This is a genomic window from Streptomyces sp. NPDC004031, from assembly GCF_053604375.1.
In genome coordinates this window covers 1-56,878 of sequence record NZ_JBSGHL010000051.1, presented here as the reverse complement: position 1 = coordinate 56,878, position 56,878 = coordinate 1, and the positions used below count along the sequence as shown (strand labels likewise).

The window sequence follows — 56,878 nt, the reverse complement described above, 5'->3', positions numbered from 1 at the left end:
GCTGCTGCCCTTCGCCGTGGTCGCGCTGCCGGTGATCGTGGCCGTCGCGGCGGCCGCGCTGCTCACCGACACGGTGCCGGGGCTGCGCGGCGGGCTCGGCAACGTGCTCTGGTTCTTCGTCTGGCTCACGCTCGCCTTCGCCGGACAGGGCCCGCACGCGCCGCTCGGCGGCATCGGCGTGCACGAGGCCACCCGGTCCATGGAGGCCGACCTGCTCGCCCAGGCGCCCGGCGCGCACGGTGAGTTCAGCCTCGGCTTCACCTACACCGACACGCCGCTGCACACCTTCACCTGGGACGGCTTCACGCCCACCGCGCACTTCCTGCTCGGCCGCGCCGCGCTCGTCGCCCTGGCTGTGGTCTGCGCGCTGCTGCCGGGCCTGTGGTTCGCCCGCTTCGACCCGGCCCGCACGCGTACCCGGCGCGGGGCGGCCGCGCCCGTGAGCCCGGCGTCGCGGGAGCGGCCCGCGGCCCCACGCCCGACGGTCCCCGCCCAGGGCCAGCTCACCCCCGCCAGGACCGGCGGCCTGCTCTTCCCCCGCCTGTACGCCGCCGAGCTGCGGATCCTGGTGCAGGGCACCCGCTGGTGGTGGTGGAGCACCGCCGCGCTGCTGACCCTGACCGCCTTCGCGGCGACCGGCAGCGGCGCGACCCGCTTCGTACTCCCCGCGGCCTGGATCTGGCCCGTCCTGCTGTGGTCGCGGCTCGGCTCCCAGGCCGCCGAGCACCGGGTCGACACGCTGCTCGGCGCGGCCCCCCGCCCGCACCGCCGGGTGCTGGCCGAGTGGGCGGCGGGGGTGACCCTCACCGCGGCGACCGGGCTCGGCCCGGCGGCGGTCCTGCTGCGCGACGGCGACTCCCCCGGCGTGGCCTGCTGGCTGGCGGCCACCGCGTTCGTCCCGTCGTTCGCGCTGGCGCTGGGCACCCGCAGCCGCAGCCACCGGCTGTTCCAGGCCCTCTACGTACCGCTCTGGTACGGCGCCGCGAACGGCCTGGGCGCCCTCGACTTCATGGGCGCCACCCGGGCCCCCGGCACCAGTGCCACGCTCCCCCCGGCCGCCGTGGCCGCCCTGTCCGTGCTGCTGCTCGCCAGTGTGCTGGTCCCGCTGCTGCGCGCACCGGCCGCAGCGCGGCTCAGCGGGCCAGCAGGTCCCGCAGCGCCGCGGTGACCTCGTCGGGCGCCTCCTCGGCCATGAAGTGCCCGGCCCGTGTCAGCCGGTGGTCCAGGTCGGGCGCCCACGCCCGCCACACGGCGGCGGCGTCGTAGCCGAGCTGCGCGCCCCAGTCCTGCTGGATCACCGTCACCGGCATCGCCAGCTGTGATCCGGCGTCCAGGTCGGCCTGGTCGTGCTCGACGTCGGCACCGGCCGAGGCCCGGTAGTCCGCGACGATCGACGGCACGGCCGCGGCGCTCGCCCGCAGGTAGACGGCGCGCACCTCGGGCGGCATCGCGGCCGGGTCGGCGGCCCAGGCGTCGAGGAAGGAGCCGAAGAAGGCGTCCGCGCTCGCCGCGATCATCGTCTCCGGCAGGCCCGGTGGCTGCGCCATGAGGTAGAGGTGGTAGCCGACCGCCGCGGACACCCCGTGCAGGACGTCCCACATGTCCAGGGTCGGCACGATGTCGAGGATGCCCAGGTGGGTGACGGTCTCGGGGTGGTCGAGCCCGGCCCGGAAGGCCACCAGCGCGCCCCGGTCGTGACCGGCGAGCGCGAAGCGCTCGTGGCCGAGCGCCGCCGCGAGGGCCACGACGTCGGCGGCCATCGCGCGCTTGGCGTACGTGCCGGGGCCGGTCGCGGCCGGCTTGCCGCTGTCGCCGTAGCCCCGCAGGTCGGGGCAGATGACCGTGTGGTCGGCGGCGAGCCGCGGGGCGACGTGCCGCCACATCAGGTGGGTCTGCGGGAAGCCGTGCAGCAGCACGACGGGGCTGCCGCTGCCGCCGACCGCGGCGGCGATCCGCACACCGTCCGCGCCGGGCAGGCGCACATGCTCGAAGCCGGGGATACCGGGGGTGCCGGGTGCCATGGGGAACCGTCCTTCGCTGGGAGGAGCCGACCCGGCCGAGCATGGGCGACGGCGATCAGCAGCCGATCAGCACGGTGCGGCGCGGCGGGCCGCGGGCACGGAGGATGGGGGTATGCGCATCGACGTCCTCGGCACCGTTCGGGCCCGCAACGACGACGGCAGCCCCGTCGCGCTGGGCGGGCCCCGCCACCGGGAGGTGCTCGCCCGGCTCGTCGCCGCCGAGGGGCGGATGGTCGGCACGGACACCCTCGTCGGCGACCTCTGGCCGGACCCGCCCGCCCGCGCGGTCGGCGCCCTGCGCACGTTCGTCGCCGCACTGCGCCGCGCCCTCGAACCCGACCGTCCGCCCCGTCACCCCCCGCGCCTGCTCGTCACCGAAGGCCCCGGCTACGCGCTGCGCCTCCCCCGCGCCGACGTCGACGCCCAGCGCTTCGAGGACAACCTGACCGCCGCCCGCCGCGACCCCGCCGCCCCGGACGCGGCAGCCACCCTCACCACCGCCCTCGCCACCTGGCGCGGCCCCGCCTACGCCGACGTCCCCGCCTCCCCCTGGGCCGACCGCGAACGCACCCGCCTGGAGGAACTCCGCCTGGAGGCCGTGGAACTGCGCGCCCGCATCCTCCTCGACACACCACCGGGCTTCGGAACGCAGCCGAGCACCTGGCCTGCGAGCAGTACCGAGACCCGGAACGTCCCCGGCCCCGGCGGCGCAGCCGCCTCGCGGGAGGCCGCAACGACCGCGGCGCAGCGACACCCGCCGCGGGGCGCGGAGGACGCAGGCCGTGACCCCGCCGGACACGGAACCGGGACCGCCGACGGCACGAACACCGCGACCGGGGACCGGGGTGACCCGCCGGCCGCACGCAACGGACACCCGCATGGGACCGACCCGGACCGAGCCCGTCACATCGCCCCGCATGGAACCGGGACCACCGACAGCACGAACACCACGCCCGGAGACCGGGATGAGCCACCCGCCGCACGCAACGGACACCCGCATGGGACCGACCCGGACCGAGCCCGTCACATCGCCCCGCATGGAACCGGGACCACCGACAGCACGAACACCACGCCCGGAGACCGGGATGAGCCACCCGCCGCACGCAACGGACACCCGCATGGGACCGACCCGGACCGAGCCCGTCACATCGCCCCGCATGGAACCGGGACCACCGACAGCACGGACACCACGGCCAGCGACCCGACCGAGCCACCCGCCGCACACAACCGACGCCCAAACAAGGCCGACCCGGACCGAGCCCGGACCGGGGCGGCCGACGGCACGGACACCGCGACCGGGCACGCGGACGGACCGCAGGGCGCCCGGAACGGGACCGGAACTGGCGCGCCGGACCGGGCCCGTCGCACCGCCGGAGCCGGGTCCGAGCCCGCCGACAGCGCCGACCCGCGCGACGCCCCGGACGTGGCAGGGCCGCAGGGCAGCCCCAGCGACGGAGGCGAGGCGTACGGCGCCGGATCGGGGGTGGCGGCGCTCGTCGCCGAGCTGGGGGCGCATGTCGCCGCGCATCCGTGGCGGGAGCCCGCGTGGGGGCTGCTCGCCCGAGCGCTGCACCGTGCGGGGCGGCAGGCCGATGCGCTGGCCACCCTGCGGCGGGCCCGGGAGATGCTCGCCGACCGGCTCGGGCTCGACCCCGGCCCGGAGCTGCGGCGGGTGGAGGCGGAGATCCTCGGTGCGGACGCGCCCGCCGGGTGGGCGGCCCCGGGGGTACGGCTCGGGCCGCGCACCACGGTGGACCTCGCCCGTACGCTCGCGTTCGCGGGCGGCGAGGCGCTGGTGGCCTCGCGGCGCGACCGGCTCGCCGCGATCCGCGCAGCGGAGCGTACCGGGGACCCCGGGCTGACCGCGCGGGTCATCGGCGCCTACGACGTGCCCGCGCTGTGGAGCCGCGCCGACGACCCGGCGCAGTCGCGCGCGGTGGTCGCGGCCGCCGAGCGCACGCTCGCCGCGCTCGGCTCCGCCGCCCCCGCGCCCGTGCGCGCCCGCCTGCTCGCCACGGTCGCGGTCGAGAGCCGCAGCGCGGGCCTCTCCGCCGCGGAGCGGGAGCGGGCCGGGCAGGCGGCGCGGCAGGCCGAGGCCCTGGCCCGGGAGGCGGACGACCCCGCCCTGCTGGCCTTCGCGCTCAACGGGACCTTCCTGCAGTCCTTCACCCGCCCCGGCCTCGCCGGGCCGCGGGACGGGATCGGCGCGGAGATCCTTGCCTTGGCGGGCGGCCACGACCTGCCGGGCTTCGCGGTGCTCGGGCGGCTCGTCCGGCTGCAGTCCGCCTCGGCGCTCGGCGACCTGGACGCCGCCGCCGGGCACGCCGAGGCCGCCGAACGGCTCGCCGCCGTCACGGAGGCGCCGCTCGTGCCCGTCCTCACGGGCTGGTTCCGGGCCCGCGCCGCGGCCGCGCGCAGCGCCGGGAGGGGCGGGCCGTCCGCCGCCGAGGCGGCGTCCCGCTACCGCGAGGCCGAGGCCGCTCTGCGGACCGCGGGGATGCCGGGGCTGCACCGCGGCCTGTTCGCGCTCGCCCTGCTGGGCCTGCGGCTGCTGCACGACCGCCCGGCGCCCACCGACCCGCGTCTGGACTGGGGCCCGTACCTGCCGTGGGCGCGGCCGCTGGTGCTGCTCGCGCAGGACCGCGCGGACCAGGCGCGTACCGCGCTCGCCGCGCTGCCCGAACCGCCGCGCGACCACGTGCAGGAGGCCCTGTGGTGCCTGACCGCCCGCGCCGCCGTACGCCTCGGCGAACCCGGCACGGCAGCCCGCGCCGCGCGGGCCCTGCGCGACGCCCGGACGGAGGACGCCGGGGCCGCGAGCGGCATGCTCACCCTGGGTCCGGTGGCGGGGTATCTGGCGGAGGCGGAGGCCGCGGCCTGACCCCGCGCAGGGCGCGGGTCCGCGCTCAGCCCTCCCCCGCCGCCTCGTCCCGGGCGACCTTCAACGCCCAGAGCACCAGCGGGAGCTGGACGGGCAGCCGGGCGTAGGCCACCGCTCTGAGGGCGGGGTGGCGGCGCCGCCAGTCGTACGCCATCTTCACGTTGGCCGGGAAGACGGCGACGAACAGGCCCGCGGTGAGCAGCGCCGCGGGGCGCCTGGTCGCCGGGGCCAGCAGGGCGGCGGCGAGGGCGAGTTCCGCGGCGGCGCTCGCGTTCGTCCAGTCCCGGGGGCGCCCCGGCAGCGATCGCGGGACGATCGCGTCGTACGGCTTCGGCACGGCGAGATGTGTGACCCCGGCTCCGGCGAGCAGGCCGGCGAGCAGACGGGCGGAGCGGACGGACACCGCGGCCTCCTGGGTGGGCGGGGCCGGTCCGGACGACCGGCTACCCGTCGGTAATACCACGGCGGCGGCGCCATGGGCACGGCCCGGCGGAACGTACCTCCGGTGGCGGAATCCGATCGTCCGAAGTGCCCCCGAGGGTGGTCATGAAGAGGGTAATCTGACGATATCTCATACCGTCGCGGTACCGACCCGGGGGGAAGCGGGCAGGTGGTGCAGCGCACGGCCGGCCACGGCCGCACAGAGCACGAGGCGGAACAGGAAACGGAGCAGGATCCGGCGCAAGGGGCGGCGCCGGGGACGGAGTTCGGGAGGGAACTGCACCGGCTGCGTGAAGCGGCTGGCATGTCCTTGCGCACGCTCGCCCGCGAGGCGCAGTGCAGCCCCGCGCACCTCAGCCGGATCGAGCACGGCCAGCGGCAGCCCGGCCACGGTGTCGCCCGGCTGCTGGACCGCGCGGTGGACGCCCGCGGGCGGCTGCTCGCGCTGCTGCCCGGCGACGGCGCGCGGCACACGCAGGACGCGCCGGGCGACCCTCCGGACGGGTCGGCGGACGAGTCGGCCGACGGCCCGGCGGGGCCCGTCCCCTGGGTGCCGGACCCGCGCGACTCCGCCGCCGTCGCCGCCGCGTTCGGCGCGGCGGTCTGGCACCTGCGGGTGCTGGGGCGGCAGGTGCCCGCGCACGTCGTCCTGCCCGGTGTCGCCGAACAGGCCCGCTCGCTGCGGGAGATCGCCCTCGCCGGGCGGACCCCCGACCGCACGCTGCTGCGCCTGGCCGCGCACACCGCGGAGTTCGCCGGCTGGATGGCCCAGGAGAGCGGCCGCCCCGCGGAGGCGGCGCGCTGGACCGCGGAGGCGGGCCGCCTCGCGTCCCTGGGCCGGTTCCACGACCTGCGCGCCTACAGCAGGGTCCGGCAGGCGGAGCTGGCGATGTACGCGGGCAGCGCGGCCACCGTGGTCGAGCTGTGCGAACGGGTGCGGCACTCCCGCGAGTACGGCGTACGGGTCCGCGCCTTCGCCGCCCAGCGCGCCGCCCAGGGCCACGCCATGCGCGGCGAGGTCGTCGCCGCCATGCGGGCGCTGGAGCAGGCCCGCGAGCTGTGGTCCGCGCAGCCGGACGAGCGGCCCGACGCACTGCTCATCGGGTCCGCCGCGATCGGCGACCCCGGGCAGCTCGTGACGGGCTGGTGCTGGACGGACCTCGGCCGCCCGCGCCTTGCCGCCGAACTGCTGCACACCGCGCTGGGCCCGGCCCACCGCGTGGAGGGCCGCCGGATCCGCGCCCTCTTCGGGGCGAGGGCCGCACGGGCGCTGGCGGAGGGCGGTGAGGTGCAGGAGGCGGTGGAGCTGGGCCGCCGCGCGATGCGGGCCGCGTCCGCCACGCACTCCGCGACGGCGCGCGGCGAACTGCGCCTGCTCGCCGTGGCGTTGGAGCGCGCCCCGCAACACCGCCCGGCCACCGACCTGGTCCGCGCGATCCGCGCCCTGCCCGGCCCGACGGGCGGCTAGGACGACCGGGAACGTCCACGGGCACGGCGGCCTTCGGCCCGGCGCCGCACCGCCGTGCCGGGTCGGCTGTGGGTGCCCGCCGCAGGGCGGCCCCCGCGCCACGCCGTGCCGGAACCCCGAGACCGTCAGCTCCTGTCAGGAGGACCACGACGGGACGTCACCCACCGGGCACCGTCCCCGCCCGCACAGCCCGGTGCACCTCAGGCGTGCGCACCGGAGCCGTCCGCCGCGCGGCGGATCCGGCGCCCCCGGCAGCTCCCGGGCGGCGTGCTCCCCGGCGTCGTCGGTGACAATGGCCGCAGGGACGGCGACTGCGGTGAGGGCGGCGATGACCGAGGGAGCGCGTGACGGGGCCGGGGACGCGGCGGGCGGGTGCCCGTTCTGCGAGCTGCTGGACACGCCCGGCCATCCCGCCGTGGTGGAGCGGTGGCCGGACGCGGTGGCGCTGACGCCGCGGGGTCCTGTGACGGAGGGGCACGTCCTGGTCGTGCCGCGCCGCCATGTGCGGGACGCGGCGGCCGACCCGGAGGTGGCCGCCGCGGCGATGCGGCACGCGGCGCGGCTGGCGGGGCGCTTCCCGGCGTGCAACATCATCACGAGCTGCGGCGCCGAGGCCACGCAGACGGTCTTCCACCTCCATCTGCATGTCGTCCCGCGCCGTGACGGTGACCGACTGGCCCTCCCCTGGGTTCCGGCGCCGCGCTGAGCCGGTGGGGCGCGGCGCTCATCGGTCCGCCACCACCTCCCACACCGGGGTGCGGACCACCACCGGGCGGTCCCGGTCCGCTTCCGTGGTGAGCAGCGGCATCCACAGCGTGCGCACGCCCCGGCGGTTGACGAGCCGGCAGTCGCGGCCGCAGCCGGGGCAGCGGACGCGGCCCGCGGCCAGGCCGTCCTGCGGGGCGTCGAAGTAGCCGAAGGCGTCGACCCCGCCCCCGGACTGCTCGGGGGCGCGCAGGAACGCGTCCCAGTCCAGATCGCCGGGCGCCCGGCCGCGCGGGGCGCAGCGCGGGCAGGGCACCCGCACCCGGGACCAGAAGTGGTCCTGCACCACCTCCGGGTCGTAGAAGCCCCAGCGCCGCAGCAGCCGGGAGAGCGGGCGGGCCGGGCCGGTCGGCGGGATGCGGCTCTCGGGCGCGGAGGAGACCGGGTCGCAGTTGGTCAGCAGCACGGTCAGCCGCCGTACCTGCTCGTGGTCCGGCAGCCGGAGCAGCCCGCGGGCCGCCGCGGACGTCAGGGGTGTCGTGCCGGGCACGCCGGGCAGCACGACCTGCGCGTCCTCGATCCTGGGGAGCCGGCCGAGCCGGTGCCCGCCGGTGTGCAGCAGCATGTACGCGGCGCACATCAGCTCGCCCGCGCACCAGAAGGAGTCGGCGTAGTCGCCGGTGAGGTAGACCAGGATGCGCGAGGTGGCCTCGATCTCGCGCTGGAGCCGGGCGACGCCCTCCCACATCTGGGCCCGCGTGACGACCTCGGTGGGGTAGGAGAACTCGCACGGCGGGACCATCCGCACGGTCGTGCCGCGGTCCCGTTCGAAGGCCTCGCGCCACTCCTCGGCCTCGCGCTGGTGGGTGCCGCGGAAGCTCAGGAAGTGTGCGGCGGGCCGGTCGTACATCCAGTAGTGCCCCGCGGGCGGCGGGCCGTCCGGCCGGGGCTGCGCGGACGGGTCGCCGAACCGTTCGGCGAGGTGGCGGGCGAGCCACGCGCCGATCGCGTCGTTGTCGAAGGTGCTGCCGTGCACGGGCGCGAACTGGTGCCACGTGAGCACGTTGCGCGGCAGCGGGGTGCGGCTGACGATCACGTTCTTGCGGCGCAGCTTCGTCCACATGGTCATCGCGTCGTAGACGCCGCGCTCGTCCTCCAGCGAGGCGTCCCAGATCGTGACGTCGGTGCGGCCGAACTCCGCGCGCGTCCCCTCGCGCCGGTCGGCGGGCGGCCGTACGACGCGCAGTTCGGCGCGCAACCGTGCGGCGAGCGGGGCTATGTGACGGTCCAGCAGGTCCTGGCCGCCGTCGGTGGCCGGTGCGAAACAGGTCAGCCTGGGCACGGTCGGCGAGCGTAGCGCGCCCGCGCGTCAGGCAACACCGCAACACCGGGAAGACGGCGTGAACCGGCACAGACTGGCTTCACCGCGCACACCAGGAGCGCCGGCGGCCCGCGCCGCCGCGCGCCCGCGCACAGGGGAGCAGGCCATGAACACCACACCCGCGACCGGCGCCGTCAGGGTCGCCGCCGCCGTCGACTTCGGCACCCACGGCACGGGATTCGCCTGGTCGGTGATCGAACCGCTCAACGACGTCGCGGCCGAGCGCACCATCATCCGGTCGTCGTACAAGCCGATGGGAAAGTACGAGATCACCCAGGCGAAGAACCTCTCCGCGGTACTCACCGGCGCGGACGGCGCGGTGGTGGAGTGGGGTTACGCCGCGCGGGCCCGGTGGCTGCAGCTGCTGGAGACCGGGACGACGGACGGCTGGGGATACGCCACCGGCTACAAGATGGCGCTGCGCGCCGACACCGGCGAGATGGGCGTCGCCCGCGCGCAGGGCACCGCCGACATCCGCGGCACGGCGGCGGTGCGCAGCCTGGTGACCGGGTGCCTGGCCAAGGTGCGGGCCTCCGCCGAGGAGACCCTCGCCGCCTCCGGGTTCCTCCCCGGCGAGGTGCGCTGGTGCCTGACCGTCCCCGCCATCTGGGACGAGGACGACAAGCAGCTGATGCGGGAGGCGGCCGTCGCCGCGGGCTTCCCTGACGACGAGGAACGGCTGCTGCTGACCTACGAGCCGGAGGCCGCCGCCGTCACCGCCTTCCTCTCCCTGGGGCTGGTCATCGACGGCACCGGGCAGACCGACCGGGTGCCCCTCACGAAGGCCGGCACGCGCTTCATGGTCGTCGACTGCGGCGGCGGGACCGTCGACATCACCGCCTACGAGTCCCTCAAGGACGGGACGATCCTGCTGGCCGAGATCGGCGCCGTGTGCGGCGGGCGGCTCGGCTCCGAGTTCCTCGACCACGCCTTCCGCACCGAGCTGCTGGCCGACCGGCTCGGCGCGGACCTGGTCGCGCGCTTGGCGACCAGCCATCCCGACGAACTCCAGCGGATGCTCGACCAGTGGGAGAGCCACAAGGCCGACGACCTGGTGACGGAGTCCGACGAGGAGACCGGCGAGCTGCGCCTCGCGGAGTCCGGCTACCTGTGGGTGGAGGTGCCCGGCGCGGTCTGGGAGCTGCTGGACGAGGACCACCGCAGCCGGCTCGCGGCGGCGTCCGGGCGCCGCTACCGCCTGGAGTTCACCGCGGCCGAGGTGCAGCGGGTCTACCAGGGGCTGATCGACCCGATCCTGGCGCAGATCGACGAGCAGTTCACGGCCATGGGCCGGACCCCGCCCAGGGTCGCCGACGCGGGCGGCGCACCGCAGGAGTACCTGCTGCTGGTCGGCGGCTTCTCCGGCAGCGGCTATCTGCGCGAGCACATCCACCGGCGGTTCGGCCACCGCATCCGCGTCCTGCGCCCCGTCCACCACGACCGCGCCGTGCTGGAGGGCGCCGTGCACTACGCCTACGACCCGGGCATGATCGCCTCGCACCAGGCGCGTTTCACCTACGGGGTGTCGCTGTACCAGCCGTGGGAGGAGCGGGACGGCCCCGCCCGGCGCGTCACGATCGGCAGCAGGACGCTGTGCGCCCGCCGTTTCGAGGTCGCCGTCGTCCGGGGGCAGACGGTCGAGACCGGCGAACACGTGGAGGTGTCCGACCTCGGCCCGGTCAACCGCAGGTCCACGGAACTGGCGCTCGCCTTCTACCGGACCAGGGACACCAGCCCCCGCTACACCGACGAGACCGGCTGCGAGCCGGTCGGGACCATCACCGTGCCCGTCCCGCGCCACCACCGGCGCAAGGGCAACACCGACCACTTCACCCTCCGCCTGTACTTCGGCGACACCCAGATCAGGGTCGAGATGCGCGACGACCGGACCGGCGCGGTGACCAAGGGCGCCATCGCCTTCTCCCGCATGCGCTGAGCCGTACGGGCGCACGCGCCGCCGGGCCGTACCGGCGCAGGACATCCCCCAACCCCACGACCCCCGGCGCGCGGACCGCCCGGCGCCGGGACAGCACGCACGGAAGGAGGCCCACGACATGCACGACCACGGCGGGAACGGGCCGGGAGCCCGGCAGGCGCGCCACGGGGGCACGCCTGCGGGACGCCATCTGACGGAACTGCTGGGTCTGTTCGACCCGGCGGAACTCAGGGACCTCACGGACAAGGAAGTGGACGAGGTGCTGCGCAGACTGCTGTTCATGTTCCGCTGGCTGCTGACCGGCGGACCCCATCGTGCCGAGGAGCAGCTCCGGGCGCTCCGTACATCGGTCACCGCCCTGGAGAAGACCACGGCACGCCTCACCGAGCGGCTGGACGCCGCGGACCGCGTACGCGCCGGCCAGCACGAGCAGCTGAGGCTCATGCAGGGGGCCGTGACCCGGCTGCAGAACGACCAGCAGGCCCCGCACCGCGAACTGGGCGCGAACTGGCAGAAGCTGCTGAGCGACCGGGGGCTGGTCCGGCTGGTGGAGAACGCCGCCGCGCACGCCCCGGACCGCGGCTGGGACCCCGCGGACCAGTCGGAGGCCGCGCACTGGGCCCGGGTCCGCGACGAGGCGGCGGTGCAGCGCGCGGCAGCGGAACTGCTGACCGCGCGGGAGGACGTCGACCGGGCCGCGCTGGAGAGCCTGCTGGTGCCCGCGGGCACGGACGGCGCGAGGGCGCGGGCCGAACTGGCCGACCTGGCCTCCCGGGCCGCCGGGCTGCACCGCGAGGCCAGCCAGCTGAAGTTCCGCCCCGTCTTCGACTTCTCGCGCCCGGAACCGGTCGTCACGTCCGCGACCGCGATCCTCTACTCGCCGGAGTGCGGCTACGGGCGGCCCGCCGCCTCTGTGGTGCTGCCCGCCTACCGGCTGGGCGACCAGCGGATGACCAAGCCGACCGTGCTCACCGAACGCGCCGCTCCGGCCGCGGGGCGGGCCCAGGCGGCGCCCGGCGGCGCCGGGGAGGACCCGGCATGAGCGTCCTGGACCTGCGGGTGCTCGCCGAGCGGATCCCGCTCGTCGCCGACCGCGCCCTCGTGGAGATCGTCAACAGCACCGAGACCGCCGGCCACCTGGCCGACCACCGGGCCGCGGAGGGCTTCTTCCGGCGCCTGTGGTCCAAGGGCACGGGCGCGGACCGCAAGCGCGAGGTGCAGGGGGCGCAGGCGCTGGCCCGCGCCCAGCGCCTCACCGTGGACCTGGTGCGGGACCTGGGCGAGCACCTGTCCTTCACCAACCTCAACGTCGCGCTGGTGTCGAGCCGGCTGGACGAGCTGGCCCGGGAGACCGAGGACAGCGGCCGGCTCGCCCGGCAGAGCCTCGGCGAGGTCTCCGAACTGGCCTCGGTGGTGGCCTCGTTCATGGACATCACCACCCGTCGGCTGGACGCGGTCGAGCTGCGCCTCGACACCCACGCGGCACTCCTGGACGCCCATGCCGCCGCCCTGCTGGAGCTGGAGCGGCGGCAGGTCCACGCCGAGCTGTGGCAGAACTCCCGGGACACGGTGGATGCGCTGATGCGCAAATGGCGCACCTACGGCGCCTACCGCACGCTGCCCTGGCCGGTCCAGGCGCTGCTGCTCGCCCGGCAGCTCGCCGCGGGCAAGCCGGGCGAGCACGAGGCGGCCACCGGCGACCGGGAGTGGCGCGAGCGGCTGACCGACGAACTGCTCGCCGACAGCGGATACCGGCAACTGCGGGACGACCTGGGGTGGCGTGAGCGGCTGCCGCTGGCGGCCCTGCTCTCGCACGTGCTCGCCGGGCTGCCGGGCGCCGACGAGCGGCTGATGGTCGCCGAACTGCTCGGCGCCGGGCTGCCCGTGGGGCTGCGGCCGCCGCACGGCCCGCTCGCGCTGGTGACCGCCCGCACCCTGGAACTCGCGGTGCTGCGGCCGGAGGAGCAGGAGAAGCACCTCATCCACCAGGCCCGCCAGGACACCTTCGCGGAGTGCCTGACCAGGCCCGGGGCGATGACCGCCCAGGAGTTCGTGCGCTGGGCGGTGGAGGAGCAGGCCGACGCGGCGCGCGCGGCCCGCGGGCGGATCGGCCGCGGGCTCGCGCCGGGCGGACGCGGCGCCCTCCCGGCGGCGCCCCTGGCGCCGGACGCGGCGGCGGTGCCCGTCCCGGCGTCCCTCGCGGCTCCGGAAACGGCACCCGTCCCGGTGGCCGTCCCGGCTCCGGTCGCTGCTCCGGCCGCTGCTCCGGTCCCGGCTCCGGCCGCGGAAGGGAGCGCGTGATGGGCGGTGCCACGCCCGCGAAGGGCCCGGACGAGGTCCCCTCGCTCGTCGCGCGGGCCGAGGCGCTCGCCGCGCGCCCGGTCCCGCCCGTCGCCGCCCGGCGCGAGGGCCCGCAGCCGCTGCCGCTCGCGCCGCCACCGGAGCACCGGGTGGGGCTGGTGCTGGCGGGCGGCGCGGCCAAGGGCGCGTACCAGGTCGGGGCGGTGCGCCGGCTCGCGGAGGCCGGGGTGCAGCTGACCGCGGTGGCGGGGACGAGCATCGGCGCCCTCAACGCGGCGGTGCTGGCCTCCTCCCCCGGCCTGGCCGCGGGCGCCGACCGGCTCGGCGCGGCCTGGGAGTGGTTCACCGGGCGCTTCGGCGCGGGGCCGTTCGGACCGGCGGACGGCACGGACGAGGAGTTCACCGTCCAGTTCGGCAACCTGGCCCCGCGGCTGCTGCGCATGCTGGCGCGGCGCGGCGACCTCGAACACCTGGTCCGCACGTCGGTGGACACCCGCGCGCTGCGCACCGGCATCCCGTGCCGGGTCGCGGTCTATCCGGTGGAGGCGCCGATCCCGCTGATCTTCTTCCGGCTGCGCGCCGCGCAGGCCGCCGCCCAGGTACTGCGCCGCTACCAGGGCCTGCGCTCACGCATGGTGGAGCTCAACACGCTCTCCGACCAGGAGGTGGTGGACACGGTGCTGGGCAGCGCCGCCCTGCCGCTGCTCTTCCCGCCGCGCAGCGCGGGCAGCGGCTACTACCGCGACGGCTTCCTCGGCGGCGACAACACCCCGATCCGCGCCCTGGCCGACGTCGACCACTGCGACGTCGTGATCGTCGTGCACCTCGCGCCGGGCGAGACCGTCCGCGCCGACGAGCACAAGGGCCTCACCCTCCTCCAGATCCGCCCCGCCCGCCCGCTGGTCCCCAGCGGCCCGCTCGGCGGGGTGAGCGGCCCGCTCGACTTCTCCCCCGCCCGCTACCGCACCCTGCACGACCAGGGCTACCAGGACGCCGACGCCCTGATGACCCGGCTGGACGCCCTGCTGGGCGCCACCGCCGCCGTCCGCCACTCCGAACGCCTGATGGCCGAGCGCGTCCAGCGCCTGATCACCCCGCCGCCGCGTCCGGCCTCCGGCCTGGACGAGGGAAGCGGCGGCTGAGCCGGGCGCGGGGCCGCCGCTCACCCGGCGGCGGGCGGTGCGGCGGTGCGCCGCAGGTGGGCGTCGACGAGGGCGAAGGTGGCCTCGGGACGCTCGATGTGCGGGAGGTGGCCCGCCGCGGGGATCACCTCGAACCGCGCGTCGGGGAAGGCGGCGGCGTAGGCCTTGCCGTAGGCCGGGGTGACGACGCGGTCGCTCTCGCCCCACAGCACCGCGGTGGGGACGCGGACGCCGCCGAGGCGGGCCGACAGGCCGGGGTCGTGCATATAGGGGTCGCCCGCGAGGACGCGCATGGTGGCCGCGTTGGCCTGCCGCCGGGCGCGCTCGGCCGCGGGCAGGGTGGCCGGGTCGGCGTAGTGGGGGTCGGCGTCGTGCCAGGAGTGCTCGGCGAGGCCACGGGCGTCGAGGGCGAAGACATCGGTGATCGGCTCGCCGACGACGGCCACGCCCACGGCATCGACGAGGACGAGGCCGCTGATGCGGCCCGCGGTGTCGCGCAGGGCCATCTCGGCGGCCACCCACCCGCCGAGCGAGGAGCCGACGACGAGGACGTCGCTCAGCCCGCGGTCGCTCAGGTGGCGCAGGTGGGCGACGGCGAGGTCGTCCACGCCGGAGAGCCGCTCGGGCCGCGGGGTGCCGTCCCATCCGGGGTGGACGGGCATGAGGACGTGCGCGCCGCGCGAGAGGTGCCCGGCGAGCCCGGCGGTCGTCGCGGGGCCGCCGCCCCCGTGCAGGACCAGCACGGGCCTGCCGCTGCCGGCCTCGGAGACGGTCAGGGGCAGGTCGGGGTACAGGGTTCGGGTCGTGGTTCGCATGACCGCCACTTTAACTAAACATCTTTATATAAGCTAGTTTAGTCATGCTCTAGGCTTGCTCCATGCATGGTGAGCTGCAAGAACTCGGCAGGGCGGTCAAGCAGGCCCAGTACCGCCAGCACCGGTCCCTCGACGCCGCCCTCGCGGCCGTCGGCACGACCCTCGCCCAGTGGGACGCCCTGCGCGCGATCAGCCGCTCTCCCGGCGCCTCGGCCCGCGAGCTCGCGGCGGCGACCTTCCAGACCGAGCAGGCCTTCGGCACCCTCGCCACCCGGCTGACCGCCCAGGACCTCGTCGAACGCCGCCCCGGCCGCGGCCGCCGCATCGCCCACCACCTCACCCCCGCGGGCCAGGAGGTCCTGGCCGCCGGGCACACCGTCGCCGACGAGGTCCTCACCGCCTGCTTCGCCCCGCTCCCCGCCGCCGACCGCGCCACCCTGCTGACCCTGCTGCGGCGCCTCACCGCGGAGCCCGACGCCTGATCCGCGCGGACACCCGCGCCGGATCAGATGCCGCCCGCCGCCGGGGCGGGCGGCACGGGGTGCGGACCGGGCTCGTACCGCAGCAGCGCGGGAGTCCTGGCCGCGGCAAGGAAGAGGCCCGCGAGGCAGGCGGCTCCCCCGCTGACGGCGCTGAACGCGGGTGAGACGAGGGAGCCCACCGCGCCCGCCTCGGCGTTGCCCAGCCGCGGTCCGGCCTCGCCGGTCACGAAGCCGACCGCGTTCACCCGGCCGCGCAGGGCGTCCGGGGTGCGCGTCTGGAGGATCGCCGACCGGGAAGACACCCCCGACCATGTCCGCCGCGCCCGCGACGGCCAGCAGCGGCACCGCCAGCCACACCGACCGTGCGAGCCCGAACCCGGCGACCGCCAGCCCCCAGCAGCAGCCGGCCGCGAGCAGTGCCCGCCCCTGCCGGCGCACGCCCGGCAGGGCCCCCGACGCCGCGGCCGCGAGCACCCCGCCCGCCGCGGGCGCCGCGTAGAGCAGCCCGGCGGTGCGCGGGCCGCCGTGCAACTGCCCCTGCGCGAAGGCGGGGAAGAGGGCGAACGGCATCCCGAACACCGTGTTGTTGACGTCCAGCAGCAGGACCGACCGCAGGGCGGCGTGGTCGCGCACGAACCGCAGACCCTCGGTCACCGACGCCAGCCCCGGCGCGTCCGCCTTCCGCCGGGCGGGCATCGGCGGCAGCCGCAGCGCCGAACGGACCACGAAGACGAAGCTCACCGCGTCCAGCGCATAGGCCGTCGCCGCGCCCGCCGAGGCGATCAGCACCCCTGCGAGCAGCGGACCGGCGACCACGCTCGCCTGGAAGGACATCTGCTGCAGGGCCGCACCCTCGGTGTACCGCTCCGGCGGCAGCAGCAGCGGCATGAACGTGCGCGACACGGGCGTGCTGAGCGCGAACAGGCACGCCTGGACACCCGCGAGCAGCAGAAGCAGCCACAGCTGCCGCACGCCCAGCGCCGCCTGGAGCGCGAACACGGCCGAGACCAGCGCCGACAGCCCCGAGGTCAGGGCGAGCAGCCTGCGGCGGTCGAAGGAGTCCGCCAGGGCCCCGCCGAACAGGCCCAGCGCGATCGTCGGCACCGCCTCCACCAGGCTCACCAGCCCGACCGCCGCCGGTGAGCGCGTCAGCGCGTACACCTGGAGGGGCACCACGACGCCGGTGACCATATTCCCCGTCGTCGATACGGTCTGGCCGCACCACAGCCGCCGGAAGTCCGGCGAATCCCGCAGCGGCCCGATATCGACCAGCAGTTTCCCGCGTACCGCCCGGCGTAATTCCGTATCCGCCGTCCCGGCCGCGCCCGTGGAATCCGCCGCAGGTGTCCCGGACGGGGACGTGCCGCCGCAATCCGTCGGATCTGCCACGACCGGCACGTTATCCGGGCGCCCGGACGGCGGCAAGACCGCCGCGATCCGCACGACCGGTCGGCGGCGGAACCGCCGGAAAAGGGCCGGGCGCGCCCGGCGGCTAGGATGCGCGCATGGCCGACAGCGACCCGGGCGACCCCACGGAGCAGAGCCTCTGGCGGCCGCTGAGCGTGCTCCAGGCCACGATCGACGCCGACATCGCACGGATCTACGCCGACCAGCGGATCGAGGGGCTCAAGCCCGCCTACGTGATGGAGCTGCTCCGGCTGCACGCGCGCGGTCCCATGACCATCGCGGAGCTGGCCGAGTCCGTCCGGCGCACGCACTCCGCGCTCAGCCAGAAGGTCGCCGCGATGCGGAAGGCCGGGTGGGTCACGACGGTCGTCGGCGACGACGCGCGGACCAGGAAGGTCGCGCTCACCGACAAGGCCCGCCGGGTGGTCGGGCAGCTGGCGGCCGAGTGGCGGGCCACCGAGGCGGCCCTCGCCGAACTGGAGGCCGAGATCCCCTACCCGCTGTCCCGCGCCGTCGCCGACGTCGAGCGGGCGCTGGGGCGCCGGAGCTTCCACGACCGGGTCGCCGCGAAGCTGGCCGACGGCTCCGGATGAGCCCGGCGCGGCGGCCGCGGGGCCGTCCGACGCGGGGCGCCCGGTCGTGCTACGATGAATGCGTTGCAGTTGTGGTACCCATGAACCTATGTGCGCCTGACGGAAATGTTTCCTGCAGGCGCATTAGTTTTTTCCGGCATCTCCGGATGGGGCCTCTGCCTACTGAAGGAGAAAGTCATGGCACAGGGAACCGTGAAGTGGTTCAACTCCGAAAAGGGTTTCGGATTCATCGAGCAGGACGGCGGCGGCCCGGACGTCTTCGCCCACTACTCGAACATCGCGAGCCAGGGCTTCCGTGAGCTCCACGAGGGCCAGCGGGTCAGCTTCGACGTCACGCAGGGCCAGAAGGGCCCGCAGGCGGAGAACATCGTTCCCGCCTGATCGCAGGAACGCGGAGTAGCTCGCCGGGATCCGCACCGTCACGGTGCGGATCCCGGTTTGTGTTGTATCCAGGAAGGCAGACAGCCGCATGTCCCGCAGGTCCCAGAAGCCGAACGGCCGCGCCGCCGCGCCCGCGTCGTCGGCGCCCTCGTCGCCCAGGGAATTCCGGGTGCCGGAGAGCACGACCCCCGCACTTCCCGCAGTCGAGGAGTTCGCCGACCTGGACATGCCCGCGGCCCTGCTCACGACCCTCACCGCGCAGGGCCTGAGCACACCCTTCCCCATCCAGGCCGCGACGCTGCCCAACTCGCTCGCGGGCCGCGACCTGCTGGGCCGCGGCCGCACCGGCTCCGGCAAGACGCTGGCCTTCGGGCTCGCCCTGCTGGCCCGGACCGCCGGGCTGCGCGCGCAGCCCAAGGCACCGCTGGCCCTCGTGCTCGTCCCCACCCGCGAACTCGCGCAGCAGGTGACGGACGCGCTGACGCCGTACGCGACGGCGGTGAACCTGCGGCTGGCGACCGTGGTCGGCGGGCTGTCGATCACCAAGCAGGCCGCGACGCTGCGGCGCGGTGTCGAGGTCGTCGTGGCGAGCCCCGGCCGGCTCAACGACCTCGTCGACCGCGGGGACTGCGTGCTCGGCGACGTGCGCATCACGGTGCTGGACGAGGCCGACCAGATGACGGACATGGGCTTCCTGCCGCAGATCACCAAGCTGATCCGGCAGGTGCGCCCCGACGGCCAGCGGATGCTCTTCTCGGCCACCCTGGACCACAACATCGACCGCCTGGTACAGCGGTTCCTGACCGACCCCGTGGTGCACTCGGTGGACCCGTCCGCCGGTGCGGTGACCACGATGGAGCACCACGTGCTCCACCTCCAGGACGAGACCGACAAGAAGACCGTCACCGCGCACATCGCGGCCCGCGACGGCCGGGTCCTGCTCTTCCTCGACACCAAGCGCTCGGCCGACCGGCTCACCAAGCGGCTGCTCGCCGTCGGCGTCCGGGCGGCCGCGCTGCACGGCGGCCGCTCCCAGCCGCAGCGCAACCGGACGCTGGAGCAGTTCCGCAACGGGCAGGTCACCGCGCTCGTCGCGACGAACGTCGCGGCCCGCGGCATACACATCGACGACCTCGACCTCGTGGTGAACGTCGATCCGCCCACCGACCACAAGGACTACCTGCACCGCGGCGGCCGCACCGCCCGCGCGGGCGGTTCCGGCAGCGTGGTCACGCTGGTGCTGCCCGAGCAGAAACGCGACGTCACCCGGCTGTTCTCGCACGCCGGCATCCGCCCCCGGATCGCCCGCCTCACGTCGAGCGACGCCGAACTGGCCGAGATCACCGGCGCCCGCGTACCGTCCGGCACGCCGGTGACGATCGAGGTCCCGCAGCCCCCCGCCCCCACCAGGACCCGCGCGCCGCGCAAGCCCGCGACACGGTCGGGCGGCCAGGCGGGCGGCAGGTCCGGCGGCCAGCCCGGCGCCCGGTCCGGGGGGCAGCCCGGAACGAAGGCCGGCGCCCAGCCCGGACGCCGCCGGTCCACGGCGTCCGGCGCCGCCTCCGGCGCCTCGGTATCCGCCCGCAAACCGGCCGCCACCGCCGCTTCCGCGGGCCGCGCGGCCACCCAGGGCACGGGCGGCGCGGGCACCCCGGGCCGCAGCTCCCGCCGCCGCGGAGGACGCCGCAACCCCGCGGCCTGAGCACGTCTGCCGCCCGCCGCGCCCTACGAGCACCCCGCCGGGCGGCTCGTGAGGCGCGGCGGGTGACGGGGCAGCGGGTGACGGGGCAGCGGGTGACGGGGCAGCGGGGCGCCGCGGACCGGTGAACCTCTCCGGTCACCGCACTAGCCTTGCCCGGCATGACGGCCACCGAGACGGACATCACCGAGGACCTGATCCGGGAGCTGCTGCGCGAGCAGTGCCCCGCACTCGCCGACCGCCCCCTCGCGCTGGGCGCGCGCGGCTGGGACAACCAGATCTGGCGGCTGGGCGACGACCTGGCCGTACGGCTGCCCTGGGCGACGCGGTCCGCCGACGAGCTGCTGCGCAACGAGCACGCGTGGCTGCCCGGCCTGGCCCCGGGGCTTCCGCTGCCGGTGCCCGTCCCGCAGTACTTGGGCGAGCCCTCCGCGCGCTTCCCGCGGACCTGGATCGTCACCACCTGGGTGCCCGGCGAGCCGGCCGACCGTGCCCCCGCGACGCGGCCCGCGGAGTCCGCCGACGCACTGGCCGCCTTCCTCACCGCGCTGCACCGCCCGGCCCCCGCGGGCGCCCCCACCGGGCGCGGCCGCGGCGGACCGCTGTCCGCCACCGCCGAGCACCTCGCCGACGCGCTCTCCTCGGCGGCCGAACTCGGCCTGGTGGACGCCCCGGACGCACTCCGGGCGGTCTGGGAGGACGCCGCGGCGGCACCCGAGTGGGCGGGCCCGCCGATGTGGCTGCACGGCGACCTGCACCCGGCCAACGTCCTGACCGCCGACGGCACCTTCTGCGGCGTCATCGACTTCGGCGACCTCCTGGCGGGCGACCCGGCCCTCGACCTCGCCGCCGCCTGGATCCTGCTCCCGGACGGCGCCGCCGACCGCTTCCTCGGCGCCTACCGCCCCTCCCCCGACCCGGCGACGGTGCGCCGCGCCCGCGGCCACGCGGTGCTGCGCGCCCTGATGTGCCTGCACATCGGCGACGCCGGGGACCACGGGCGTCCCGGCGGCAAGTCCAGCTGGGGACCGCCCGCGCGCGCCGCGCTGCACCGACTGGCCGCCACCGCCGACCGCTGAACGGGCGGTGCTCCAAGAACTCGTCAAGAGAGCACGCCCGCGGCGCTGGTAACGCCACCACGCCCCAGGGGACGTATCCGGTCAAGCGGTGGCAGTGCGTCAGAGGCGGGGCCGTGGGCGGGTGTTCGCGCAACCATGCGCGCACCGCAGGAACACCGCGGCCGGGCAGGCGCCGAAGGGAACGCTCCGATCGCCGACCGCGCACGCACCTTGACGGTCCCTGAGGGGCGGTGCGAACATCGCCGTCACCGAGGAGATGTTTACGCAAACAGAGCCCGTCGCCGGGTGATGGTTGCGCAACCATCGCCGCCCTGCCCTCCCCCGCCCTCGCCTCCGGCACCTGGCACCTGGCACCTGGCACCTGGCACCTGGCACCTGGCACCTGCGAGGAGCGAGGGGCGAGAGGCAGGGGTGCCGAACGAATGGATGTGAGTCATGGCTGTCATCTCGCCGCCCCCGGCGGCGGGCCGTCCCGCCTCCGGCCGGGGACGCGGCGGCGCGGAACACGGCCGCGCGGGACGCGGCGGCGGGCGGACCGCCGGGCGGCGCGGCCTGGCGGGCTGGGGCTTCGTCGCCCCGTTCCTGGCGGTCTTCGCCCTGGTGTTCCTCGCGCCGATCGGCTACTCGGTCTATCTGAGCCTCTACCGGGACCAGTTGATCGGCGGCAACCACTTCGTCGGCCTCGACAACTACCGGCAGACCTTCACCGACCACGAGTTCTGGTCGGGCGTGTCCCGCGTCGGGCTCTTCCTGCTGATCCAGGTGCCGGTCATGCTCGGCATCGCCCTGCTGGTGGCCCTGGCGCTGGACAGCGGCCGGCTGTACGGGCGGGCCTTCTTCCGGATCTCGGTCTTCCTGCCCTACGCGGTGCCCGCCGTCGTCGCCACCCTCATGTGGGGCTTCATGTACGGGAAGCAGTTCGGTCTCGTCGCGAGCATCAACGAGCACCTGCACACCTCGCTGCCCGACCCGCTCGCGCCCGGATGGGTGCTGGCCGGTATCGGCAACATCGTGACCTGGGAGTTCGTCGGCTACAACATGCTCATCTTCTACGCCGCGCTGCGTGTCGTCCCCGGCTCGCTCTACGAGGCGGCGGAGATCGACGGCGCCGGGCAGTGGCGGATCATCACCGCGATCAAGCTCCCGGCGATCCGCGGCGCCCTCGTCATCGCCACCGTCTTCTCGGTGATCGGCAGCTTCCAGCTGTTCAACGAGCCCAGCATCCTCAAGGGCCTGGCGCCGAACGCCATCACCACCTACTTCACCCCGAACCTCTACACCTTCTCGCTGGCCTTCTCCGGCCGGCAGCAGAACTACGCGGCGACGGTCGCCATCGTCATGGGAGTCGTCACGATGATCGTCGCCTACGCCGTCCAACTGCGCGGCATGCGCAAGGAGTCGACCCGATGACCGCCGACACCGACACCCGCATCCGAACCGGTACCGGCACCGCCGCTGAACGGGGCGCCCGGCGCGCGTCCCGCCGCCACACCCCGGGACGGCCCCGCCGCAGCGTGCTGCTGACCGCGCTGACATCGATCGTCGTGCTGTACTCGCTCGTCCCGCTGGCCTGGCTCGTCGTCAACGCGTGCAAGACCCAGCCCAAGCTGCTCAGCACCTTCGGGCTGTGGTTCGGCGGCCACTTCGCCCTGTGGGACAACATCCGGCAGACCGTCACCTACGACGACCACATCTTCCTGCGCTGGCTGCTCAACACGCTGCTGTACGTGGTGCTCGGGGCGGGCGGCGCGACCTTCCTGGCGGTGCTGGGCGGCTACGGCCTCGCGAAGTTCGACTTCGCGGGCAGGCGGGCGGTGTTCGCCGTGGTCATCGGCGCCGTCGCGGTGCCCGGCGCCGCGCTCGCGGTGCCGACGTTCCTGATGTTCAGCAAGATGGGCCTGACCGACACCCCGTGGGCCGTCGTCGTCCCGTCGCTGGTCTCGCCCTTCGGGCTCTACCTGATGTGGGTGTTCGCCGCCGAGGCGATCCCGGACGAGCTGCTGGAGGCGGCCCGGGTGGACGGCTCCGGGGAGCTGCGCACCTTCTTCCGCATCAGCCTGCCGCTGCTGGCCCCCGGCATCGTCACCGTACTGCTCTTCACCATGGTCGCGACCTGGAACAACTACTTCCTGCCGCTGATCATGATCAAGAACCCGGACTGGTACCCGCTGACCGTCGGTCTGAACTCGTGGAACCAGCAGGCCCTGACGGCGGGCGGCCAGCCGGTGTTCAACCTGGTCGTCACCGGGTCGCTGCTGACCGTCGTGCCGCTCGTGGCGGCCTTCCTGCTGCTCCAGCGCTACTGGCAGTCCGGTCTGGCCGCCGGGAGCGTCAAGGAGTGAGCCCCGCCCCCGACGCGGCCCCTTCCCCGGATGTCCCTCCCCCGCCCTCCCGCCCCTTGCCGTCCCGTCCGAACGGGACCTACGCACAACGGAGTGAAACGAGATGAGAAACAGAGCGCTTCGCCGCTGGGTCACCGCCGTGGCCGTCCTCGCCGCCTCGGCGACGGGACTCACCGCCTGCGGGTCGTCCGGCGGCTCCGACTCGTCGTCCGGCAGCGGCGGGGCGTCCGGTGCGGACGCGGTCACGTCGGCGCTGGCCAAGGGCGGGTCCCTCACCGTGTGGGCGTGGGAGCCGACGCTCAAGCAGGTGGTCGCCGACTTCCAGGCGAAGTACCCCAAGGTGCACATCAAGCTGGTCAACGCGGGCACCGGCAACGACCAGTACACCGCGCTGCAGAACGCCGTCCAGGCGGGCAAGGGCGTCCCGGACGTCGCACAGATCGAGTACTACGCGCTCGGCCAGTTCGCGCTCGGCAAGTCGGTCGCGGACCTGAACGCCTTCGGCGCCAAGGAGCTGGAGAAGAGCTACTCCCCCGGCCCGTGGAATTCGGTGAACATCGACGGCGGGGTCTTCGGGCTGCCAATGGACTCCGGCCCCATGGCGCTCTTCTACAACAAGAAGGTCTTCGACACCTACAAGCTCCCCGTGCCCACGACCTGGGCCCAGTACGTCGACGACGCCCGCAAGCTGCACCAGGCCGACCCCAAGGCGTACATCACCAGCGACACCGGCGACGCCGGTATGACCACCAGCCTCATCTGGCAGGCGGGCGGCAAGCCGTACAAGGTCGACGGCACCAAGGTGTCGGTCGACTTCGGCGGCGACTCCGGCACAGCGACCTTCACCGGGCAATGGCAGCAACTGGTCTCCGAACACCTGGTCTCGCCGGTGACGCCGTGGAGCGACCAGTGGTACAAGGGCCTGGGCGACGGGACCATCGCCACGCTCGCCACCGGCGCCTGGATGCCGGCCAACTTCAGCTCGGGCGTCAAGGACGCGGCGGGCGACTGGCGGGTGGCGCCGCTGCCGCAGTGGCAGGCCGGCGGGCACGCGAGCGCCGAGAACGGCGGCAGCTCGCTCGCAGTCATGCAGGGCGGCGACCACAAGGCGCTGGCCTACGCCTTCCTGCAGTACGCGAACCAGGGCGCCGGGGTGCAGACCCGTGTCAAGGGCGGCGCCTTCCCGGCGACCACGGCGGACCTGGACTCACCGGCCTTCCAGGACGAGCAGTTCCCCTACTTCGGCGGCCAGCAGGCCAACAAGATCTTCGCCGAGTCCGCGAAGAACGTCCTGCCCGGCTGGTCGTACCTGCCCTACCAGGTTTACGCGAACTCCGTCTTCAACGACACCGTCGGCAAGGCGTACGTGTCCTCGACGACGCTGAAGGACGGCCTCAAGGCGTGGCAGGAAAAATCGATCTCCTACGGCACGCAGCAGGGCTTCAGCATGGGCTGACCTGCCCGCGCCTATGATTGCGCAATCACTCAAGGGCCGTTCCCCGCCCGCCCGCGCGGGCCGGGCGCGGCCCGCGCGGAGGACGACCACCGCGCCGCCGGACACGGCGGGGCGCCAGCAAGGGGTACGACGGTGAGCGACAGCACGACGACCGGTCCGGTGCCGCCGGCCTCCATCCCGACCGCCCCGAGCGCCCCGCCTGCCGCCGAGGCCGGCCGCCGGCGGCGCGGCGCGTCGATGGCGGACGTCGCCAAGCTCGCCGGGGTGTCGGCGCAGACCGTCTCCCGGGTCTCGAACGGCTTCCCGGGGGTGGTGGAGGCGACCCGGCAGCAGGTGCTGGCGGCGATGAAGGAGCTGGGCTACCGGCCGAACAGCGCGGCCCGCGCCCTCAAGCGCGGCGACTTCCGCACCCTCGGCGTCATCCTCTTCAACATGTCGACGACCGGCAACATGCGCACGCTGGAGGCGATCGCGACCTCGGCGGCGGAGGAGGGTTACGCCACCACGCTGCTGCCGGTGACCGTGCCGACGCAGGACGAGGTGCGCGGAGCCTTCACCCGGCTCGGCGAGCTGGCGGTCGACGGCATCGTGATCGTCATGGAGGTACACCTCCTGGACACCGCCACGGTGTCGCTTCCGCCCAGCGCCCAGGTGGTCGTGGTCGACTCCAACGCCGGCGAACGCTACAGCGTGGTCGACACCGACCAGGCGGGCGGCGCGGCGGCGGCCGTACGGCACCTGCTCGGCCTCGGGCACCGCACGGTGTGGCACGTGGCGGGCCCCGAGGAGTCGTTCGCCGCGGAGCGCCGCATCGCGGGCTGGGCGGACGCGCTGGCCGGGTGGGGCCGGCTCGGGCCCGTGCTGCTGCGCGGCGACTGGTCGGCGGAGTCCGGATACCGCGCCGGGCGACAGCTGCTGAGGCATTCCGGCTGCACCGCCGTCTTCGTCGCCAACGACCAGATGGCGCTGGGCGTGCTGCGCGCCCTGCACGAGGCGGGCCGCCGGGTGCCGGAGGACATAAGCGTCGTCGGCTTCGACGACATCCCGGAGGCCGCCTCCTACACGCCGCCGCTGACGACCGTCCGCCAGGACTTCGCCGAGGTCGGTCGCCGCTGTGTGGCGACCGTGCTGCGGCAGATCCGCAACGGCGCGGCGGAGCGCGGTACGGACCTGGTGCCCACCCGGCTGGTCGTCCGGGCCAGTTCCGCGCCGCCGCCCGCGTACAGCGACTGACCCTGCCGGATCCGTGCCCGCACGTTCGGGGCGGGTCCGTGCGCGCGTGTGATGTTTGCGCAACCATCATCGTCAACCACCCACTCCCCCGCGGAGGACCGCGACCCATGCCCGTACTGCAGATCGACAGGAACGAATTCCGGCTGGACGGCGAGCCGTTCCGCATCCTCTCCGGCGCACTGCACTACTTCCGCGTGCACCCCGCCCAGTGGCGCGACCGGCTGCGCAAGGCCCGCCTGCTCGGGCTCAACACCGTGGACACGTACGTGCCGTGGAATCTGCACGAGCCCCGCCCCGGCGTCTTCACCTGGGAGCACGGGCTCGATCTGGAACGGTTCCTGCGGCTGGCCCGCGAGGAGGGCCTGTACGTGCTGCTGCGCCCGGGACCGTACATCTGCGGCGAGTGGGAGGGCGGCGGGCTGCCGGGCTGGCTGCTGGCCGAACCGGACATCCGGCTGCGCAGCACCGATCCGCGCTACCTCGACGCCGTCGAGCGCTTCTTCGCCGAGCTGCTGCCGCGTGCTGCGCCGCACCTGGCCACCCGGGGCGGGCCGGTCGTCGCGGTGCAGGTGGAGAACGAGTTCGGCGCCTACGGCGACGACCAGCCGTATCTGCGCGCTCTGGTGGAGCTGTTGCGGCGGCACGCGGTGGACGTCCCGCTGTTCACGTGCGACCAGCCCGCCGACCTCGCGCGCGGCTCGGTGCCCGGTGTGCTGGCGACCGCGAACTTCGGCAGCCGGGTCGCGGAGAACCTTGCCGCGCTGCGCGCGCACCGGCCCGAAGGCCCGCTGATGTGCACGGAGTTCTGGAACGGCTGGTTCGACCGCTGGGGCGGCGTCCATGCCGAACGCCCGGCCGCGGCGGCCGCCGCCGACCTCGACCGGCTGCTCACGGCGGGGGCGAGCGTCAGCCTCTACATGTTCCACGGCGGCACCAACTTCGGCTTCACCAACGGCGCCAACGACAAGGGCACCTACCGGCCGACCGTCACGTCCTACGACTACGACGCGCCGCTGGACGAGGCGGGCGACCCGACGCCGAAGTTCGCCGCCTTCCGCGAGGTGATCGCCCGCCACGCCCCCGTCCCCGGCGGACCGCTCCCCCCGCCGTCGAAGAAGCTGAACCAGCTCGGCATCGCGCTCACCTCCCGCGCCCCGCTGCTTGCGCGAACATCCGCCCTCGGCCGCCCGGTCCCCGGTGAACGCCCGCTGACCATGGAGGAGCTGGCCGCCCGGCACGGCGCCGGAAACGGTCTCGGGTTCGTGCTCTACCGGACCCGGCTGACGGCGGCCGGTCCGGTCCTGCTGCACGCTCCGGGCGTGCGCGACCGGGCCCAGGTTTTCGTGAACACGCAGCCCGCGGGAGTCCTGGAGCGCGAGAGCCACGAGCAGGCGCTGACCCTCACCGTCCCGGCCGCGGGCGCGGAGCTGGCCCTGCTGGTGGAGAACCAGGGCCGGGTCAACTACGGGCCGGGGCTGCACGACCGCAAGGGCCTGACCGGGCCCGTGACCGCGAACGGCGAGCCGCTGACCGGGTGGACGTCCACCGCGCTGCCGCTGGACGACCTGTCGGGCCTGGACTTCGCCGCCGCCGGGCCGCTGCCGGTCGCCGGGCCGGTCTTCCACCGCGGCGAGTTCGACGTGGCCGAACCCGCCGACACGTACCTCGACCTCACCGGCTGGACCAAGGGCTGCGCCTGGGTGAACGGTTTCGCGCTGGGCCGCTACTGGTCGCGCGGTCCGCAGCGCCTGCTGTACGTGCCGGGGCCGGTGCTGCGCAGGGGGCGCAACGAGATCGTCGTCCTGGAGCTGCACGCGACCGCCCGCACGGCGGTGGACCTGCGCGACACCCCGGACCTCGGACCGACGCAGGAGTGACCGGCGCCGCGCGTCGCCGTCCGTCCCGGGCCGCCTCCTCGGCGGCTGCGGGGCGGACGGCGACGGCACCTGCCTCGTGCTCAGGAGAGCGTGATGCTGTCCAGCTCGGCGTAGCCGGTGCCCCCGGCGAAGTTGGGGGAACCCTTGGCGAGCCGGATCATGTTGTAGCCCGCCTTGAGGCTGACGCCGACCGTGGCCGTGCCCGTCGGGTGACCCCAGCCGGAACCGGTGGGCGGGTAGGTGACGGTGGACCAGGCGCCGCCGTTGTAGGCCAGTCCCTGGGTGGCGTCAGCGCCGGTGGCGTTGGCGTACTTGATGCTCATCGTGTACGTCCGGGCCGACGGTACGTTGACGAGGAAGTCGACGAAGCTGTCGTTGCGCATGTCGGTGGCGTTGTCGATCTGTCCGACGTAACCACCGTTGGAGGCGGCCGAGGAGCTGAAGCGGTTGGCGCCCGCGACGGTGGCGTTCTCGGCCTCGTAGGTCTGCTGCCAGCTCGGCGCGCCGGAGGACGGTGTGACGAGCAGCTGGTAGGCGTCGACGGCGTCCATCCCGGCGACGGGGATGGTGACGCTGCCATCCGAGGCCACGGTGTAGGTGGTGGTCGACACGGTGACCGGGGCGGCCTCGTTGGTGTGCCGCCCGGTGTTCTCCGTGCGGGACAGCACCGCCTTGACCTGCGAGCCGAACGCGCCCATCCCGGTGAGGCGTACGGTGTTGGCGCCGCTGTCGCCGCCGAAGACGACGTTGACCTGCTTGCGGCTCGCGTCGTAGGAGGCCACACCGTCCAGCCAGGACTGCGGCACGGTCTGGACGACGTTCCCCGACTGGTCGCCGTACCACTTGTAGGCCCAGTAGGACGCGGTCGGCGCGTTGTTGTAGAGCAGGCCGTCGAGGGTGCCCGCCTCGTACCAGTAGGCGCGCTCCGCGTCGTGGATGCCCGCGCGTTCGAAGGCGGCCATGTAGTGGACGCCGATGCTGGGCTGGTCGACCTGGCCCGGCGAGGCGTACTCGTTGATGGAGACGGGGATGTGCGGCAGGCCGAGCGAGGTCTCGACGGCCCGGAAGTCGTCCACGTGCGCCTGGACGTTCTGGTAGCTGAAGTCCCCCAGCTCGTGCCAGACCGCGACCGCGGGCAGGGTGCCGGTGTTCTTGGCGTTGAGCATGAAGCTGTACATCCAGTCGTGGTTGTAGGCGGATTCGCCCGGACCCACGATGGGGGTGACGGTGTCGATCGCGCGGATGTCGTGGTAGGTGCGCGTCCAGGCGTCCAGGTAGCTGCCGGCGTTGCCGCCGGTGCTGGTGGTCCAGTTGGCGTCGGGTTCGTTCCAGATCTCGTAGCCCGCGATGCCGGTCGTCGTGTTAGCGCTCACACGTGACTGCACCATCGTTTTGACCTTGGACTCCCAGTCCGCCCAGCTCACCCAGTTGTAGGGGAAGGTCTTGAAGATGTCGGGCAGCCGGATGTACTGCTGACCGCCGGAGTCGGTGACCTTGCCGCCGACCTGCAGCGCGTCGCAGCAGGGGTGGGTCGCGCCGTTGCCGAGCTGCTGGGTGCCTGGCGGGGGCTGGGTGAAGGTGTTGACGTGCAGCGGGTAGAGCCGGTCGAGCGGCGGGGTGCCGGCGGTGTCCACGCCGTAGAGGCCGCCGGCCGCGACGTGCGTGACCGGCCGGACGGTGGTGCCGACGTTGACCGTCAAGGTGTTGCCCGCGGCGTGCGCGGGGGACGCGACGCCGAGCGACAGGGCGGCGAGCACCCCCGCGAGCGCGGCGCGCGGCACCGCGCGCCGGGCGAAGTGCCCGGTCCGGGGTGTGCGCGGGGGCGCGCCGGGGGTCGGCAGGGCAGGGGCGGGGAAGGACATGGCGTCTCCCGGTGGGGTGAGGGGATGGGTGGTGGGGGTGGTCGGTGGGTGGTCGGTGGGTGGGTGATCGGGTGGGGTGGCGGCCCGGGTCCCCGGCCTGCGCCGGGGACCCGGGCTCCCGGTCGGATCAGCCGAGCGACCAGGTCTGGTTGCTGCCGCCGTTGGCGCCCCACTGCTCGACGAGGGCTCCGTCGGCCGTGGAGCCGCTGACCACGTCGGCGACCAGGCCGCTGCCGAGGTTGACCAGGACGTAGGAGGAGTTGGACCCGGAGGTGTAGCCGCCGGTGGCCTGGAGGATCCAGCGCTGGTCGGCCGCCCCGTCGGCGCCGCGGATGTCCAGCCGGGTGCCGGCCGCGGTGGAGGCGCCGGGGACGTCGAGCGGCTTGCCGCTGCCCACGCCGGTCACGGTGTAGGTGCTGCCGCCGACGCGGTGCAGGGTCCACTGCTGGTTGGTGCCGGAGTTGGCGCTCCACTGCTCGACGGCGGAGCCGTCCGCGGTCGCGGCGTCCTTGACATCGAGCTGCTTGCCGCTGTTGGCGGCGGTGATCCGGTAGGTGGCGTCTGCGGGGTTGCTCGTGCCGGTCCAGGTGCCGGCGGCGGTGTCGAGGGTCCAGGAGTTCTGCCAGGAGACCGCCGCCGTGCCGCCGCCCAGGGTCAGCGGCAGCCACACCTCGGGCGAGGAGCCGAGGTCGGCGGTGGTCCAGCGGTCGGCGGCGAAGACGTACGCCGTGCCGCCGGTGCCCGCGACCGGGATCACGTTGGCGGTCTGGGAGTTGTAGGTGTGCGTCCCGACCGGCGCGACGGGGCGGAAGGCCGACCAGGTACCGGTCAGCGAGGTCGCGGTGGCGTAGACGTTGTCGTTGGTGGACCAGCCGGTGAGGCTGGAGCCGAAGAGGTAGTAGCGGCCGTCCGCCTTGACCATCGCGGGGGCCTCGTAGTCGCCGAAGACGTGGACGGACGAGGTGACGGAGAGGTAGTCGGCCGACAGCCGGTCGATCCGCAGCCCGTTGGCGCGGTCCTCGGTCAGCAGGTAGGCCGAGCCGTCGGTGTCCTGGAACAGGCCGATGTCGCGGCTCTGCTGGCCCAGCGGCTGGAAGCTGCCGCGGTAGCTGTAAGGCCCGCAGGGGCTGCTGCTGGTGGCGACGCCGACCTTGGCCTCCCCGTAGGAGCTGCTGTCGATGTGCAGGTACATCACGTAGGTGGCCGTGGTTGCGTTGTACAGCACCTTGGGGCGCTCGACGACGCGGTTCGGGCCGAGGTCGCCGCTGCTCTGCCGGGTCAGGGCGTCGTTCTGCCGGGTCCAGTGGGCGAGGTCGGCCGAGCTGTAGCAGGCGACGGACTGGAAGGCCGCGTTCGAGGACGACTCCCCCGCCTTGTTCTCGCCGAATCCGTACCAGGTCGAGCCTGCCTTGACGATGCCCAGGCCGTGCAGCTGAAGGGCGTTGCCCGCGGTGTCCTGCCAGGCGGCGCCGGGGGTGAACGTCGCCGCGGCGGCCGCGGCGGCGGGGCCCGCACCGGCGACGGCGCCGCCCGTGGCCGCGACCAGGGCCATGACGACCAGCAGCCCCAGTCGGCGCAGGGCCCGCCGGGCACGGGACACGGAGCCGGCCGGGAACAGGGACGGAGACGGAGGCGGGGATGGGAACGTGAACAGCCGCAGGGAGCGGGGACGGTCGGACGGTGTGCGCAGAGCCGGTGGGGCGGACATCGCGTCACCTCTCGGGGGGTCGAAGCGGGAGGAACCACGTAGGTTTGCGTAAACATCTGGTCCGCGGCGAGTGTCCCCGCCCCTTACGGGACCGTCAAGGCTTCCCGCAACCGGCGGCCCGCCACCCGCAGGCGTCTCGCGCGGCGGGCCGCCGGCCCGTCAGTCCTTCACGGCTCCCGCGGTCACCCCGGCGGCGACGTAGCGCTGCGCCAGCACCAGCAGCACCGCGGCGGGGACGGAGGCGACGACGGCGGTGGCCATGATGGCGTTCCACTCCTGGTTGTTGTTGCCGATGTACTTGTAGATGCCGAGCGTGATGGGCCGCATGCTGCCGCCCCCGTCGAGGGTGTTGGCGAAGACGAAGTCCGACCACGCCCACAGGAAGCTGAACAGCGAGACGGTGACGACCGCGTTGCGGCTGACGGGCAGCACGACGGAGGTGAAGGTGCGCCAGACGTTCGCCCCGTCGATCCGCGCCGCCGCGATCAGCTCGTCCGGGATGCCGGACATGAAGGCCGCGAAGATCATGACGCCGAAGGGCACCGCGATGGTGGAGTCCGCGATCACCAGGCCCCACCAGGTGTCCATGACGCCGAGGTTGAGGAAGATCCCGTAGAAGCCCATCGCCATGACGATGCCCGGGATCATCTGGGCGACCAGCAGGAGCAGGCCGACCGCCCCGGCCCCGCGCGGGCGCAGCTTGGCCAGCGCGTAGCCGGCCGGGGCGGCGAGCGCGAGGGTCAGGGCGACGGTGCCGAGGCCGATCAGCAGGCTGGTGCCCAGGTTGGGCAGTTGGTCCCGGACGACGGCCCGGTAGCCGCTGAAGGTGGCGTGCAGCGGCAGCAGGTCGGGCGGGTCCTTGCGCATGTCCTGCTGCGGGGTGAGCGAGACGTTGATCATCCAGTAGACCGGGAAGAGCATGATCGCGGTCAGCACGACGCCGATGACGGTGTACCGGCGGGAACGCCGGGCGCGGGAGGTCACGCCAGTCTCCTCTGGACGCGGATGTAGAACAGCCCGAAGAACAGGGCGATCAGGATCAGGATGTTGCCGACCGCGGCGCCGGGCCCGAACTCCGGGAGCAGCGAGCCGAATCCGAAGCGGTAGGACCAGGTCGCCAGCGTCGACGAGGAGTCGCCGGGACCGCCCTTGGTCATGATCCAGATCAGGTCGAAGACCTTGAGCGTGTAGACCAGCCCCAGCAGCAGGGTGATCGCCGAGACCGGCCGCAGCAGCGGGAAGGTGATCCGCCGGAACTGCTGCCAGCCGCTCGCCCCGTCCAGGCTCGCCGCCTCGTACAGCTCGGCCGGGATGTTCTGCAGGCCGCTGTAGAGGATGACCAGGTTGAAGGGGATGCCGATCCAGATGTTTGCGATGATCACGGAGGTCAGCGCCCAGTGCGGCGAGGCGAGCCAGGCCACCGGGTCGACGCCCACGAAGTGCAGGGCGTAGTTGACCACCCCGGACTCGCTGTTGAACATCCACGACCAGGTGGACGCCGACACGATCAGCGGCAGCAGCCACGGGACGAGGAACAGCGCCCGCAGCGTGGGTGCGAGCCGGAAGCGCCGGTTGAAGAACACCGCGAGCGCCAGCCCCAGGGCGTACTGGAAGAGGATGGACACCAGGGTGAAGACCATCGTGTTGCGCAGTGTGCCCACGAAGGCCGGGTCCTGGACGACCTGCCGGAAGTTGTCGAGCCCCGAGTAGGGCGCGCCGCCCTGCACGAAGGAGCGGACGTTGTAGTGCCGGACCGACAGGTCGACGTTGCGGTAGAGCGGATAGGCGTAGAAGGCCCCCAGGTAGGCGACGACCGGGGCGACGAACGCCCAGGCCACCAACTGGGAGGGGTTCGCCCCGCGCCTGCGGGGCCGGGCGGGCTGTCGGTCGGGCCGGACGCCGGCCGGCTCCGTCCCGGCAACGGCCGGTCGGCGCTCCAGGCTCCCGGCGCGGGTGGTGACCATGCGCGTGACTCCTCGCTGCCGTCGTGTCTCAGCTCTGGTGGTTCTTGACGGCCTGCTGGGCCGCGGAGAGGGCGTCCTGCGGGGACTTGGAGCCGGACAGCGCGCTCTGCACCGCCGCCCACAGCTGCTCGGAGATGACGGGGTACTTCGTGCCGAGCCCGTCGCTCGTCCGCCCGCGGGCCGCCGCCAGCGCGGACACCCACGGCTTGAGCCCGGGATCGGCGGCGACCTGCTGGTCCTGGACCGCGGCGACCGGTGCGACGTAGGACAGCGTCGTGTCGGTGCTGAGGTAGTTGGCGTTGCTGGTCAGGCACTCGACGATCTTCTTGTCCACCGCGTAGCGGCTGTCGTCCTTCTGGACGGGCACGGTGACGAACTCGCCGCCCGTCGGCACCGGCGCCGAACCGCCATTGACACCGGGGATACTGATGATCCCGTAACCGAACCCGGCCTTCTTGGCGTTGGCGAGCTGCCAGGTGCCGTTCTCACCGAAGGCGTACTGGCCGGTGGCGAACTCCTGCCACGCGGTGGTCTGGGTGTTGGTGAGGACGTCCTTGGGGGCCAGGCCCTTGTCGACCCAGTCCTTCCACAGCGTCAGCGCCTTCACGGCCTCGGGGCTGTCGAGGGTCTTCAGGTCCGCGCCCGATCCCCAGTACCAGGGCAGGAACTGGAAGCTGCCCTCCTCCGTGCCGATGGCCCCAAAACTGATGCCCTTGGAGCCCGCGGCCTTGACCTTCTCCAGGGCGGCGGTGAGCGAGGCCCAGTCCGTGATCGAGGCGGGGTCGACGCCCGCCTTCTTCAGGATGTCGGCGTTGTAGTACAGCGCGAGCGTGTTGGCCCCGATGGGGACGCCGTACGCGGAACCGTCGATGACGCCCGCGCCCAGGATGTTCTTCTGCAGGGCGGTGGTGTCCAGGCCGACGTCGGTGGTCTTGTTGAGGATCCCGGCCTCGGTGAGGGTGGAGACGATGGGGTTGTCGACCATCATCACGTCCGGCAGATCGCCCTTCTGGCCCGCCAGCAGCGCCTTGTTGTTCAGGTCCGTGGTGTCGAGCGCGGTCCGCTTCACGCTCACCCCGGCCTGCTTGCCGCAGGAGGCGACGAGCTTGGCCCAGGCGTCGGAGGGACCGAACTGCGGGTAGGGGTCCCAGAAGGTGTAGGTGCCCGAGGCCGCGGAGGAGGAGCCGCCGGAGCCGGAGCCCCCGCAGGCGCTGACGCCGATCAGCGCGAACGATGCCGCGGCCGCGGCGACGAGGGCGGTGCGCGAGTGTCTCATGGTCGTGTCGTCCTTGACTTTCCTGAGGGCCGGCGGCGGCTGCGGGCCACCGCCGGGAGGTGGGGATGCGCTCGGGGTGAGAGGGGGGGGAGGGAGGAAGAGGGGTACGAGGGGGCGCCGGTCAGCTGGCCGTGGGGGGCGCCGTGGGGATCCAGACGCGCATGCTGCCGTCGCGGCGGTTGGCCCACGCGTGGTACGGGACGGCGGTGAGCGCAACCATCTCGCCGGGGTCCGTAGCGGCGGCGGTGTCCGCCTCCCGGTAGGGCCACCACGCGGGTCCGGTGGCGGTGGGGGCCGCGGGGCGGTGCCCGGTCGCCTGGACGGTGACGACACCACCGAGCAGGTCGGGGCGTTCGACCGCGGTCAGCGGGCGGGAGAGGTCGAGCACCAGGTCGTCCAGGCCGCCGCCGTCCTGGTCGGCCTGTTCGAGGCAGTAGACCAGCGGGCCGCGCTCGATGGCAACGCAACCACGCACCGCGTCCGCTCGCGGGTCGGCGGCCGTCCGCCGTACGTCCAGCCGGAGTTCCAGCACGACCTCGTCGCCCGGCGTCCACGTTCTTTCCAGGCGCAGCCAGCCGTCCTCGGCCGCGGGTTCCGCCAGCGGCTGCCCGGCCACGGTCACCGCGAAGCGGCGGCACCACTGGGGGATGCGCAGCGAGAGCGTCCAGGGCCGGGCGGCGGCCGTGTTTGCGTCACCACCGGTCTCCTCCACCGTGACCGCGATGGTGCCGTCGTCGGGATAGCGAGTGTTAACGCTCACACTCAGGGCGGCGCCTGCGGCGTCCACGGTGTAGCGGCCCGTGGCGTACTGGTGGAGCTGGAGGCCGGTGGAGCTGCCGGTGGCGACGTAGTGCTCCAGGCTGGCCAGCAGTCGCATGACGTTGGGCGGGCAGCAGGCGCAGCGGAACCAGCGGGTGCGGCGGGCGGACTGGTCGCCGCCGGTGTCGGTGTGGCCGTCGCGCACCTGCAACGGGTTGACGTACAGCCAGCGGTCGCCGTCCAGCGACACCCCGGCGAGGAAGCCGTTGAACAGAGTGCGCTCGATCAGGTCGCCGTAGCGGGCGTCCCCGGTGAGCAGCGCCATCCGCCAGCTGTAGTGCACGGAGGCGACGGCCGCGCAGGTCTCGCAGTAGGCGCGCTCGGTGGGCAGTTCGTACGGGTCGCCGAATTCCTCATGGTGGTGGTGGGCGCCCAGGCCGCCGGTGATGTGCGTCTTGGTCGCGACCATCGCCGACCAGAGCCGCTCGCACGCCGCGCGCAGTTCCGCGTCCCCGGTCTCCACGGCGAGGTCGGCGGCGGCGGCGAGCAGGTAGAGCTGGCGTACGGCGTGGCCCTCGACGTTCTCCTGGGCGCGCAGCGGCACCCGGTCCTGGCAGTACGCCTCGCCGCCGAGCACTCCGTGGCCGTGGCGGTCGACGAAGTAGCCCGCGAGGTCGAGGTAGCGGCGCTCGCCGGTCTCGCGGTAGAGCTCGACGAGCGCGGTCTCCACCTCGGGGTGGCCGTCGAAGCCGTCCACCGGCTTGCTCGGGCCGAAGGTGGCGTCGATCTGGTCGGCGAAGCGGACGGCCACGTCGAGCAGTTCGGTGCCGCCGGTGCCGCGGTGGTGGGCGACGGCGGCCTGGATGAGGTGGCCGGCGCAGTAGAGCTCGTGGCCCCAGCGCAGGTCGGCGTAGCGGGCACCGCCCTTGCCCGCCTGGACCCAGGTGTTCAGGTAACCATCGGGCTGCTGGGCCGCCGCGACCAGGGCGACGATACGGTCGACCTCCTTCTGCAGGGCCGCGGCGTCCGCCGCCACCGCCGCGTCCGCCGCCACCGCCGCGTCCGGGGCACCCGGCGGATCCTGCTGGCCGAGCTGCCAGGCGGCGGCCTCCAGCCACTTGTAGACGTCGGAGTCCATGAAGGGGTAGTCGCCCTCGAAGGCGCCCTCGGCGGCCCCGGCGACCAGCCGCAGGTCGTGCAGGTTGCCCGCCGACTCCAGCAGCCCCGGCCCCTGCGGGACGCTGACCGTGGCGTTCACCGTGCGCCGGGTGTGCCAGAAGCCGCCCAGGATCGCGGCGCCGGTGGCGGGCGACAGGGCAGGGCGCGCCTCGGCGCCGGGACGTACGGGTCCGCGCGGGACGGGTATCCGGCGGGTGCGGGACATGGATCTCCCCGGGTCGTAGGTGCGGCGGCGGAAGCGGCGCGTCGGGCGGGGCGTACGGCCGGTCACCGGCTCCCCGCGACGGCGTTTCCCGCTGTGCGCAAAGGTTTTCTTGGCCCGTAACCTAGGGCGACGTGCTGGACGCGTCAAGCCTGTGAACAACAGGAAAAAGAACCTGTCTCCCGGCGGTCCGGTGGCCCATGACGAGGCGTGAGATGCCCGCACAGTGCCCGCAGCAGCCGTGCCGCGCCAGCGCGCCGCCCGCGGGCGTACCCGTTCCCCGGACTTGGGACATGCGCCCGGGGCTGGCAGGATGAGCGCTGCCGTGGAAACGAGCAAAGGATTGCCTGTGACTGAGACCGACCGTCGTCCCGCCGCCGCCGGACGCGTGACGCTCACCGACGTCGCCGCGCTGGCCGGGGTCAGCGTCGGCACCGCCTCCAAGGCGCTGAGCGGCAACGGCCGGATGCGGCCGGAGACCCGGGAGCGGGTGCTGGACGCGGCCCGGCGGCTGGACTTCCAGCCCAACGAGGCGGCGCGGGTCCTGCTGGCGGGGCGGACGTGGACGGTCGGGCTGGTCACGACCGACGGCATCGGCCGCTTCAGCACCCCCGTGCTGCTCGGCGCCGAGGACGCGCTCGGCGCCGGGAAGATCTCGGTGCTGCTGTGCGACACCCGGGGCGACGCCATCCGCGAACGGCACTACGTCCAGACGCTGCTGGCCCGCCGGGTCGACGGCATCATCGTCACCGGCCGCCGCACCGACCCCCGTGACCCCCTCCAGGGCCTGCACGGCGTCCCCACCGTCTACGCGCTGGCCCCCTCCACCGACCCGGCCGACATGTCCGTCACCTCCGACGACGAGGGCGGCGCCCGGCTCGCCGTCGACCACCTGATCGCCTCGGGCCGCCGCCGCATCGCCCACGTCACCGGCCCCGCCCACCACGCCGCGGCCAGCCGCCGCGCCCACCTGACCGGGACCCAGCTCGCCGAGGCCGGCCTCGAACTGTCCGGCGGCCGCGTCCACTTCGGCGACTGGAGCGAGGCGTGGGGCCGCCGCGCCGCCCATGCCGTCCTGCGCACCGCCCCCGACACGGACGCGTTCTTCTGCGGCAACGACCAGATCGCCCGCGGTGTCACCGACACCCTCCGCGAGTCCGGCCACCCCGTCCCCGAGGACATCGCCGTGATCGGCTACGACAACTGGGACACGATGGCCCTGGCCGCCCGCCCGCCGCTGACCACGATCGACATGAACCTCACGGAGATCGGCCGCATCGCGGCCCTGCGCCTGCTCGACGCGATCGACGGCCGCCCGTCGCAGGGGTCGCAGACGGTGCCGTGCAAGCTCATCATCCGCGAGTCGACCTGACGGCTCCGGCGGCGGGGCGGCCGGAGCCGCGGCCCCGCCGAGGCGGACTTGACCCTGACCCGCGGGGCAGGACTTAGCGTCCGGGCATGAACGCGACGCATCGATTTGTCCGGCTGGACCGCCGCCCCGAAGGGCTGCCCGCCGAAGGGGACTTCGCACTGGTGGAGGAGCCCGTACCGCGCGCCGGGGCGGGGCGGGTGCTGGTCCGCAACACGCACTTCCTGGTCTTTCCGGGACTGCGCACGCTCATCGGGGGCGAGACGCGCGACGTGCCGCTGCCGCCGCTGCACCCGGGCGACGCGCTGTTCGGGCCGGCCGTCGGGGAGGTGGTCGGGGGGCCGCTGGAGAAGGGGCGGCTGGTGATGCACCTTCAGGGGTGGCGGGAGTACGCGGCGCCGGCGGCCGCGGAGTGCCGGGTGCTGGACGGGGAGCTGCCGGATCCGGTGGCGTATCTCGCGCAGGGCTCCGCGGCGTACGGGGCACTGACCCGGCTGGCCCCGGTGCGCGAGGGCGACACGGTGCTGGTGACCGGGGCCGCGGGGGCGGTGGGGACGCTCGCGGGGCAGATCGCCCGGCTGCTGGGGGCCGGGCGGGTGGTGGGGAGCACCGGCTCGCCGGACAAGGCGGAGCGGCTGCGGCGGGAGCTGGGCTACGACGCGGTCGTGCTGCGCGGGGCGGGGCCGTTCGGCGAGCTGCTGGGCGCCGCGGCGCCGGACGGGATCGACGTCGTCGTGGACACCGTGGGCGGTGGGCAGCTGACGGCCGCCGTCCTCGCGGCGAACCGCGGCGCCCGGATCGCCCTGGTGGGCGCGCTGGCCGGGCAGTTGTCGCCGGACCGCGCGGGGGGCAGCTCCCCGGCCGAGCTGGACACCTACCGGCTGCTGACCCGCGGGATCACCGTCGCCGGGTACAACGGCATGGACCACCCGGACGTCGAGGCGGAGTGGGAGGCGCGCTTCGGGGAGTGGCTGCGGGCGGGCGCGATCCGCTTCCCGTACACGGCCGTGCGGGGAATGGGGAGCGCCCCGGGGGCGTTGCCCGCACTGATCGCCGGACGGTCCTTCGGCGCGGCGGTCGTGGAGCTGTAGGTCGCGGCGGGGCGGAGCGGGCATGCGGATCGGCGAGGCGGCGGCAGCGGCCGGGACGACACCGCGCGCGCTGCGCCTGTACGAGGCCCGCGGCCTGCTGCCGTCCCCGCCGCGCAGCGCGTCGGGTCAGCGGGAGTACGGCCCGGCGGAGGTCGCCCGGGTCCGCGCCGTGCGTGAACTGCTCGCCCTGGGGCTGACGCTGGAGGACGTACGGCGCCGGGCCGACCGGCTGGACGCGCTCACGGGGGGCGGGTCCGGGGTGGCGTGCGGGGACGGCGGTTTCAGCGAGGTGGTGGCGGCCCGGCTGGCGGCCCTGGACGCGGAGATCGCCCGCCTCACCGGGCTGCGGGAGGAGCTGGCCGCGGCGGCGGGCGCGAACGCGGACAAGGGCACGGGCAAGGGCGCGGGCACGGAGCGTACGCCGGGGTGACCCGTGCCGCGGACCTGGGGCAGGCAGGTCCGCGGCACGGGGCGTCGGCGGCCCGGTCAGGCCAGGCCGTCGAGCAGTCCGGCGAGGGCGTCCAGGTCGCGGACGACCCAGGTGGACACCGACATCACCGCGAGGTTGTCGACCAGGGACGTCACCGTGGCGATCGGGACACCCGCGGCGAAGGCGGCCTGCATCTCCATGGCCGTGCCCATGCTCAGCGTGCGGCCGGGGAGGTAGGCGACGCACAGGTCGCACGCCGCCGCCTCCCGGGTCATCTCGTTGAACGTCGCGCGCAGCGCGGCCAGTTCGGCGGGCAGCGACCCCAGGTCGAGGACCGGGGGCGGGTCGCCCATGAGCTTGCCGATGAGCGCCAGGGTCTCCGGGTCGGCGAGCCGCCGGGTGACCTCGGTGCTCGGGTCGAAGCACTCCGCCGCGGGGAAGCGGGCGGCGACCAGGGCGGCGATCTGCCCGCGGTAGGCCTGGTCGTCGGTCCGCAGGTCGGCGTTGGAGCCCTGGATGGTACCGGCGACGAAGACCCGCCGCAGGTCGATGGCGTGTGAGTTCGTCATGCGTCCTGCAGGTGGTAGTCGGGGAGTTCGGTGCGGTGGTCGGCGATCTTCTGGTAAACCTGCGCGGCCGACACGAGGTGCTCCTCGATGTCCTGGCGCCCCAGCCCGGTGGTGCGTTCGAGGTCGGCCCACACCGCGTCGGCCGCCGTGCCGCCGCCGTTGGGGGTCGCGACGCCCTGGCCGGAGCGCAGCCAGATGTCCCGGGCGGAGAACTCGCACTCGGCGAAGCCCTTGAGCGGGATGATCGCCTCGGCCGTCACCGCCGAGCCCGCCGCCGCCTCCGCCTCCGCCTCCGCCGCACCGGCAGCGTCCGCCGCCTGCGCCGTGTCCGTCACGATGGCCCGGATCGACACGCTGTTCTGCTCGGGGTGGGTGAGCAGCGCGAGCATGTCGGCGGAGAAGCGGGCGAAGTCGAAGCGGTTCTCCGAGCGCAGGGTGAAGTGCCGGCTCAGGAAGTGCGCGCCGTTCTTCACGCTGTACTTGGAGTAGCTCAGCCGGATCCGGTAGCCCTCCCCGGACGACCGGTAGACGGCGGTGAGCCGCGCGGGGTGCGCCCCGCCCTGCTCGTCCCGCCGCACCGGCGCCGCGTCCACCTCGACCTCGGAGCGGCCGCCGCGGACCTCGTCGGCCGGGAAGACGATGGGCGTGAGGTGCATGAGGTACGGGTCGAGGACGATCACGGCGCCGTCGTCCTCGAAGACCGCCGCGATGTGCCGCATGTCCTGGAGGATCGCGGCCTTCGGGGTGCCGAGCGCCGCAGCCCGCTCCGCGACGTAGAGCGTCTGGTGGATGCACGCCACGCCGTGCCGCGGGTCGGGGTCGCTCTTGTGGTACCAGTGCAGGTATTCCGTCGCGCTGTTGTACGGCACGCCCCGCAGCACCGATTCCAGCGCGGCGGCGTACGGGTCCGACGTCGAGGTCACGTGAATCGCTCCTCCAGCACGGTGGTGTCGGGGCTGTCGGCGAAGACCATCGACCGCAGCTCCTTGCGGCGCACCTTCCAGGTGGACGTCCGCGGGAGGCGGTGCCAGGGGATGAAGACCGGCGCCGCCATGTCCGGCAGCCCGCGCGTCACCTCGGCCCACCGCTCGGCGTCGAGGTCGGGCCCGTCGAGGCTGACGACGGGGACGGGGGCCTGCTCGCCGCGGGTCAGGACGATGACCTCGACGGCGTTGTCGATGCGCTCCAGGAGCTTGCTCTCCAGTTCCGTGGCGCTGCCGCCGGGGATGGCGTCCACGGCGCGGTCGACGAAGTGGATGCGGCCGAGGGCGTCCTTGTAGCCGACGTCACCGGTGTTCCACCACTCGCCCTTCCACTTCTCGGTCCAGCGGTCGGTCTCGCCGACGTAGTCGACGCAGATGGACTTGGCCTTGGCGAACAGCACGCCCACCTGGCCGCTCTTGACGGGCCGTCCGGTCTCGGGGTCGGCGGCCTTGACGCTCACCAGTCCGGGCCACGGGTTGCCCATCATGTTCATGTCCCCGCCCGCGGCGGCCCGCCGGTTGATCTGGCCGCGGGTGTAGCCGAAGCCCGCCATCGGCCCGACCTCGCTCTGGCCCCAGCTGTGGCCCCACAGCAGGAAGCGGCGCTTGGAGGCGTTGACGAAGGGCCGGGCGATCGACGGGTGCATCAGGTCGAAGGTGTTCATGTAGTACCGGACCCGCGCGAACAGCTCCGGGCGCCGCCGCACCAGCGGCACCCACGCCTGGAAGACGTTCGGGGTGGCCTCGATCGTGGTCGGCCGCACCCGCTCCAGCAGCTTCTCGACGTCCTCGGCCTCGTGGCTGCTGGCGATGAGCAGGGCCTTGGGGGCCCAGCGCAGCTGCGCCATGGCCCAGGCGTACGCCCGCGAGTGGGCGAACGATATCGAGCTGAGGCAGACGTCCTTGGGCCCGTTGACGGCGATCGGCATCGGCAGCAGTTCGAGCTTGGTGCCGGCCCGGCAGGAGTCCGCGGTGTGGGCGACGAGCTTGGGCGTGTTCGTCGTGCCCGAGGTGTGGGTGATCATCATCTGGTCGCTGTCGGCCTTCAGGTCGAGCGCCGGTACGGGGCTGCCGCGCAGCCCGTCCAGCGTCGGCAGGCCCGCTCCGGCGTCCCCGGCGCCGCCGTCGATCAGCACCGTCTTGCCGAAGGACACCAGGTCGACGCCCGCGCGCTCGGCGGCCTCCAGCACCTGGGAGGTGATCAGGGTGACGGCGGGGTCGAGCCGCCCGAGCATCTCGACGAGGTGCTCGGGGTAGTTGGCGCCCGAGATCGTCGCGGCGGTGGCCCCGATGCGCGCGGCGGCGGCCGCGAGCAGGACCATGTCGAAGTGGTTGCGCTTGACGACGGCGATGCGGTCGCCCTTGCGCGCGCCGGCCGCGTACAGCCAGCCGGACGCCTCCCGCACCAGGGTGGCCAGTGCGGCCGCGTCGTACTCGGTGCCGGCCGTGGGCGCGATGTCGAACGGCCGGTCGAGGATCATGGTCGTGGTACGTGACTGCTCGGCGTGCCAGTCGAACAGCAGGCCGAGGTTTTTCGGCGGTTTCTTCATGGGACGCTTCCTCAGACCGCGAAGGAGATGACGAAGGCGGCGACCGCGCAGGCGAGGAATCCCAGGCAGTTGACCCAGAACTCCTGCTTGGTGAACCGCGCCCGGATGTGTGCGATCGACGCGCACAGGAAGTAGACGATCACCCCGACGTTCGCGCTGAAGCCGATGCCGTCGTGCTTGATGCCGACCAGCAGGCCCACGACCGCGAGGGTCTTCACCACGAGCAGCACCCACCACCAGTCGCGCGGCAGCTTCACGCCGTCGAGACAGGCCTGGATGAACGGGAGCGGGCGCACGGACATCAGGACGTCCGAGGCCAGCAGGACGGCCAGCGCGATCTGCGGCCACGAGGGGCTGGGGCTGAGGTGCATTCTCGTTCCTTTTGGTGAAGGGGGCCGGCGTCTGCCGGTGCGCCGGGATCCCTCCGGCCGGGGTGCCGGCGGCCGGAAGGCGGGGCTTCAGGCCGGCGGTGGCTGGTGGCTCGTCGGGTCGCCGGTCACACGCTGTCCGGCTGCTGCCCGAACTCGCCGAGCAGGTAGCCGACGAGCGCGTCGACGGTGGGGTGGTCCCAGGCGACGGTGGGCTCGACGATGAGGTCGAACTCGTCCTCGATGTCGCCGCACAGGCTGAGCGCGGCGACGGAGTCGAGGCCGTAGCCGGTCAGCGGTGCGGCCGGGTCGATCTCGGCGGCGGGCAGCCGGGTGTAGGCCGCGACGCGGCCGATCAGCCACTCGGCCAGGGACGCGGCCGTGTGCGGCTGCGGGGTGGCTGCGGGGCCGGGCTGCGCCGGGCTTTCGGTGGTGGTGTCGGTCACGGGTTCCTCCAGATCCGGATGAGGGTTCGCGGGCCGGGCGGCGGGATCGGTCAGCCGGCCGGTGCGGTGGCGTAGAGGTCGAAGCTGCGGCGTCCGGCGTGCCGGCGCAGCAGTTCCTCCTGCACACGTGCCGCGCAGTCCGCGGGCAGCGCGGCGGGGCGGCGGCCGAGCCGCCGGACGAGCCGGTCCAGCGCGGCGGCGGCCCAGGCGGGGTCGGCGAGGAAGGCCTCCGCGGCCCGGTCCCGCCCGGCGCCCGCCGCCGGATCCCGCCCCGCGCCCGCGTCCCGGGCGCGGCGCCACACTCCGAGGACGGCGGCCCCGGCAAGCACCACGGCGTAGCGGTCGGACAGCGCGAAGCTCGCCGGGGAGGCCAGCGCGGTGCGGTCCACCGGGGGGAGCGCGAGGCTCTGCTGCTGGATCAGCCGCAGTTCGGCGACGAGCTGCCGGGCCAGGTCGCGTACCGCCGCCTCGTGCGGGGAGCCGTCCGGCAGGGTGTCGGCGGCGGCCACGAGCGAGGCGCTCAGGCTGTCCCGGTCGGCGGTCAGGGCGAGCTGCCGGAAGGGGATCTCCGGCAGGTCGGTGTGCGGCTCGAACAGGGCGTCGGGGGCGGGTGCGGTGCGGAACCAGGAGCGCCGGGCGAGCCGCGGCAGTTGCGGGACGATCGTCGCCTGGCAGGCCGCGGCCCCGGCGTGGCCGAGGCTGAGCACCGGGAGGTCGCGCAGGTGCTTCTGGAAGATGCCGGTCGCGCCCTCGCGTACGTAGAACCGGGCGCCGAGGACCACGGACAGGTCGTGCACGGCCTCCCGCAGCAGCTTCGGCACCAGGTACTTCACCGCCGAGGCGTAGACGCTCGCCTCGCCCGGCAGCAGGTGCACGCTGCGGGCGCCGGCCAGGCACAAACAGTCGGCGGTGAGCAGGTCCAGGAAGGCGCCGCCGAGGGTGTCCCTGGCCTGCGGGATGTCGGCCACGGTGCGCTTGTAGAGGTGCCGTCCGGTGGCGAAGGACACGACCGTGCGCAGCGCGCTGTCGGCGGCGCCCAGGGCCATGCCGGGCAGGGCGCTGCGGGTGAGCTGGAAGGAGCGCAGCGCCACGTCGGCGCCGTGGCCGAGCCCGCCGACGAGCGCGGTCGCCGGGACGGGGGCGCTGTCGAGGTCCAGTCCGGACAGGTGGCAGCCGCGTACGCCGACGGTGCCGTAGCGGGGCAGTACGGTCAGCCGCTCGGGCGCCACCTGGGCGCGCTCGACCATCAGCACGGAGTGGCTGCGCGGGCCGGGCGCGGGGTCGGTGCGGCTGAACAGCAGCCAGGCCTGCGCGCGGGCGGCGTTGTTGATGACCTGTTTGGTGCCGTGCAGCAGGAACGAGCCGTCGGGCCGCACCCGGGCCTCGAAGTCGTTGCGCAGGAAGTCGTTGCCGTGCGCGAGTTCGTGGTAGGCCACCGAGACCCGGCCGCCGCCCAGCAGGATCTCCGCCAGCCGCGCCTGCTGCCGCGCGTCGCCCTCGGCCCATACGTTGACCGACGCCATGAAGGACGTGACGCCGTAGCCGAGGCCGAGCGCGACATCGCGCCGGAAGACCTCGCGCAGGACGCGGGCGAGGCCGTCGAGCCGCTCCAGCCTGCCGCCGAGGGAGGCCGGGACGAACTCGGCGTTCAGCCCGAAGGCGTCCAGCAGCTTCTCCCCGGCCGCGGACAGCTCGCCCGCCTCGTCGGCCGCCAGGATCGCGGCCTCGCCGACCGGGTTGGCCACGTCGCCGGGGTCGCCGAAGGCGGCGGCCAGCTCGGCGACCCGAGCGGCTGTGCCCGCCTCCTGGGGCTGGGGCGGCGCCGGGTGGGGCGCCGTCCGCTCCGCCTGATCCGCCGTCATGACGCACTCCCCGCGGCCGGTCCGATGACGGGGACGGCAAGGGCCGGCCGGACCGTCCCGTCCTCGGCCGCCGCGGCGGCGGGGCGCAGCGACAGGGGCAGCAGCGAGACCAGCCGCCCGCCGGTGTGCAGGGCGGTGGCCGCGTCGAGGACGCCGTCCAGCGCCTCCGGGTCGGCCGCGTCCGGGACGTCCAGCGCGGCCAGCAGCCGGGCGAGCGCGGCCCGCAGCCACAGGGCGTCGCGCCACAGCGGCGCGGTCGCACCCGCCTCGGCCTCGGCGTGGCTGTACGTCCACAGGCCGACGCAGGCCGCACCGGCGAAGCACAGCGCGAACCGGCGGGCGGCGTCGAAGGCGGCGGGCGGCACCTCGGTCTGCGCGTCCTTCAGCGCCGCCACCTGCGCGTGCACCGCGTCCACGGCCACCACCAGCCGCTCGGCGGCGTGCAGGGCGGGCGCGAGCGCCGGGTCGTCGGCGGCCAGGTCGCGCAGCCGGGCCACGCAGCCGGGCAGCGCGGCCAGCACACCGCTGCCCTGCCGGGCGATGAGCGAGAGCCGGCCGAGGTCGGCGGGCGGCAGCGGCGCGGTGAGCCGGAAGGCCGCGACGGCTCCGGGCACGTCGCCGGCGGCGCGCTCGTGGGCGCGGGCCAGCAGCCGGAACTGGCTGATCAGCGAGTTGAGGTTGACCAGGGTGTTGCCGTCGAAGAGGCCGACGATGCGGTGGTCCCGGTCGATCTTCTGGAAACGGCCACCCGCGTAGACGTCCTTGAGGAAGGCGCGGGCGCCGAGCAGTCCGGTCAGCGCGGTGACGACGGCCTCGGTGCGGGTGGGCACGAGGTACTTGGTGACCGCGGCGACGACGGACAGCTCCGCCGGGAGGGTCTGCACCGCGCGGGCGGCCACCAGTGCCAGCGCCTCGTCCGCGAGCACGTCGGCAGTGGCCTCGGCCAGCGTCCGGCGGGCCTGCGGCAGTCCGGCGAGCGGCCTGCCGTACAGGCTGCGCCCGGCGGCGAAGTCCAGGCCGAGCGCGAGCGCGTGGTCGGCGGCGCCCAGCGAGAGCGCCGCGCACATGGTGCGGGTCAGCTGGAGCGCCTTGAGCACGGTCTCCAGGCCGCCGCCCACCTCGCCGACCACGGCCCCGGCCGGGACCGGGGCGCGGTCGAAGGCGATCCCGGAGATGTCCGCGCCGCGGATCCCGTGCGTGCGCACCTTGTCCAGGTGCCGGTACGTGCCGGCGGGCAGGGCGCGTTTGTCGACCAGCAGCACCGAGTAGCCGCGCGGGCCGCCCGCCGGGTCGGTGCGGGAGAGCACCGACAGCAGGCTGCCCCGGGTGGCGTTGTTGATCAGCCACTTCTCGCCGCTGAGCAGGAAACCCGCGGGGGCGTCGGGGCCGGTGTCCGGGCCGGTGTCGCGGCCGGTGTCCTCGGGGGGCTCCGCGACGACGTCACCGGCCAGCAGGTCGCTGCCGTGGGCGCGTTCGGTCAGGGCGAGGGAGACCCGGGTCCGGGACGCGACGGCCCCGGCCAGCTCCCGGCACTGCTCGGCCGAGCCGCCCACCCAGACACAGACCGCGCCCAGGTACGTCTTGCCGTGGGCGACGGCGACGGTCAGGTCACGGCGCGCGACCGTGCGCATGAGCTGCATCAGCTGCTCGTAGTCCGCGAGCCGCCCGCCGTGGGCGGCGGGTACGTAGAAGTGGTGCAGGCCCAGCTCGTCCAGCCGGTCGCAGGCACCTTCGGGGAAGGCCTCGCGCTCGTCCAGGGCCAGGCTGCGGGCGTGGCCGAACGCCGAGGCCGGCTCGTCCGGGTCGCCGAGATCCCACTCCAGCTGCTCGGCCAGCCGGTGCGGGGCGTACGGGGCAGGGGTGCGGTCCACGGCTCAGCCCACCGGGGCGGGCTGCGGGGCGGACACGAGACGGGAGACCTGGCGGTCCAGGTCCTGGTGGACGGGCTCCAGCCGGCCCTCCAGCAGCAGCGCCCGCATCAGGGTGCGCTGGATCTTGCCGCTGGTGGTCTTGTGCACCGCCGCCGGGCGGACCAGGACGACGCTGCAACTGGCCTGGAACTCGCTGCGGACGTGGGCGCGGATCTCGGCGCACAGCGCCGCCGGGTCCTGCGCCGCGGCCCGGCGGAACTCCTGCACCAGGACGAGGTGCTCCTCGCCGTCGTCCACCGAGAAGGCCGCGCCGGCGCCGCCGCGGAAGGCCGGGTGCAGGGCCTGCACCGCGCGCTCCACGTCGTGCGGGTAGATGTTGCGGCCGTTGATCAGGATCATCTCCTTGAGACGGCCCGTCACGTAGAGCTGCCCGGCCTCCAGCACGCCGAAGTCGCCGGTGCGCAGCCAGCCGGTGTCGGTGCCCCCCGCGGAGACGATCCCGGCGTCGAAGACGCGGGTGTTGACGTCGGGCCGCTTCCAGTAGCCCGAGGAGACGCTGGCGCCCTTGACCCAGATCTCGCCCACCTGCCCGTCGGGCTGTTCGGTGTGCGCGTCCGGGTCGACGATCCGCACGCTGAAGTCGGCGGGGTCCACCACCCCGCTGCTCACCAGCGTCCGGGTGCCCGCCTCCGGTCCGGCCTCGGCGAGCCGGCCCTGTTCCAGCGCGGCCGCGTCCACGGTGCGGTGGACGGGGCTGCGGTCGGCCGGGGTGCCGGAGACCAGCAGCGTGGTCTCGGCCATGCCGTAGCAGGGGAAGAAGCTCTCGGGGCGGAAGCCCGCGGGGGCGAAGCGCTCGGTGAAGGCGCGGACCGTCTCGGCGCGGATCGGCTCGGCGCCGTTGCAGGCGTGCCGCCAGGTGCTGAGGTCCAGGGTGGCGAGCTGTTCGTCGGTGATCCGGCGCAGGCACAGGTCGTAGCCGAAGTTGGGGCTGCCGCTGACGGCGACGCCGTACTCCCCGATCATCTGCAGCCAGCGCACCGGCCGCATGAGGAAGGTGACCGGGGCCATCAGCACCGTCGAGCCACCCGCGTAGAGCGAGTGCAGGATGTGCCCGATCAGGCCCATGTCGTGGTAGGCGGGCAGCCAGCAGCCCATCCTGACGCCCTCGCCGGTGCCGAGCACGCGCGCGATGGCCAGCTCGTTGGCCAGCAGGTTGGCGTGCGAGACCATGACGCCCTTGGGCTCGCTGGTGGAGCCGGAGGTGTACTGGAGGAAGGCCAGCGACTCGCCCGCCAACTGCGGCCGCGTCCACTCCCCCGGCTCGCCCCGGGTCGGGTCGTCGGTCGCCAGGACCTCGATCCCGGTGGCGCCCGAGGCGCGCAGCCAAGCGCTGATGCCCGGTTCGTCCGCGGAGCCGGTGAGCACCGCGCGCACCTCGGCGTCCCGCAGGATGCCGGTGAGGCGCGCGGACTGGTTGTTCTCGCCGGGCAGCGGCGCGGGCACCGCGACGGACCCCGCGTAGAGGCAGCCGACGAAGGCCTTCACGAACTCCAGGCCCGAGGGGTAGAGCAGCAGCACCTGTCCCCCGGCCGCGCCCTTGCGCTGCAGCCAGGAGGCGATCCGCCGGGCCTCGGCGTCCAGTTGGGCGTACGTCAGCCGTTGTGCGGCCGCGTCAGGCGAGTTGCCGGGCAGGAAGACGTACGCCTCCTGGTCCGGCCGCTCGGCGGCGTGGCGCAGCACAAGCTCAGTGAAATTTTCCTGCCCTCGCAAGACCGTCCCCCGATCTCCACTCGCCCACGACACGCCCGCCCGGACCGGATGCCCGGCCCGCGGTGCGGCGCGCGGGAGCCGCCGTCCCCTGCCGGGACGGCTCGTTCCCGATGCCGGACCAACTGTTTTCGGACGCAGCCGACCACGGCGGCGTCATTCGCATTGATGGTGAATTCATTCCGCCCGACCCGTGAATCCCCGGGAATCACAGCGATCGGGTTCCAATTCCTGTCCCATTGCCCCCGGTACGGGCCGCGACTTTCTTGACAGCCCTTTGCCGATTGACGTTTTCGACAGTATCAGACGCCCATGACACACGCGGCTGCCATTGCGGGCCGCCTGTTCGAACCGGGCTTATGGGCGTTCTTTTCACGGCCTTGCACCCCATCTGACCGACTCGCCGGGTCCGGCCCGCTTCCTTCCGTTATCGCCGCACCGACGCGGCCTCACCCCGCGCGCCGGGAAGGCGGTTTGCGGCAGATCGGCTGGATTTCACGGGCGACCGTGCAGAATTCACGCCTCCGGCGGCGGGCGGCGGCGCCAAGCCGACACCAAGTGCATTGTCAGAAAAAGCGGAGCAATGGCCGCCGAGATGGTCCTCCGCCCGCCGGAGCGACCCGCCCGCCGGGCCTGGCAGCGGAATAGGACCGACCGGGGCGGAGGGATTCACCTCGGCCGGCGCGCCACTTTCACCGCGCCGCCGGGGGAAGCCCGCACAGCCACGTCTCCAGTTCGCTGGTGAGGGCCTCCGGGCGTTCCTGGTGAATCCAGTTGCCGCTTTCCCGGACGTCCAGCGGCGCGCTGTCGGCGGTCACGTTCAGCCACAGCGCCACCTCCGCGGCGTCGGTGCGGACCACGAACCGGACACCGGCGGGCATGGCCGCGCAACTCGCGAAGCCCTGGGAGAAGGTGGTGGCGAGCCGTGCCCGGGGGATCCGGCGGGGCAGCCAGCCGTCCAGGGTGCGTTACAGCTCGGCGGCCCCGTCCCGGGACAGCACCGGGTCGTCGGGAGCGAGCCACTTCACCGCCGCGGTGCCGGCCTCCGGGGCGACCTTGCCGCTCACGCGTGCTCGCTCTCCAGGCCGGCGCCGGACGGCTCGGCCAGCGGCGGCGCCGCCGCGTCCTTGACGGCCGCCGGATCCTCGGGCGCGCCCAGGCCCACCGCGGAGGCGATGACACCGGCCAGCGAGAAGACGCTGACGGCGGCGAAGGCGTGGTGGTAGCTCTGCACCCCGGAGCCGCTGGAGCCGGCCAGCACCGCGGCGCCCACCGCGACGCCGAGGCCGCCGCCGAGCTGCACGGCGGACTGGATGAGCGAGGCGGCCAGGCCCTGCTTCTCGTCCGGCACGCCGCCGACACCGGCGATGTTGAAGCTGAGGAAGCTGGTGCCGTTGCCGAGGCCGTGCAGGACCAGGGCGGGCAGCAGCGCGGCGGCGTACGAGGCGTGGGCTCCGGCCCGCAGGAAGAGCACGATGCCGAGGCCCTGGAGCACCATGCCGATGACGGCCGGGACACGCAGCCCGACCCGCCGGATGAGCCGGGGCGCGAGGTTGACGGCGATCAGGATCGACGCGGCCATCGGCACGATCGCCATACCCGCCTGCAGCGCGCTGTAGCCGAGCACGTCCTGGAGGTAGAGCAGCGCGACGAACTGCCAGCCGATGGTCGCGCAGGCCCAGACGACGCCGACGACGTTGGCCGTGGCCAGGGTGCGCGAGCGGAAGACGGCGAGGTCGACGAGGGGGTCCTTGCGGCGGCCCTCGATGAGCACGAAGGCGATCAGCAGCACCATGGCGACGGTCAGGCCGCCCACCGTGGACACCGAACCCCAGCCGACGTCGGAGGCGCGGGTCAGCGCGAACACCAGCAGCAGCAGGCCCGCGGTCGCCGTGACGGCGCCGACGACGTCGAATCCGCGGCGGGCGCCCTGATGGGCCTCGTCGGGGGCGACGACGCCGCGCACGAGCGCGAGCACGAGGGCGGCCACCGCGAACGGCACGAAGAAGGTGAGCCGCCAGCTGATGGACGTGAGCAGTCCGGAGAAGACCAGGCCGGCCGCGTAGCCGCTGGCGCCGGTGAGGCCGAACACGCCCATCGCCCGGTTGCGCTCGGGTCCCTCGCGGAAGGTCGTGGTGATGATCGACAGCGCGGCCGGGGCGATGAACGCGGCGGCGACGCCCTTGACCACGCGGGTGAGGATCAGCAGCGACCCGCTGGAGACCAGGCCGCCGACGAGACTGACGACCGCGAAGACGGCGGTGGCCCAGAAGAACATGCGGCGCCGTCCGAAGAGGTCGGCGGCCCGCCCGCCCAGGAGCAGGAAGCCGCCGTAGGCGACCGCGTAGCCCGAGATGACCCACTGGAGCTGCTGGGCGTCCAGATGCATCGAGTGCTGCATCTTGGGCAGCGCCACACCCATCAGCGAGACGTCCATGGAGTCCAGGAAGAGCTGTGCGCACAGCACCAGGAGCAGCAGGTTGCCGTTGCTGCCCGGTCCCGGCACCGATGCCTGTGATTGACGCTCCGTCATCGCCCCCACCGTTTCGTTGCGGCAGACATCGTCTGCACGTCAATGATTGGGGCATAAACGTAGCAGTGCAATCATCTTGCTTCCAACTGTTTGACGGCAGATGGGAGGTTGATGCGCCGCCGCCGGAACGACGGCTCCTCCAGCAGCAGCACACCTCCCGGCCCGAGCCGGCTCGCGAGCCGGGCGACGGCCTTCTCCGGGTCCGGCAGGTGGATCACGAGGTAGCAGGTGCGGATGAAGTCGAACGTCCCCGCAGGGAATTCCGCGCTGTCGCACCACCTGAAGGTGCTGCGGGACTCCGGCGTCACGCCCGGATCGAGGGGACCCATCGCCCCATGCCCCGCGAGGACCTGGAGGCCCGCTTCCCGGGCCGGGCGCCGGCGCCGGTGTGACGCGGCCGGGCCTCCGGACGGACGGTCCGGCGGCTCACGCCACGTCGAGGATCTTGACCATCAGCCGGGCCAGCGTCCTGCGCTCGGCGGGGGTCAGGGCCTGGAAAGCGCGGTCGAGGAAGCCGGGCACGCCGTCCTCGACGTCCGCCAGCGCGGCGAAGCCCTCGGGCGTGGGCACGATGACGTTGGCCCGGCGGTCCTTGGGGTGCCGCTCGCGGCGCACGAAGCCGGAGTCCTCCAGCCCGTCGATGCAGCCGACCATCACACTGCGGTCGATGCGCAGTTGCTCGCTCAGCTCCTGCTGGGAGCACGGGCCGACGTCGTTCAGCATCTTCAGCACCAGGTGCTGGGCCGCCGAGATCTCGTAGCCGGTCAGCTCGGCGTCGATGGACTTGGCCACCAGCGTCGTGGCCCGGCACAGGCCGACGTCGGGGCGGTCGAGGGCGAGTTTGGCGAAATACTGCTCGCGCCGGTCGTCACCCACGACCCTGCTCGGCGAGGCGCGGCGGATCTTCGGCGGGTTGCTCATCTGGATTCCCTCGGGCGGCTCTTCCTGCTGGCAGGATATGGGGTGCCAAGAATGTTTTCCTCCATATTTCTTGCACCTTACCGCCTCCGCGGCCCGCCGTGCGTGCCCCGCAACGTCGTGGCGGGCGGGACCGTCCCGGCCGGGTAGCGGTGGTCACCGCCCCGCCGCGGCGCCCACCACGGCCAGCACCTGCCCCGCGAGTTCGGCGGGCGGGCGCAGGGCGTCCAGGACGACGGCCCCCGCGGGCAGCCGCGGCGGGATGTCCTGGAAGTTGCCCGTCGGGCAGTCGACGATCCCGGTCAGCAGGGCGCCGACCTGCTCCGGGTCGAACACCAGCGCGTCCGGCAGGTGCCCGCGCAGGGCGGCCATCAGCGTGGTCTTGCCGCTGCCGAAGGCTCCGTCCAACCAGATCAGCACGCGTGGCTCCGGTCGGGTCCGGCCGTGTCCTGGTGCGGGACGGGAAAGCCCGTGAGGGGGATGGTGAAGTCGTCCTCGACGGGCGGTTCGAGTTCGTGCGGGCGCAGGCCCGTCGCGGCGAAGCAGCGGACGCGGACCTCGGTGGGGGTCACGTCCAGCCGCAGGAAGTTCTTGAAGAACGGCGGGCTGTAGGTGGCCGACCCCGGTGACAGCACCCGGGTCAGCATCCGCCGCACCGGCAGCCGTACCCGGCGTCTGCGGCCGGGGCGGGAGGCCACACCGAGCACGGCGGCCACGAAGCGGGTGCGCCGGGTCACCGCGGCGTCCGCGGCCGCGCGGGTGGGGGTGATGCCCAGCCGGGCGGCGATCACGGCGGCGGCCTGGTCCGGCGTCAGGTCGAACAGCCGCCGCAGCCGCAGCCTGCTGCCGTACAGGCGGCTGTAGAAGGCGAGCGAGTCGGCGCGCAGCGGGTAGCAGCGGAAACGGTCCTCCGTCACCCCGCCGACGGCGACCGGCGGGATGGTGTGGGTCGCGTGCATGAAGGCCCCGCCGCCGCCCGAGACGACGTACTCGATGCGCCGCCCGTCCACGTCGACCGGGTAGTGCTGGTAGTTGTGGATGTCGCCGCCGATGGCCGCGACGAAGCGGTTGCGCGGGTCGCGCACGATGGCGTCGACCGTGCCGCCGCCCTCGATGGGGCACGGGTGGTGCTCGCCGTCGACGTACAGGGGCGAACCGGTGACCAGGATCTTCGGCCGGGGCCCGCGTGCGACCCGGGCGAGCCACTCGCCCTGCTCCCGGTCGATGCCGCCGAGCAGCCCGGTGTCTATCCCGATGATCCGCAGCGGTCCGGAGTCCATGGCCCAGTACGGCGCGGGGCACCGGGCGGCCTGCGCGGGCCGGTCGCGCATCGCGCGCGCCGCCGCCAGCCGTTCCGCGTCGATCGCCGCGGGCGGGCGCCACAGCAGCGACCGCCACCAGGCCGCCGACCCGAACCGCGGGCGGGGCGGGGGCGGCGGCTCGGGGGCGTCGCAGAAGACCCGCATGTAGCCGCCCAGGCCGTCGTACCAGTCGTGGTTGCCGGGTATCGGGTAGATCGGCGCGTCGTAGTCGCGGTAGGGCCGGAAGAACTTGGTGCCGTACTCGTCGGCGCTGCCCACCGGGTAGAGGACGTCGCTGCACAGCACCGCGTAGCGGGTGCCCGCCCCGGCCTTCAGCAGGCCGGGGACGACGGCGTACTGCGGGGCGTCGCCCTCGCCGGTGTCGCCGAGCAGCAGGAAGGAGAAGGTGTCGGGGTCGTCCCGCTCGATCAGCAGATCCGGGCCGGTGGCGCCGCGTTCGACCTGCCCGCGCACCCACTGCTGCCGCCGCGCCCCGGTGGGGTCGCCCAGCAGCGAGGCGAGCGGGCCGTTGCGTGCCTTCCACAGCGTCGCCGGGTTCAGCCACGACAGGTTCGACACCCGCGGCGGCATCAGCTCGGTGTACGTGCCCGGTTCCTGGGCCTCCCAGCCGGCGCCCGCGAGCGAACCCCGGGAGGACTGCGGCGGGGCGGACGGCTCGTCCGGCGGGGTGGAAGGCGGCATGGCCCGACTCTAACTCCCGTACGGGGTACGGCAGGCGGACTCGGCGCAGTTGCCCGCCGGACCCGCATACGGCGCTACGGGCGGCGCTGCTTCCACTGGTCCCAGTGCAGGACGTGCTCGCGCGGGATGCGCGGTGCGGGTTTGAAGTCGGTGCCGATGGTGTAGGCCAGCGGGATGAACGCGGCCAGCATGACCTCGTCGTAGGGGACGCCGAGCACTTCGGCCAGTTCCCGCTCCAGCGGCGCCTGGGCGGTGGTCCAGGTCGTGCCGAGGCCGCGGGCGCGGGCGGCGAGCATGAAGTTCCACACGGCGGGCAGGATCGAGCCCCAGGTCCCGGCCTGCTCGGCGACGTTCGCGCGGTCGGTGCGCCCCTCCACGGCGGGGATGACGAACACCGGCACCCGGTGGATGTTCGCGGTCAAATGGCGCAGCCCGTCGAAGACCCGCTCGGTGGAACCGGGGTGGTAGCCCATCCGCCAGGTGTCGCGCGCTGTCAGCTGCTGCCCCTGGGCAGCGGAGAGGGCGCGCAGGAAGAGGTCGGCCACGGCGTGCCGCTGGCTGTCCTCGGTGACCACGACGAAGTGCCAGCGCTGCCGGTTGCGGCCGGTCGGGGCCTGCACGGCCAGGTCCACGCACTCCTCGATCAGCTCGCGCGGGACGGGGCGGTCGAAGTCGAGGCGCCGGCGCACCGCGCGGGTGGTCGACAGGAGTTGGTCGGGCGTCAGATCCAGGGTCACGGAAATCATCTTAGGCCAGACGATCAGCATGCAGACAAATCAGCAGGTGGGCACGGGAGTGCCACCCGGACACCCGGGCACGGCGGGGCGCCGCACAGGTGCGGGAGAGTGCCGGGAGATGCGGCCCGGGTCAGGCCGAGGCGGTGGCGAGCGCCTGCGGCGCAGGCCGTGGGAGCTGTCCGGCGGCCGGCGGCAGCGGGTGGCGATCGCCCGAGCGCTCGCCACCCGCCCCCGGGTGCTGGTGTGCGACGAGCCGGTCTCCGTGCTCGACGTGTCGTTGCAGGCCCAGGTGCTCGACCTGCTGGCGTCGCTGCGGGAGATCGCCGACGAGGTGATGGTGAGGCGCGACGGCCGGGGCCTGGAGAGCGGCCCGGTGGAGCGGGTATTCGCCGATCCGGCGGACCCGGGCGGTGGCCCAAAGGTCACCGCCCCGGGGCCGACCCGCGACGCGGACCGCGCGCTACTCGAACCGTGTGGTGTCGCCCGCGCCGCGGCGCAGGATCTCGGCCCCGCCGCCGGAGAAGTCGACGACGGTGGTGGGCTCTGTGCCGCAGTCGCCGGAGTCGACAACGGCGTCGACCACGTGGTCGAGCCGCTCCTTGATCTCCCAGCCCTGCGTCAGCGGCTCCTCCTCGTCGGGCAGCAGCAGGGTGCTGGAGACCAGCGGCGTGTCCAGCTCCGCGAGCAGCGCCTGCGTCACGACGTGGTCGGGGATGCGGACGCCGACGGTCTTCTTCTTGGGGTGCTGCAACTGCCGCGGCACCTCCTTCGTCGCCGGGAGGATGAAGGTGTAGCTGCCCGGCGTGGACGCCTTCACCGCCCGGAAGACGTCGTTGTCGATCTGCACGAACTGGCCGAGCTGCGCGAAGTCCCGGCAGACCAGGGTGAAGTGGTGCCGGTCGTCGAGGTGCCGGATCGTGCGGATGCGGTCGACGCCCTCACGGTTGCCCAGCCGGCATCCCAGCGCGTAGCAGGAGTCCGTGGGGTAGGCGACCAGCGCCCCGGCCCGGATGCTCTCGACCACGCCGCTGATGATGCGCGGCTGCGGATTCTGGGGATGTACATCGAAGTAGCGTGCCATCGGCCCAGCCTAGGGCGGCCCGCCCGGTGACCGTGTGCGCCGGGCCGCCGCGGTCGGGGGTGCCCGCCGGAACCGGCGGGCGCCGACCGAGCGTCAAACCCTCGCCAAGGAAGGGCCGTTGTGCGGGCGGCGGCCGGTCGGCAGGCCGTACCCTCACGCACCGGACTGGGGAGTGGGACATGGAGATCGTGGTTGTACTGCTGATCGTCCTGGCCGTGGTCGGCCTGATCGTGCTGCCGAGCAGCATGCGGGTCGTCAAGCAGTACGAGCGCGGGGTGATCTACCGCTTCGGCCGGGTCAGCCCGCTGCCGAAGCAGCCCGGCCCGCGGCTGGTGCTGCCCTTCGTCGACCGGATGACCAAGGTCAACATGCAGGTCGTCACCATGCCGGTGCCCTCGCAGGAGGGCATCACCCGCGACAACGTCTCGGTGCGGGTGGACGCGGTGCTGTACTTTCGCGTCGTCGACCCGATCCGGGCGACGGTCGACGTGCAGAACTACCAGTTCGCGATGCTCCAGGTGGCCCAGACCTCACTGCGGTCGATCATCGGCAAGAGCGAGCTGGACGACCTGCTGTCCGGCCGGGAGCGGCTGCACGAGGGCCTGGAGCTGATGCTGGCCACCCCGGCGACCGGCTGGGGCGTGCACATCGACCGGGTGGAGATCAAGGACGTGGCGCTGCCGGAGTCGATGAAGCGGTCGATGGCCCGG

The 56,878-nt window shown here is 74.0% G+C and carries 49 protein-coding genes and 2 pseudogenes (1 of these 51 cut by a window edge); 23 read left to right on the top strand and 28 right to left on the bottom strand.

Annotation, left to right across the window (positions count from 1 at the left end):
• Nucleotides 1–1,168, top strand: the 3' portion of a protein-coding gene (locus tag ACWERV_RS27730; RefSeq protein WP_452938035.1) for a hypothetical protein. 506 nt of this gene lie to the left of the window's left edge; only the last 1,168 of its 1,674 coding nucleotides appear in the window; the start codon falls outside the window, past its left edge; its stop codon occupies nucleotides 1,166–1,168.
• Here the strand turns inward: ACWERV_RS27730 and ACWERV_RS27725 are convergent.
• Nucleotides 1,134–2,021 carry an alpha/beta fold hydrolase gene (locus ACWERV_RS27725; protein WP_452938033.1) on the bottom strand — a complete coding sequence of 296 codons (888 nt, stop codon included), beginning with the start codon at nucleotides 2,019–2,021 and terminating at the stop codon, nucleotides 1,134–1,136. The genes ACWERV_RS27730 and ACWERV_RS27725 overlap by 35 nt on opposite strands.
• A 112-nt stretch (nucleotides 2,022–2,133) precedes the next feature.
• Between ACWERV_RS27725 and ACWERV_RS27720 the strand changes: the two genes are divergently transcribed.
• Nucleotides 2,134–4,902 carry a BTAD domain-containing putative transcriptional regulator gene (locus tag ACWERV_RS27720; RefSeq protein ID WP_452938030.1) on the top strand — a complete coding sequence of 923 codons (2,769 nt, stop codon included), beginning with the start codon at nucleotides 2,134–2,136 and terminating at the stop codon, nucleotides 4,900–4,902.
• A 25-nt stretch (nucleotides 4,903–4,927) separates the two neighbouring features.
• Here the strand turns inward: ACWERV_RS27720 and ACWERV_RS27715 are convergent, their stop codons facing one another.
• Nucleotides 4,928–5,305, bottom strand: a complete 378-nt coding sequence (locus tag ACWERV_RS27715; RefSeq protein ID WP_452938027.1) for a DoxX family protein — start codon at nucleotides 5,303–5,305, stop codon at nucleotides 4,928–4,930.
• Between the two features lie 207 nt (nucleotides 5,306–5,512).
• Here ACWERV_RS27715 and ACWERV_RS27710 point away from each other — a divergent pair, with 207 nt between their 5' ends.
• A complete protein-coding gene (locus tag ACWERV_RS27710; RefSeq protein ID WP_452938024.1) occupies nucleotides 5,513–6,811 on the top strand; it encodes a helix-turn-helix domain-containing protein in 1,299 nt (432 codons plus the stop codon).
• 328 nt (nucleotides 6,812–7,139) lie between these two features.
• Nucleotides 7,140–7,517 (top strand): HIT family protein, encoded by a 378-nt coding sequence (locus ACWERV_RS27705; RefSeq protein ID WP_452938021.1) that lies wholly within the window; start codon nucleotides 7,140–7,142, stop codon nucleotides 7,515–7,517.
• 18 nt (nucleotides 7,518–7,535) lie between these two features.
• On the opposite strand, the gene ACWERV_RS27700 is transcribed toward ACWERV_RS27705, so the two are convergent.
• Nucleotides 7,536–8,858: a hypothetical protein gene (locus tag ACWERV_RS27700; RefSeq protein WP_452938019.1), complete on the bottom strand. Its 1,323-nt coding sequence runs from the start codon at nucleotides 8,856–8,858 to the stop codon at nucleotides 7,536–7,538.
• A gap of 145 nt (nucleotides 8,859–9,003) precedes the next feature.
• On the opposite strand from ACWERV_RS27700, the gene ACWERV_RS27695 reads away from it, so the two are divergent.
• The 4 genes from ACWERV_RS27695 to ACWERV_RS27680 all read left to right on the top strand — a co-directional run bounded on the left by ACWERV_RS27695 (nucleotide 9,004) and on the right by ACWERV_RS27680 (nucleotide 14,276).
• Entirely contained in the window at nucleotides 9,004–10,833 is a 1,830-nt protein-coding gene (locus ACWERV_RS27695) for an Hsp70 family protein (RefSeq protein ID WP_452938016.1), read from the top strand.
• A gap of 118 nt (nucleotides 10,834–10,951) precedes the next feature.
• Nucleotides 10,952–11,875 carry a hypothetical protein gene (locus ACWERV_RS27690; protein WP_452938014.1) on the top strand — a complete coding sequence of 308 codons (924 nt, stop codon included), beginning with the start codon at nucleotides 10,952–10,954 and terminating at the stop codon, nucleotides 11,873–11,875.
• Nucleotides 11,872–13,134, top strand: coding sequence for a hypothetical protein (locus tag ACWERV_RS27685; RefSeq protein ID WP_452938012.1), 1,263 nt, complete (start codon nucleotides 11,872–11,874; stop codon nucleotides 13,132–13,134). Before ACWERV_RS27690 ends, ACWERV_RS27685 begins: the two co-directional genes overlap by 4 nt.
• Nucleotides 13,134–14,276, top strand: coding sequence for a patatin-like phospholipase family protein (locus tag ACWERV_RS27680; protein ID WP_452938010.1), 1,143 nt, complete (start codon nucleotides 13,134–13,136; stop codon nucleotides 14,274–14,276). Before ACWERV_RS27685 ends, ACWERV_RS27680 begins: the two co-directional genes overlap by 1 nt.
• Nucleotides 14,277–14,296: 20 nt before the next feature.
• Here ACWERV_RS27680 and ACWERV_RS27675 read toward each other — a convergent pair whose 3' ends face one another.
• Nucleotides 14,297–15,091, bottom strand: coding sequence for an alpha/beta fold hydrolase (locus ACWERV_RS27675; protein ID WP_452938008.1), 795 nt, complete (start codon nucleotides 15,089–15,091; stop codon nucleotides 14,297–14,299).
• Between the two features lie 62 nt (nucleotides 15,092–15,153).
• On the opposite strand from ACWERV_RS27675, the gene ACWERV_RS27670 reads away from it, so the two are divergent.
• Entirely contained in the window at nucleotides 15,154–15,573 is a 420-nt protein-coding gene (locus ACWERV_RS27670; RefSeq protein WP_452938006.1) for a MarR family winged helix-turn-helix transcriptional regulator, read from the top strand.
• A 23-nt stretch (nucleotides 15,574–15,596) separates the two neighbouring features.
• Here the strand turns inward: ACWERV_RS27670 and ACWERV_RS27665 are convergent, their stop codons facing one another.
• Together ACWERV_RS27665 and ACWERV_RS27660 are read right to left on the bottom strand one after the other, a co-directional pair.
• Nucleotides 15,597–15,875 (bottom strand): hypothetical protein, encoded by a 279-nt coding sequence (locus tag ACWERV_RS27665; RefSeq protein WP_452938004.1) that lies wholly within the window; start codon nucleotides 15,873–15,875, stop codon nucleotides 15,597–15,599.
• A 73-nt stretch (nucleotides 15,876–15,948) separates the two neighbouring features.
• Nucleotides 15,949–16,962: pseudogene (locus tag ACWERV_RS27660) on the bottom strand (MFS transporter); the annotation flags it as partial.
• 116 nt (nucleotides 16,963–17,078) lie between these two features.
• On the opposite strand from ACWERV_RS27660, the gene ACWERV_RS27655 reads away from it, so the two are divergent.
• From ACWERV_RS27655 to ACWERV_RS27615, 9 genes are all read left to right on the top strand, one after another.
• Nucleotides 17,079–17,573, top strand: a complete 495-nt coding sequence (locus tag ACWERV_RS27655) for a MarR family winged helix-turn-helix transcriptional regulator (protein ID WP_452938002.1) — start codon at nucleotides 17,079–17,081, stop codon at nucleotides 17,571–17,573.
• A 177-nt stretch (nucleotides 17,574–17,750) separates the two neighbouring features.
• Entirely contained in the window at nucleotides 17,751–17,954 is a 204-nt protein-coding gene (locus tag ACWERV_RS27650; RefSeq protein ID WP_031512004.1) for a cold-shock protein, read from the top strand.
• A gap of 88 nt (nucleotides 17,955–18,042) precedes the next feature.
• A complete protein-coding gene (locus ACWERV_RS27645; protein ID WP_452938000.1) occupies nucleotides 18,043–19,656 on the top strand; it encodes a DEAD/DEAH box helicase in 1,614 nt (537 codons plus the stop codon).
• Between the two features lie 158 nt (nucleotides 19,657–19,814).
• Nucleotides 19,815–20,732, top strand: a complete 918-nt coding sequence (locus ACWERV_RS27640) for an aminoglycoside phosphotransferase family protein (RefSeq protein WP_452937997.1) — start codon at nucleotides 19,815–19,817, stop codon at nucleotides 20,730–20,732.
• Nucleotides 20,733–21,167: 435 nt separating this feature from the next.
• The gene (locus ACWERV_RS27635) at nucleotides 21,168–22,142 is read left to right on the top strand and encodes a carbohydrate ABC transporter permease (RefSeq protein ID WP_452937995.1); all 975 of its coding nucleotides are present in this window, start codon (nucleotides 21,168–21,170) and stop codon (nucleotides 22,140–22,142) included.
• Nucleotides 22,139–23,074, top strand: a complete 936-nt coding sequence (locus ACWERV_RS27630) for a carbohydrate ABC transporter permease (RefSeq protein ID WP_398189715.1) — start codon at nucleotides 22,139–22,141, stop codon at nucleotides 23,072–23,074. The genes ACWERV_RS27635 and ACWERV_RS27630 overlap by 4 nt, the downstream gene beginning before the upstream one ends.
• Nucleotides 23,075–23,177: 103 nt before the next feature.
• Complete coding sequence (locus tag ACWERV_RS27625) at nucleotides 23,178–24,530, top strand: ABC transporter substrate-binding protein (protein ID WP_452937991.1); 1,353 nt, start codon at nucleotides 23,178–23,180, stop codon at nucleotides 24,528–24,530.
• A gap of 237 nt (nucleotides 24,531–24,767) precedes the next feature.
• On the top strand, nucleotides 24,768–25,763 hold the full coding sequence (locus ACWERV_RS27620; protein ID WP_398189976.1) for a LacI family DNA-binding transcriptional regulator: 996 nt from the start codon (nucleotides 24,768–24,770) through the stop codon (nucleotides 25,761–25,763).
• A gap of 107 nt (nucleotides 25,764–25,870) precedes the next feature.
• A complete protein-coding gene (locus ACWERV_RS27615) occupies nucleotides 25,871–27,640 on the top strand; it encodes a beta-galactosidase (RefSeq protein WP_452937988.1) in 1,770 nt (589 codons plus the stop codon).
• Nucleotides 27,641–27,720: 80 nt separating this feature from the next.
• On the opposite strand, the gene ACWERV_RS27610 is transcribed toward ACWERV_RS27615, so the two are convergent.
• The 6 genes from ACWERV_RS27610 to ACWERV_RS27585 form a co-directional block, all read right to left on the bottom strand.
• Entirely contained in the window at nucleotides 27,721–29,502 is a 1,782-nt protein-coding gene (locus ACWERV_RS27610) for an RICIN domain-containing protein (RefSeq protein ID WP_452937985.1), read from the bottom strand.
• A gap of 127 nt (nucleotides 29,503–29,629) precedes the next feature.
• Nucleotides 29,630–31,102, bottom strand: coding sequence for an RICIN domain-containing protein (locus ACWERV_RS27605; RefSeq protein ID WP_452937982.1), 1,473 nt, complete (start codon nucleotides 31,100–31,102; stop codon nucleotides 29,630–29,632).
• 267 nt (nucleotides 31,103–31,369) lie between these two features.
• Entirely contained in the window at nucleotides 31,370–32,131 is a 762-nt protein-coding gene (locus ACWERV_RS27600; protein ID WP_398189973.1) for a carbohydrate ABC transporter permease, read from the bottom strand.
• Between the two features lie 59 nt (nucleotides 32,132–32,190).
• Nucleotides 32,191–33,174 carry a carbohydrate ABC transporter permease gene (locus ACWERV_RS27595; protein WP_452937979.1) on the bottom strand — a complete coding sequence of 328 codons (984 nt, stop codon included), beginning with the start codon at nucleotides 33,172–33,174 and terminating at the stop codon, nucleotides 32,191–32,193.
• 28 nt (nucleotides 33,175–33,202) lie between these two features.
• Nucleotides 33,203–34,450, bottom strand: coding sequence for a sugar ABC transporter substrate-binding protein (locus ACWERV_RS27590; protein ID WP_452937976.1), 1,248 nt, complete (start codon nucleotides 34,448–34,450; stop codon nucleotides 33,203–33,205).
• 121 nt (nucleotides 34,451–34,571) lie between these two features.
• Nucleotides 34,572–36,593, bottom strand: coding sequence for a glycoside hydrolase family 127 protein (locus tag ACWERV_RS27585; protein WP_452937973.1), 2,022 nt, complete (start codon nucleotides 36,591–36,593; stop codon nucleotides 34,572–34,574).
• Nucleotides 36,594–36,939: 346 nt separating this feature from the next.
• Between ACWERV_RS27585 and ACWERV_RS27580 the strand changes: the two genes are divergently transcribed.
• The 3 genes from ACWERV_RS27580 (at nucleotide 36,940) to ACWERV_RS27570 (ending at nucleotide 39,480) form a co-directional block, all read left to right on the top strand.
• Nucleotides 36,940–37,962 carry a LacI family DNA-binding transcriptional regulator gene (locus ACWERV_RS27580; RefSeq protein WP_452937970.1) on the top strand — a complete coding sequence of 341 codons (1,023 nt, stop codon included), beginning with the start codon at nucleotides 36,940–36,942 and terminating at the stop codon, nucleotides 37,960–37,962.
• Between the two features lie 86 nt (nucleotides 37,963–38,048).
• Entirely contained in the window at nucleotides 38,049–39,050 is a 1,002-nt protein-coding gene (locus tag ACWERV_RS27575) for an MDR family NADP-dependent oxidoreductase (RefSeq protein ID WP_452937967.1), read from the top strand.
• Between the two features lie 22 nt (nucleotides 39,051–39,072).
• Entirely contained in the window at nucleotides 39,073–39,480 is a 408-nt protein-coding gene (locus ACWERV_RS27570) for a MerR family transcriptional regulator (RefSeq protein WP_452937964.1), read from the top strand.
• A gap of 56 nt (nucleotides 39,481–39,536) precedes the next feature.
• Here ACWERV_RS27570 and ACWERV_RS27565 read toward each other — a convergent pair whose 3' ends face one another.
• The 15 genes from ACWERV_RS27565 to ACWERV_RS27495 form a co-directional block, all read right to left on the bottom strand.
• Nucleotides 39,537–40,049: a hypothetical protein gene (locus tag ACWERV_RS27565; RefSeq protein WP_398344406.1), complete on the bottom strand. Its 513-nt coding sequence runs from the start codon at nucleotides 40,047–40,049 to the stop codon at nucleotides 39,537–39,539.
• Nucleotides 40,046–40,972, bottom strand: coding sequence for a hypothetical protein (locus ACWERV_RS27560; protein ID WP_452937960.1), 927 nt, complete (start codon nucleotides 40,970–40,972; stop codon nucleotides 40,046–40,048). The genes ACWERV_RS27565 and ACWERV_RS27560 overlap by 4 nt, the downstream gene beginning before the upstream one ends.
• A complete protein-coding gene (locus ACWERV_RS27555; protein ID WP_452937957.1) occupies nucleotides 40,969–42,582 on the bottom strand; it encodes an AMP-binding protein in 1,614 nt (537 codons plus the stop codon). Before ACWERV_RS27555 ends, ACWERV_RS27560 begins: the two co-directional genes overlap by 4 nt.
• Before the next feature lie 11 nt (nucleotides 42,583–42,593).
• Nucleotides 42,594–42,953 carry a DoxX family protein gene (locus tag ACWERV_RS27550; protein ID WP_398344401.1) on the bottom strand — a complete coding sequence of 120 codons (360 nt, stop codon included), beginning with the start codon at nucleotides 42,951–42,953 and terminating at the stop codon, nucleotides 42,594–42,596.
• A 125-nt stretch (nucleotides 42,954–43,078) separates the two neighbouring features.
• A complete protein-coding gene (locus ACWERV_RS27545) occupies nucleotides 43,079–43,396 on the bottom strand; it encodes an acyl carrier protein (RefSeq protein WP_452937953.1) in 318 nt (105 codons plus the stop codon).
• 50 nt (nucleotides 43,397–43,446) lie between these two features.
• Complete coding sequence (locus ACWERV_RS27540; RefSeq protein WP_452937951.1) at nucleotides 43,447–45,258, bottom strand: acyl-CoA dehydrogenase; 1,812 nt, start codon at nucleotides 45,256–45,258, stop codon at nucleotides 43,447–43,449.
• Nucleotides 45,255–47,129 (bottom strand): acyl-CoA dehydrogenase family protein, encoded by a 1,875-nt coding sequence (locus tag ACWERV_RS27535; protein ID WP_452937948.1) that lies wholly within the window; start codon nucleotides 47,127–47,129, stop codon nucleotides 45,255–45,257. Before ACWERV_RS27535 ends, ACWERV_RS27540 begins: the two co-directional genes overlap by 4 nt.
• A gap of 3 nt (nucleotides 47,130–47,132) precedes the next feature.
• Nucleotides 47,133–48,869, bottom strand: a complete 1,737-nt coding sequence (locus tag ACWERV_RS27530; RefSeq protein ID WP_452937945.1) for a fatty acyl-AMP ligase — start codon at nucleotides 48,867–48,869, stop codon at nucleotides 47,133–47,135.
• Nucleotides 48,870–49,588: 719 nt separating this feature from the next.
• Complete coding sequence (locus ACWERV_RS27525) at nucleotides 49,589–49,846, bottom strand: hypothetical protein (RefSeq protein ID WP_452938052.1); 258 nt, start codon at nucleotides 49,844–49,846, stop codon at nucleotides 49,589–49,591.
• Nucleotides 49,847–49,959: 113 nt separating this feature from the next.
• Complete coding sequence (locus tag ACWERV_RS27520; protein ID WP_452937942.1) at nucleotides 49,960–51,429, bottom strand: MFS transporter; 1,470 nt, start codon at nucleotides 51,427–51,429, stop codon at nucleotides 49,960–49,962.
• 71 nt (nucleotides 51,430–51,500) lie between these two features.
• Nucleotides 51,501–51,758, bottom strand: coding sequence for a class I SAM-dependent methyltransferase (locus ACWERV_RS27515; protein ID WP_452937939.1), 258 nt, complete (start codon nucleotides 51,756–51,758; stop codon nucleotides 51,501–51,503).
• Between the two features lie 97 nt (nucleotides 51,759–51,855).
• The gene (locus tag ACWERV_RS27510; protein ID WP_398189678.1) at nucleotides 51,856–52,350 is read right to left on the bottom strand and encodes a MarR family winged helix-turn-helix transcriptional regulator; all 495 of its coding nucleotides are present in this window, start codon (nucleotides 52,348–52,350) and stop codon (nucleotides 51,856–51,858) included.
• A 153-nt stretch (nucleotides 52,351–52,503) separates the two neighbouring features.
• Nucleotides 52,504–52,767, bottom strand: a complete 264-nt coding sequence (locus ACWERV_RS27505; protein ID WP_452937936.1) for a hypothetical protein — start codon at nucleotides 52,765–52,767, stop codon at nucleotides 52,504–52,506.
• Nucleotides 52,761–54,350, bottom strand: coding sequence for a metallophosphoesterase family protein (locus tag ACWERV_RS27500; RefSeq protein WP_452937934.1), 1,590 nt, complete (start codon nucleotides 54,348–54,350; stop codon nucleotides 52,761–52,763). Before ACWERV_RS27500 ends, ACWERV_RS27505 begins: the two co-directional genes overlap by 7 nt.
• 74 nt (nucleotides 54,351–54,424) lie before the next feature.
• Complete coding sequence (locus ACWERV_RS27495; RefSeq protein WP_452937931.1) at nucleotides 54,425–55,087, bottom strand: nitroreductase family protein; 663 nt, start codon at nucleotides 55,085–55,087, stop codon at nucleotides 54,425–54,427.
• A 28-nt stretch (nucleotides 55,088–55,115) separates the two neighbouring features.
• Between ACWERV_RS27495 and ACWERV_RS27490 the strand changes: the two are divergent.
• Nucleotides 55,116–55,295, top strand: a pseudogene (locus tag ACWERV_RS27490) (ABC transporter ATP-binding protein); the annotation flags it as partial.
• Between the two features lie 252 nt (nucleotides 55,296–55,547).
• Here the strand turns inward: ACWERV_RS27490 and ACWERV_RS27485 are convergent.
• Nucleotides 55,548–56,168 carry an L-threonylcarbamoyladenylate synthase gene (locus tag ACWERV_RS27485; protein WP_452937930.1) on the bottom strand — a complete coding sequence of 207 codons (621 nt, stop codon included), beginning with the start codon at nucleotides 56,166–56,168 and terminating at the stop codon, nucleotides 55,548–55,550.
• Between the two features lie 179 nt (nucleotides 56,169–56,347).
• Between ACWERV_RS27485 and ACWERV_RS27480 the strand changes: the two genes are divergently transcribed.
• The coding region (locus ACWERV_RS27480) for an SPFH domain-containing protein (protein WP_452937927.1) at nucleotides 56,348–56,878 on the top strand (531 nt) is incomplete at its 3' end.

Coding starts and splice junctions, on each gene's coding strand:
- ACWERV_RS27725 (WP_452938033.1), bottom strand. CDS start 2,021: ATGGCACCCGGCACCCCCGGTATCCCCGGCTTCGAGCATGTGCGCCTG.
- ACWERV_RS27670 (WP_452938006.1), top strand. CDS start 15,154: ATGCATGGTGAGCTGCAAGAACTCGGCAGGGCGGTCAAGCAGGCCCAG.
- ACWERV_RS27620 (WP_398189976.1), top strand. CDS start 24,768: ATGGCGGACGTCGCCAAGCTCGCCGGGGTGTCGGCGCAGACCGTCTCC.
- ACWERV_RS27615 (WP_452937988.1), top strand. CDS start 25,871: ATGCCCGTACTGCAGATCGACAGGAACGAATTCCGGCTGGACGGCGAG.
- ACWERV_RS27650 (WP_031512004.1), top strand. CDS start 17,751: ATGGCACAGGGAACCGTGAAGTGGTTCAACTCCGAAAAGGGTTTCGGA.
- ACWERV_RS27555 (WP_452937957.1), bottom strand. CDS start 42,582: ATGAAGAAACCGCCGAAAAACCTCGGCCTGCTGTTCGACTGGCACGCC.
- ACWERV_RS27590 (WP_452937976.1), bottom strand. CDS start 34,450: ATGAGACACTCGCGCACCGCCCTCGTCGCCGCGGCCGCGGCATCGTTC.
- ACWERV_RS27575 (WP_452937967.1), top strand. CDS start 38,049: ATGAACGCGACGCATCGATTTGTCCGGCTGGACCGCCGCCCCGAAGGG.
- ACWERV_RS27690 (WP_452938014.1), top strand. CDS start 10,952: ATGCACGACCACGGCGGGAACGGGCCGGGAGCCCGGCAGGCGCGCCAC.
- ACWERV_RS27600 (WP_398189973.1), bottom strand. CDS start 32,131: ATGCTCTTCCCGGTCTACTGGATGATCAACGTCTCGCTCACCCCGCAG.
- ACWERV_RS27610 (WP_452937985.1), bottom strand. CDS start 29,502: ATGTCCTTCCCCGCCCCTGCCCTGCCGACCCCCGGCGCGCCCCCGCGC.
- ACWERV_RS27695 (WP_452938016.1), top strand. CDS start 9,004: ATGAACACCACACCCGCGACCGGCGCCGTCAGGGTCGCCGCCGCCGTC.
- ACWERV_RS27635 (WP_452937995.1), top strand. CDS start 21,168: ATGGCTGTCATCTCGCCGCCCCCGGCGGCGGGCCGTCCCGCCTCCGGC.
- ACWERV_RS27685 (WP_452938012.1), top strand. CDS start 11,872: ATGAGCGTCCTGGACCTGCGGGTGCTCGCCGAGCGGATCCCGCTCGTC.
- ACWERV_RS27645 (WP_452938000.1), top strand. CDS start 18,043: ATGTCCCGCAGGTCCCAGAAGCCGAACGGCCGCGCCGCCGCGCCCGCG.
- ACWERV_RS27515 (WP_452937939.1), bottom strand. CDS start 51,758: ATGGGTCCCCTCGATCCGGGCGTGACGCCGGAGTCCCGCAGCACCTTC.
- ACWERV_RS27705 (WP_452938021.1), top strand. CDS start 7,140: ATGACCGAGGGAGCGCGTGACGGGGCCGGGGACGCGGCGGGCGGGTGC.
- ACWERV_RS27500 (WP_452937934.1), bottom strand. CDS start 54,350: ATGCCGCCTTCCACCCCGCCGGACGAGCCGTCCGCCCCGCCGCAGTCC.
- ACWERV_RS27585 (WP_452937973.1), bottom strand. CDS start 36,593: ATGTCCCGCACCCGCCGGATACCCGTCCCGCGCGGACCCGTACGTCCC.
- ACWERV_RS27485 (WP_452937930.1), bottom strand. CDS start 56,168: ATGGCACGCTACTTCGATGTACATCCCCAGAATCCGCAGCCGCGCATC.
- ACWERV_RS27565 (WP_398344406.1), bottom strand. CDS start 40,049: ATGACGAACTCACACGCCATCGACCTGCGGCGGGTCTTCGTCGCCGGT.
- ACWERV_RS27675 (WP_452938008.1), bottom strand. CDS start 15,091: ATGCGAACCACGACCCGAACCCTGTACCCCGACCTGCCCCTGACCGTC.
- ACWERV_RS27640 (WP_452937997.1), top strand. CDS start 19,815: ATGACGGCCACCGAGACGGACATCACCGAGGACCTGATCCGGGAGCTG.
- ACWERV_RS27595 (WP_452937979.1), bottom strand. CDS start 33,174: ATGGTCACCACCCGCGCCGGGAGCCTGGAGCGCCGACCGGCCGTTGCC.
- ACWERV_RS27630 (WP_398189715.1), top strand. CDS start 22,139: ATGACCGCCGACACCGACACCCGCATCCGAACCGGTACCGGCACCGCC.
- ACWERV_RS27520 (WP_452937942.1), bottom strand. CDS start 51,429: ATGACGGAGCGTCAATCACAGGCATCGGTGCCGGGACCGGGCAGCAAC.
- ACWERV_RS27625 (WP_452937991.1), top strand. CDS start 23,178: ATGAGAAACAGAGCGCTTCGCCGCTGGGTCACCGCCGTGGCCGTCCTC.
- ACWERV_RS27720 (WP_452938030.1), top strand. CDS start 2,134: ATGCGCATCGACGTCCTCGGCACCGTTCGGGCCCGCAACGACGACGGC.
- ACWERV_RS27550 (WP_398344401.1), bottom strand. CDS start 42,953: ATGCACCTCAGCCCCAGCCCCTCGTGGCCGCAGATCGCGCTGGCCGTC.
- ACWERV_RS27570 (WP_452937964.1), top strand. CDS start 39,073: ATGCGGATCGGCGAGGCGGCGGCAGCGGCCGGGACGACACCGCGCGCG.
- ACWERV_RS27655 (WP_452938002.1), top strand. CDS start 17,079: ATGGCCGACAGCGACCCGGGCGACCCCACGGAGCAGAGCCTCTGGCGG.
- ACWERV_RS27510 (WP_398189678.1), bottom strand. CDS start 52,350: ATGAGCAACCCGCCGAAGATCCGCCGCGCCTCGCCGAGCAGGGTCGTG.
- ACWERV_RS27680 (WP_452938010.1), top strand. CDS start 13,134: ATGGGCGGTGCCACGCCCGCGAAGGGCCCGGACGAGGTCCCCTCGCTC.
- ACWERV_RS27540 (WP_452937951.1), bottom strand. CDS start 45,258: ATGACGGCGGATCAGGCGGAGCGGACGGCGCCCCACCCGGCGCCGCCC.